The organism is Streptomyces sp. Q6 (assembly GCF_036967205.1).
GTDB classification, from domain to species: Bacteria; Actinomycetota; Actinomycetes; order Streptomycetales; family Streptomycetaceae; genus Streptomyces; species Streptomyces citrinus.
In genome coordinates this window covers 5,053,836-5,111,506 of the sequence record NZ_CP146022.1, presented here as the reverse complement: position 1 = coordinate 5,111,506, position 57,671 = coordinate 5,053,836, and the positions used below count along the sequence as shown (strand labels likewise).

The 57,671-nt window shown below is 70.3% G+C and carries 39 protein-coding genes, 3 rRNA genes and 4 pseudogenes (1 of these 46 only partly in view); 20 read left to right on the top strand and 26 right to left on the bottom strand.

Translation table 11 applies throughout. From position 1 onward, the window contains the following. Positions 1–336 precede the first annotated feature (336 nt). From V2W30_RS23945 to mtnA, 4 genes and pseudogenes are all read right to left on the bottom strand, one after another. Positions 337–2,097, bottom strand: a complete 1,761-nt coding sequence (locus V2W30_RS23945; protein ID WP_425244695.1) for an LpqB family beta-propeller domain-containing protein — start codon at positions 2,095–2,097, stop codon at positions 337–339. Positions 2,098–2,182: 85 nt separating this feature from the next. Beyond that, positions 2,183–4,218 (bottom strand): annotated as a pseudogene (mtrB, locus tag V2W30_RS23940) (MtrAB system histidine kinase MtrB). 1 nt (position 4,219) lies between these two features. Beyond that, a complete protein-coding gene (gene mtrA, locus V2W30_RS23935) occupies positions 4,220–4,909 on the bottom strand; it encodes a two-component system response regulator MtrA (RefSeq protein ID WP_199836122.1) in 690 nt (229 codons plus the stop codon). Between the two features lie 4 nt (positions 4,910–4,913). Continuing rightward, on the bottom strand, positions 4,914–6,101 hold the full coding sequence (gene mtnA / locus V2W30_RS23930; RefSeq protein ID WP_338699598.1) for an S-methyl-5-thioribose-1-phosphate isomerase: 1,188 nt from the start codon (positions 6,099–6,101) through the stop codon (positions 4,914–4,916). A 140-nt stretch (positions 6,102–6,241) separates the two neighbouring features. Between mtnA and V2W30_RS23925 the strand changes: the two are divergent. From V2W30_RS23925 to V2W30_RS23905, 5 genes and pseudogenes are all read left to right on the top strand, one after another. Further along, positions 6,242–7,554 (top strand): annotated as a pseudogene (locus tag V2W30_RS23925) (DUF7544 domain-containing protein). 4 nt (positions 7,555–7,558) lie between these two features. After that, complete coding sequence (locus V2W30_RS23920; protein ID WP_338699597.1) at positions 7,559–8,251, top strand: DUF4129 domain-containing protein; 693 nt, start codon at positions 7,559–7,561, stop codon at positions 8,249–8,251. After that, positions 8,248–9,549 (top strand): DUF4350 domain-containing protein, encoded by a 1,302-nt coding sequence (locus V2W30_RS23915; protein WP_338699596.1) that lies wholly within the window; start codon positions 8,248–8,250, stop codon positions 9,547–9,549. The genes V2W30_RS23920 and V2W30_RS23915 overlap by 4 nt, the downstream gene beginning before the upstream one ends. After that, entirely contained in the window at positions 9,549–10,538 is a 990-nt protein-coding gene (locus V2W30_RS23910) for an AAA family ATPase (RefSeq protein WP_425244694.1), read from the top strand. The genes V2W30_RS23915 and V2W30_RS23910 overlap by 1 nt, the downstream gene beginning before the upstream one ends. A gap of 25 nt (positions 10,539–10,563) precedes the next feature. Next, on the top strand, positions 10,564–11,874 hold the full coding sequence (locus V2W30_RS23905) for a DUF58 domain-containing protein (protein WP_338699592.1): 1,311 nt from the start codon (positions 10,564–10,566) through the stop codon (positions 11,872–11,874). A gap of 111 nt (positions 11,875–11,985) precedes the next feature. On the opposite strand, the gene rrf is transcribed toward V2W30_RS23905, so the two are convergent. The 4 genes from rrf to V2W30_RS23885 all read right to left on the bottom strand — a co-directional run bounded on the left by rrf (position 11,986) and on the right by V2W30_RS23885 (position 18,737). Continuing rightward, a 5S ribosomal RNA gene (rrf, locus tag V2W30_RS23900) occupies positions 11,986–12,102 on the bottom strand. Between the two features lie 88 nt (positions 12,103–12,190). Beyond that, positions 12,191–15,312 (bottom strand): 23S ribosomal RNA (locus V2W30_RS23895). 304 nt (positions 15,313–15,616) lie between these two features. Further along, a 16S ribosomal RNA gene (locus V2W30_RS23890) occupies positions 15,617–17,142 on the bottom strand. The 16S, 23S and 5S rRNA genes sit together here, the layout of an rRNA operon. Positions 17,143–17,729: 587 nt before the next feature. Next, the gene (locus V2W30_RS23885) at positions 17,730–18,737 is read right to left on the bottom strand and encodes a stage II sporulation protein M (protein WP_338699591.1); all 1,008 of its coding nucleotides are present in this window, start codon (positions 18,735–18,737) and stop codon (positions 17,730–17,732) included. 105 nt (positions 18,738–18,842) lie between these two features. Between V2W30_RS23885 and V2W30_RS23880 the strand changes: the two genes are divergently transcribed. Then, positions 18,843–19,799 carry an RDD family protein gene (locus V2W30_RS23880; RefSeq protein WP_338699590.1) on the top strand — a complete coding sequence of 319 codons (957 nt, stop codon included), beginning with the start codon at positions 18,843–18,845 and terminating at the stop codon, positions 19,797–19,799. A gap of 25 nt (positions 19,800–19,824) precedes the next feature. Here the strand turns inward: V2W30_RS23880 and V2W30_RS23875 are convergent, their stop codons facing one another. Then, the gene (locus V2W30_RS23875; protein ID WP_338699589.1) at positions 19,825–20,439 is read right to left on the bottom strand and encodes a hypothetical protein; all 615 of its coding nucleotides are present in this window, start codon (positions 20,437–20,439) and stop codon (positions 19,825–19,827) included. A gap of 220 nt (positions 20,440–20,659) precedes the next feature. Beyond that, entirely contained in the window at positions 20,660–22,123 is a 1,464-nt protein-coding gene (ahcY, locus tag V2W30_RS23870; RefSeq protein WP_338699588.1) for an adenosylhomocysteinase, read from the bottom strand. Positions 22,124–22,473: 350 nt separating this feature from the next. Here ahcY and lepB point away from each other — a divergent pair, with 350 nt between their 5' ends. Then, a complete protein-coding gene (lepB, locus tag V2W30_RS23865; protein ID WP_338699586.1) occupies positions 22,474–23,136 on the top strand; it encodes a signal peptidase I in 663 nt (220 codons plus the stop codon). Between the two features lie 86 nt (positions 23,137–23,222). Here lepB and V2W30_RS23860 read toward each other — a convergent pair whose 3' ends face one another. The 7 genes from V2W30_RS23860 to V2W30_RS23830 all read right to left on the bottom strand — a co-directional run bounded on the left by V2W30_RS23860 (position 23,223) and on the right by V2W30_RS23830 (position 30,521). Beyond that, positions 23,223–24,200, bottom strand: coding sequence for a cation diffusion facilitator family transporter (locus V2W30_RS23860; RefSeq protein ID WP_338699585.1), 978 nt, complete (start codon positions 24,198–24,200; stop codon positions 23,223–23,225). A gap of 83 nt (positions 24,201–24,283) precedes the next feature. Further along, positions 24,284–25,435 carry a mannose-6-phosphate isomerase, class I gene (gene manA / locus V2W30_RS23855; protein WP_338699584.1) on the bottom strand — a complete coding sequence of 384 codons (1,152 nt, stop codon included), beginning with the start codon at positions 25,433–25,435 and terminating at the stop codon, positions 24,284–24,286. Between the two features lie 43 nt (positions 25,436–25,478). Continuing rightward, positions 25,479–26,606, bottom strand: a complete 1,128-nt coding sequence (locus V2W30_RS23850) for an SIS domain-containing protein (RefSeq protein WP_338699583.1) — start codon at positions 26,604–26,606, stop codon at positions 25,479–25,481. 33 nt (positions 26,607–26,639) lie between these two features. Next, on the bottom strand, positions 26,640–26,810 hold the full coding sequence (locus V2W30_RS23845; RefSeq protein ID WP_018533654.1) for a Trm112 family protein: 171 nt from the start codon (positions 26,808–26,810) through the stop codon (positions 26,640–26,642). 98 nt (positions 26,811–26,908) lie between these two features. Then, entirely contained in the window at positions 26,909–28,273 is a 1,365-nt protein-coding gene (locus V2W30_RS23840; RefSeq protein WP_338699580.1) for a phosphomannomutase/phosphoglucomutase, read from the bottom strand. A gap of 118 nt (positions 28,274–28,391) precedes the next feature. Next, positions 28,392–30,008, bottom strand: a complete 1,617-nt coding sequence (locus tag V2W30_RS23835; RefSeq protein WP_338699578.1) for an L-lactate permease — start codon at positions 30,006–30,008, stop codon at positions 28,392–28,394. A 135-nt stretch (positions 30,009–30,143) separates the two neighbouring features. Beyond that, the gene (locus V2W30_RS23830) at positions 30,144–30,521 is read right to left on the bottom strand and encodes a DUF3499 domain-containing protein (RefSeq protein WP_338699576.1); all 378 of its coding nucleotides are present in this window, start codon (positions 30,519–30,521) and stop codon (positions 30,144–30,146) included. Positions 30,522–30,842: 321 nt separating this feature from the next. Between V2W30_RS23830 and V2W30_RS23825 the strand changes: the two genes are divergently transcribed. Continuing rightward, positions 30,843–31,340 carry a metallopeptidase family protein gene (locus V2W30_RS23825; protein ID WP_338699573.1) on the top strand — a complete coding sequence of 166 codons (498 nt, stop codon included), beginning with the start codon at positions 30,843–30,845 and terminating at the stop codon, positions 31,338–31,340. Between the two features lie 24 nt (positions 31,341–31,364). Here V2W30_RS23825 and V2W30_RS23820 read toward each other — a convergent pair whose 3' ends face one another. From V2W30_RS23820 to V2W30_RS23810, 3 genes and pseudogenes are all read right to left on the bottom strand, one after another. Next, positions 31,365–32,855 (bottom strand): DUF5719 family protein, encoded by a 1,491-nt coding sequence (locus tag V2W30_RS23820; protein ID WP_338699571.1) that lies wholly within the window; start codon positions 32,853–32,855, stop codon positions 31,365–31,367. Continuing rightward, positions 32,852–36,540: pseudogene (locus V2W30_RS23815) on the bottom strand (glycosyltransferase). Before V2W30_RS23815 ends, V2W30_RS23820 begins: the two are co-directional and overlap by 4 nt. Positions 36,541–36,835: 295 nt before the next feature. Beyond that, entirely contained in the window at positions 36,836–37,099 is a 264-nt protein-coding gene (locus tag V2W30_RS23810; protein ID WP_127831770.1) for a WhiB family transcriptional regulator, read from the bottom strand. 694 nt (positions 37,100–37,793) lie between these two features. Here V2W30_RS23810 and V2W30_RS23805 point away from each other — a divergent pair. The 3 genes from V2W30_RS23805 to V2W30_RS23795 are packed head-to-tail and all read left to right on the top strand — an operon-like array spanning position 37,794 to position 40,622. After that, positions 37,794–38,306, top strand: a complete 513-nt coding sequence (locus V2W30_RS23805) for a cysteine dioxygenase family protein (protein WP_338699566.1) — start codon at positions 37,794–37,796, stop codon at positions 38,304–38,306. Positions 38,307–38,349: 43 nt separating this feature from the next. Continuing rightward, on the top strand, positions 38,350–39,318 hold the full coding sequence (cofD, locus tag V2W30_RS23800; RefSeq protein WP_338699564.1) for a 2-phospho-L-lactate transferase: 969 nt from the start codon (positions 38,350–38,352) through the stop codon (positions 39,316–39,318). Beyond that, entirely contained in the window at positions 39,315–40,622 is a 1,308-nt protein-coding gene (locus V2W30_RS23795) for a coenzyme F420-0:L-glutamate ligase (RefSeq protein ID WP_338699563.1), read from the top strand. The genes cofD and V2W30_RS23795 overlap by 4 nt, the downstream gene beginning before the upstream one ends. 71 nt (positions 40,623–40,693) lie before the next feature. On the opposite strand, the gene V2W30_RS23790 is transcribed toward V2W30_RS23795, so the two are convergent. The 3 genes from V2W30_RS23790 to V2W30_RS23780 form a co-directional block, all read right to left on the bottom strand. Beyond that, a complete protein-coding gene (locus tag V2W30_RS23790; protein WP_338699562.1) occupies positions 40,694–41,740 on the bottom strand; it encodes a DNA-3-methyladenine glycosylase 2 family protein in 1,047 nt (348 codons plus the stop codon). 127 nt (positions 41,741–41,867) lie between these two features. Beyond that, complete coding sequence (locus tag V2W30_RS23785; protein ID WP_338699560.1) at positions 41,868–42,950, bottom strand: NDP-sugar synthase; 1,083 nt, start codon at positions 42,948–42,950, stop codon at positions 41,868–41,870. Positions 42,951–43,041: 91 nt separating this feature from the next. Continuing rightward, the gene (locus V2W30_RS23780; RefSeq protein ID WP_338699559.1) at positions 43,042–44,394 is read right to left on the bottom strand and encodes a peptidoglycan recognition protein family protein; all 1,353 of its coding nucleotides are present in this window, start codon (positions 44,392–44,394) and stop codon (positions 43,042–43,044) included. A 274-nt stretch (positions 44,395–44,668) separates the two neighbouring features. On the opposite strand from V2W30_RS23780, the gene V2W30_RS23775 reads away from it, so the two are divergent. From V2W30_RS23775 to V2W30_RS23760, 4 genes are all read left to right on the top strand, one after another. Further along, positions 44,669–45,424 carry a TIGR03089 family protein gene (locus tag V2W30_RS23775; RefSeq protein WP_338699557.1) on the top strand — a complete coding sequence of 252 codons (756 nt, stop codon included), beginning with the start codon at positions 44,669–44,671 and terminating at the stop codon, positions 45,422–45,424. Between the two features lie 138 nt (positions 45,425–45,562). Continuing rightward, positions 45,563–46,783, top strand: coding sequence for an LCP family protein (locus V2W30_RS23770; RefSeq protein WP_338703736.1), 1,221 nt, complete (start codon positions 45,563–45,565; stop codon positions 46,781–46,783). A 246-nt stretch (positions 46,784–47,029) separates the two neighbouring features. Next, positions 47,030–48,694, top strand: coding sequence for an LCP family protein (locus tag V2W30_RS23765; protein WP_338699556.1), 1,665 nt, complete (start codon positions 47,030–47,032; stop codon positions 48,692–48,694). Between the two features lie 87 nt (positions 48,695–48,781). Beyond that, positions 48,782–50,452 (top strand): LCP family protein, encoded by a 1,671-nt coding sequence (locus V2W30_RS23760; RefSeq protein ID WP_338699554.1) that lies wholly within the window; start codon positions 48,782–48,784, stop codon positions 50,450–50,452. Positions 50,453–50,498: 46 nt separating this feature from the next. On the opposite strand, the gene V2W30_RS23755 is transcribed toward V2W30_RS23760, so the two are convergent. Then, positions 50,499–51,533, bottom strand: coding sequence for a glycosyltransferase family 2 protein (locus tag V2W30_RS23755; protein ID WP_338699552.1), 1,035 nt, complete (start codon positions 51,531–51,533; stop codon positions 50,499–50,501). A 243-nt stretch (positions 51,534–51,776) separates the two neighbouring features. Between V2W30_RS23755 and V2W30_RS23750 the strand changes: the two genes are divergently transcribed. Next, entirely contained in the window at positions 51,777–53,138 is a 1,362-nt protein-coding gene (locus V2W30_RS23750; RefSeq protein WP_338699551.1) for an LCP family protein, read from the top strand. Positions 53,139–53,227: 89 nt separating this feature from the next. Here the strand turns inward: V2W30_RS23750 and V2W30_RS23745 are convergent, their stop codons facing one another. After that, positions 53,228–53,776 carry an acyl-CoA thioesterase gene (locus V2W30_RS23745; protein WP_338699550.1) on the bottom strand — a complete coding sequence of 183 codons (549 nt, stop codon included), beginning with the start codon at positions 53,774–53,776 and terminating at the stop codon, positions 53,228–53,230. Positions 53,777–53,883: 107 nt separating this feature from the next. Here V2W30_RS23745 and V2W30_RS23740 point away from each other — a divergent pair, with 107 nt between their 5' ends. The 4 genes and pseudogenes from V2W30_RS23740 to V2W30_RS23725 all read left to right on the top strand — a co-directional run bounded on the left by V2W30_RS23740 (position 53,884) and on the right by V2W30_RS23725 (position 57,430). Beyond that, positions 53,884–55,167 carry an LCP family protein gene (locus tag V2W30_RS23740; protein ID WP_338699549.1) on the top strand — a complete coding sequence of 428 codons (1,284 nt, stop codon included), beginning with the start codon at positions 53,884–53,886 and terminating at the stop codon, positions 55,165–55,167. Positions 55,168–55,181: 14 nt separating this feature from the next. Then, a pseudogene (locus tag V2W30_RS23735) lies at positions 55,182–55,939 on the top strand (SDR family NAD(P)-dependent oxidoreductase). A gap of 12 nt (positions 55,940–55,951) precedes the next feature. Next, entirely contained in the window at positions 55,952–56,695 is a 744-nt protein-coding gene (locus tag V2W30_RS23730; RefSeq protein ID WP_338699547.1) for a class I SAM-dependent methyltransferase, read from the top strand. A 99-nt stretch (positions 56,696–56,794) separates the two neighbouring features. After that, on the top strand, positions 56,795–57,430 hold the full coding sequence (locus tag V2W30_RS23725; protein ID WP_338699546.1) for an HAD-IA family hydrolase: 636 nt from the start codon (positions 56,795–56,797) through the stop codon (positions 57,428–57,430). Positions 57,431–57,489: 59 nt separating this feature from the next. On the opposite strand, the gene V2W30_RS23720 is transcribed toward V2W30_RS23725, so the two are convergent. Then, a protein-coding gene (locus V2W30_RS23720; protein ID WP_338699544.1) for an acyl-CoA dehydrogenase family protein crosses the window boundary here: on the bottom strand, positions 57,490–57,671 show its final stretch. The gene runs 985 nt beyond the window's last position; only the last 182 of its 1,167 coding nucleotides appear in the window; its start codon lies beyond the right edge, outside the window — the gene reads right to left on this strand; it ends in the stop codon at positions 57,490–57,492.

The window sequence follows — 57,671 nt, the reverse complement described above, 5'->3', positions numbered from 1 at the left end:
GCCAACACGCGCGCCGCGAGACCACCCCTGTGGACAACGCCCTGTGGACAACACGGCTTCAGCGGGGACGGGTTGCACTCGTGTGAGTGACGGGACGACCGTCGAAGCTGAATTCCTGGCGGGGCGTCACCCCGAACGAAGCGGGGCGCCATCGCAAGCAGAAGGGGCGCCACCCGAGACGGAGCGGGGCGCTCCCCAGAACGAAACGGGACGCCACCCCGGACAGAACACGGCGCCACCCCGAACACCCCGCAGCACCCCAGGCAGACCGGGCAGACCGGGCAAGGGCGTCCCCCCGGGACCGACCGGACGACACCCCCGTCCGACCGGACGTCGTCACCCCGGATAGATCGGCGCCGTCCCGTCCTTCACCACCGGCTGCCACGCCGTCCCCGACGGCAGCCGCACGACACCGTCGTCGGAGTGCGCGAGCAGCGGCAGTCCGTCGTCCGCGGACGCGGCGATCTCGCTGACCCGCGTCAGCCCCGGCAGCGCCTGTCCCGTGGCCGCCGAGCCGTCGCACGGCACGTACTGGATCTGCTGGAGCCCGCCGGCCGCCCGGCCGACCACCACGAGCCGGCTGCCGCCCGCCCACGACACGGCCGTGACCTCGTCCATCTCCGGTGCCGCGGGCCGCAGTTCGTGCACCGAGACCTCGGTCCCGCCGCTCGCGTCGCGCTCCCGCTCCACCCGGCCGATACGCAGCTTGGTCTTGCCCTTCTCCGTCACGAGCAGGGCGACGCGCGCCCCGTCGGCGGACATCTTCACCGACTCGATGCGCGAGGTGCCGTCGAGCCCGTCGACCCGGACCTCCTGCATCTGGTCGGCACGGCCCTCGCCGAACATCAGCAGCCGCGGATTCTTCTTGTCGCGGTCGGCCACCCACAGATCGCCGCGCCCGTCCCAACTGGGCGTCGTCAGGCCGTCCGCCTCCGACCTGGAGTGGCTGCGCACGAGCGCGTCGCCCAGCGAGGCGCCGTTGACCATCGACGCCACGTACAGCGAGCGCCCGTCGTTCGACACACCCGCCGCGCGCTCCTGATCGCGCGAGACGGCCGCGGAACGCAGCCGCTGCTCACCCTCGCCCAGCGGCCCGAGGACCTGCTCGGGGCTCCGGTCGGACGTGCTGTGCCCGGCCATCCGCACGAGCCTGCCCTTGGCGTCCAGGAGGTACTGGTCGTCGAGACGGCCCGAGGCCCGCAACGGCACGAACGCCTCCGCGTCGTCCTCGGTCAGCGCGCACATCAGCCGGCCGTCGGAACGCTTCAGCTCGATCCCGCTCACGCTCGACGACGACAAGTCGTGCAACGAGAACAGCAGCTGAGCCGCCATCTCCTTGCACTTGCTCGCCCCGGCCCTGCTGCCCGCCTCGTTCAGCGGCACCGTCAGCTTGTTCGCGTCGTCCGGGGTGAGCGAGCCGACGCCCTTCTTCAGACCCGCGTCCGAGGGGAACGCCGTCCGCACCACGGGGTTCAGCCAGTTCGTCGGCCCGGCGAGCACCTGCTTGACGGTCTCCGTCAGGGGGTCGGTCCACTGCCGTACGAACACGGGGTCGGCGACCAGGCGCTTCTCGGACCCCGCCTCGCCGGAACCCGAATCCACCGCGTAGTAGTACTTGTTGACGGACTGGTAGATCCGCTGGAAGTCGGACTGACCGAGGATCACCCCCTTCGGCAGGGAGTCGATCCGCCACTGCTTGCCCTTGGAGGTCTCCACCCGACTCAGGTGCAGATTCCCCTCGTACGGCCGGCTCTCCGGCATGTACGCCTGCTTCGTGTCGACCGTGGCGATCTGGCGGCCCGTCAGCTGGTAGAGGCGCCCCTCGTCCCCGGTGCCGGCCCGGCCGATCGGACGCCTGCTGGGGCCGTCGTCGAGCACGGTGGTCCGCTGCATCGGGTCCCAGCTCTTCGCCGCCTTCGGCGTCAGATACTTACGAGCCATCGCATACGAAGGGTCGTCGCTGGTCAGCGCCTCGATGAAGCCGTCCACGATGGCCTCGGGCCCCGCGTCGTCCTGAGGTGGCAGGGCGAAGACGCGGACCTGCGAGTCCGGGCGCTGCGACGCCTCGACCGACTCCAGTCCGCCGCCGTCCGGCATCGACGCACACCCGGCGAGAACGATCACCCCGCACCCGGCCAGCGCGCCGCCCCGTATCCCGCGCCGCCGCCGCGGCACCCGCTGCTCACCCACGCCCGTCACGCTCCCTGTCCTCGTCGCCGCGCTCCTGCGGCTCGGCCGGTTGCCGGGGCACACCGGTCGCGCCACCGCGGGACACCACGCGCGCGCCGCTGCCCGGCAGCGCCGTGGGATCCGCGGGCACCGACGACTGCGCGAACCGCGACGCCATGGGGGCCTTCGCGGACACCGGCGGCGCCTGCGAGGGCACCGTCGCGAGCTTCGAACCGTCCGCGCCGGGCAGCCCCGCGTCACCGAGCCCGCGGTTGCGCCGCGAATCCTCCGGCTCCAGCGGTATGGGCGAGCCGCGCAGCGGCTCGTCCGCCGTCCTCGGCAAGGTCAGCCGGAACTGCGAACCGCCGCCCGGCTCCCCCACGCCTGCAACCAGCCGCCGTGCAGCCGCGCGTCCTCCAGGGCGATGGACAGCCCCAGGCCGGTGCCGCCCGTCGTCCGCGCGCGGGCCGGGTCGGCCCGCCAGAAGCGGCTGAACACACGGGTCGCCTCGCCGGGCTTGAGCCCGACTCCGTAGTCGCGCACCGCGACGGCGACCGCGCCACCGGCGGCGGCGAGCCGCACCACGACGTCCCTGCCCTCACCGTGCTCCACGGCGTTCACGACCAGGTTGCGCAGGACGCGCTCCACGCGCCGCGCGTCCGCCTCGGCGACCACCGGCTGCTCGTCGCCGACGATCCGGACGTGCGTCTGCTTGCGCTCGGCGAGCGGCGCCGCGCCACCGACGACCCGCCGCACGACCTCCCGCAGATCTATCGGCTCGGCCTCCAGAGCCGCCGCACCGGCGTCGAACCGGCTGATCTCCAGCAGGTCGGCGAGCAGCGACTCGAACCGGTCCAGCTGATCGGCGAGCAGCTCGGCCGACCGCGCGGTCACCGGATCGAAGTCGCCCCGCGCCTCATGGATGACATCGGCGGCCATCCGTACGGTCGTCAGCGGCGTCCGCAGCTCATGGCTCACGTCGGAGACGAAGCGCCGCTGCATCCGCGACAGATCCTCCAACTGCTGGATCTTCAGATGCAGGTTCTGCGCCATCTTGTTGAAGGCCTCACCGAGCCGGGCGATGTCGTCCTCGCCGGTGACCTTCATACGTTCCTGGAGACGGCCCGCGGAGAGCCGCTCGGCCACCCCGGCCGCCATCCGCACCGGCGTCACCACCTGCCGTACGACGAGCCAGGCGATGGCACCGAGCAGCACGACCACGAACAGGCCGGCCGTCGCGAGGGTCCCCTTGACCAGCCCCAGCGACTTCTCCTCCTGCGTGAGCGGGAAGAGGTAGTAGAGCTGGTAGGGCTGACCCTGCGGGTCGTTCAGCCGCTTGCCGATGGCCAGGCCCGGCTGCGACTCCCTGCCGCCGTCGTAGATGATCCGCGTGTACTCCTGGGACGCGCCCGTGCGCTCGTCGACCCGCTCACGCAGCTCGTCGGGCACGCTCCGGTCCGGCTCCACGTACCCCGAACCGCGCAGCGCCCGCCCGTTCCCGCTGTCCGGGTCGCTGGAGCTGAGGGTGACGACGGCGAACGCGCCGTTGCCACCGCTGGACAGCTGCGTGACCAGGTCGCTCATCCAGGTGTTCGAGTTCTGAGTGATGCGGCTGTCACGGGCCGCGCCGGACCGCATCTCGGCGGCCTGCGCGTCCGCCTTGTCCTTGGCCGCGCGGAATCCGCCCTCGGCCTGGCTCTGCGACGCCCTGGCCTTCGCGTCCAGCAGCCCGTTCCGTACCGAGCCGATGACGACGATGCCGAGCAGCAGCACGACCCCGAGCGACATCAGCAGCGTCGTGACGACCACCTTCAACTGGATGTTGCGCCGCCACAGCCGCATCGCCGGCAGCAGCGGACGCCGCACCCAACGGGTGAACAGACGCAGCACCGGGCTGCCGTTCATCCCGCCCTTGAGCAGCAGACCTCCGTCCACGGCCCGACGCAGCCAGGAGCTGCGACCGGCCGTGGGAGCGGCCGCCGGTCCCACAGGCCGCTCCGTGCGGGACCCCGGCTTCCCGGGCGCCGAAGCGGCACTGTCACGGGACACGTCAGCTCGGTCCTGCCTTGTAACCGACTCCACGGACGGTCACCACGATCTCCGGCCGCTCGGGATCCTTCTCGACCTTCGAACGCAGCCGCTGCACATGCACGTTGACGAGACGGGTGTCCGCCGCGTGCCGGTAGCCCCAGACCTGCTCCAGGAGCACCTCACGCGTGAACACCTGCCACGGCTTGCGCGCGAGCGCGACCAGCAGGTCGAACTCCAACGGCGTCAGCGCGATCGACTGCCCGTCCCGCTTCACCGAGTGCCCGGCCACATCGATGACCAGATCGCCGATGGCGAGCTGCTCCGGCGCGGGCTCCTCGGACCTCCGGAGCCGCGCCCGGATCCGGGCCACCAGCTCCTTCGGCTTGAACGGCTTGACGATGTAGTCGTCCGCGCCCGATTCCAGGCCGACGACGACATCGACGGTGTCGCTCTTGGCCGTGAGCATCACGATCGGGACCCCGGACTCCGCCCTGATCAGGCGGCACACCTCAATACCGTCCCTACCGGGAAGCATCAGGTCCAGGAGCACCAGATCGGGCTTGGTCTCACGGAAAGCGGCCAGCGCCTTGTCGCCGTCAGCTACGAACGACGGCTCAAAACCTTCACCACGCAGCACAATGCCGAGCATCTCGGCCAGTGCGGTGTCGTCGTCGACGACAAGGACTCGTCCCTTCATGGACCACATCATCCCATTAGCTCATCGTTGTCTGGCGTGACCTGTCACACAGCTCACTCAGGGCCTCAGCTGTCACAGGCGCCACTACGCCCCACTCTGTGACGATTGCCGTCACCAACTCCGGCGGCGTCACGTCGAACGCAGGGTTGTACGCCTGCGTCCCCAGCGGTGCCACCGGGATCCCGCCTCCCGCCTCCACTCCGGCCAGCGGCGCCTGCGGCGCCGTGACCTCCGTCACTTCATGTCCTGGCCGCTGCTCCACCTCGATGGACCCACCGTCGGGAGTCTCCAGGTCCACCGTCGTCAGCGGCGCCACCACGATGAACGGCACATGGTGATATCGCGCCAGAACCGCGAGCGGATAGCTCCCCACCTTGTTCGCGACCGAACCGTCGGCGGCGATCCGGTCCGCCCCGATGAGCACAGCATCCACCTCACCGGCCGCGAACAGCGAACCGGCGGCGCTGTCCGTGAGCAGTGTGTACGACATCCCGTGCCGCGCGGCCTCGTACGCGGTCAGCCGAGCACCCTGCAACAGCGGACGGGTCTCGTCCACCCACAGCCGGTTCAACCGCCCGACCCGGTGCGCGGCGAGCGCCACCGCGAACGCCGTGCCCTCACCCCCGGAGACCAGCGCCCCCGTGTTGCAGTGCGTCAGGATGCGGTGCGTCCCCCCGGTCAGCAGCTCGTCGAGCAGTTGGAGCCCGTGTGCCGCCATCCGGGAGCTGCCCTCGGCATCCTCCTGGTGCAGCGCCCGCGCGGCGGCCAGCGCGGCCGCCGCGGCCCGCTCCTGGCCCGACTGCGCCCCGCCCGCCCCGTTCCCGAACGCGGACCGGTACGCCTGCTGCGCCCGGCGCACCCCGTACGCCAGATTGACCGCGGTGGGCCGCGCGTCCGCCAACGCGTCCGCCGCTTCCTCCACGTCGAAGCCGCGGGCGGCCGCCAGCGCCACCCCGTACGCCCCGGCGATGCCGAGCAGCGGAGCTCCGCGCACGGCCAGGGAACGGATCGCCTGCACCAGGGCCTGCGGATCGGTGCAGACCAGCTCGACCTCCTCGGCCGGCAGCCGCGTCTGGTCGAGCAACACCAGAACGGGACCTTCCGCCGGTTCCTCCCAGCGGAGCGCCGGTATGTCGTGGGCCGTGGCCTGTATGTCCTCGCTGAGCCGAATGTCCTCGCCGGATTGCGCGTACTGATCAGCCATCCGTCCAGTCTGCCCCGTAGGAGGCCGACAATTGAAGGTGTCCAGCCACTACCGGGCCAGGTCACCCCGCGCCCACCCCATGGCACGATGGCAGCCAACCGGCCGCCGCGACCGCGGGCGGGCACCTTGAAGGAGCGACGATGAACGACACTCCGGGCTGGGCATCGCCCGGATCTGCCCCCTCCGACGGCCCCGGCGACAAGCGCCCGGACGGCCAGAGCCCGAGCGGCGACGCTCAGGGCAGCGGCCCGCAGGACGCCGCAGGCCAGGGACCCCAGTGGTCCAAGGAGCAGCCGCCGCCCGCCCAGTGGTCCGCCCCTCCGGCCCGCCGCCCGGCTCCGGCCAGGCCCCGCCGCCGCCCCCACCGCCCGGCCCGGGCTGGGGCGCGGGCCCCGGCGGCTACGGGAACGGCCCCGGCGCCCCCGGCGGCTACCCCGGCTGGGGTGGCTGGCAGGGCAGGCCCCTGGCCGCCAAACCCGGCGTCATCCCGCTGCGCCCCCTCGGCGTCGGCGAGATCCTCGACGGCGCGGTGTCGACCATGCGCACCTACTGGCGCACCGTTCTCGGCATCTCGCTCACCGTCGCCGTGGTCACCCAGCTCCTGACGGTTCTCCTCCAGGGCTTCCTCTTCAACGACTCCGCGACCACCGACGCGCTCGACAACCCCGACGCCACCACCAGCGAGATCTTCCGCGCCATGGGCGAGATCCTCGTCGGCACCGGCGTCGTCCTGGTGGTCACGCTGCTCGGCACCATCGTCGCCACGGCCCTGCTCACGACGGTCACCAGCCGCGCCGTGCTCGGCAAGGACGTCACGATCGGCGAAGCCTGGCGCGACGCCCGCCCGCAGCTCCTCAAACTGCTCGGCCTGACCCTGCTGCTGCCGCTGATCGCCGCCCTCATCGTCCTCGTGGGCACCGCCCCCGGCATCATCGTCGCCCTTCTCGGCTCCTCCGAAGCGGGCGTCGCGCTCGCGGTCATCGGCGGCATCGCCGGCTTCCTCGTCGCGGTCTGGATGATCATCCGCCTCTCGCTGGCCTCGCCCGCGCTGATGCTGGAGAAGCAGACCGTCCGTAAGGCGATGGGCCGCTCCATGAAGCTCGTACGCGGCTCCTGGTGGCGGGTCTTCGGCATCCAGATCCTGGCGTCCCTCATCGCCGGCATCGTCTCGGAGATCATCCTCATACCGTTCACCGCCATCGCCGGCGTGGTCAGCGGCGACGGCATCGGCAGCCTCCTCGACACCAACGGCACCGTCGGCTGGACCTTCCTGATCATCACCGGCATCGGCGCCGTGATCGGCTCGACCCTCACCTTCCCGATCACCGCGGGCGTCACCGTGCTGCTCTACATCGACCAGCGCATCCGCCGCGAAGCCCTCGACCTCGAACTCGCCCGCGCCGCGGGCCTGCCGGGCTACGACGGCACCCCCGGCGCCACCCCGGGGAGCTGATGCGGTGAGCACGCCAGGGGGAGTGCTCAGGGCGGGATCCTGGCTGACGCGGGCCGGCGGCGACGAGCCACCGGTGACGCTTCCGCGCGATCCCGCCCGCGAGGCGGCCGAACACGAACTGTCCAAGCCCGCGTACCACGAGAACGACCCGAGCTGGTTCATGCGCGCCCTGAACAAGTTCTGGGAGTGGATCGACCGCCTGTTCTCCGCCGCGTCCGGTGCCGCCCCGGGCGGCACCGTCGGCCTGATCGTCATCGTGCTGGCCGTCATCGCCGTGGGTGCCGCCTTCTGGTGGCGCCTGGGCACCCCCCGCCGCTCCCCCACCTCCACCGCGCCACTCTTCGACGACCGCCCGCGCAGCGCCGCCGAACATCGCGCGGCCGCCGAGTCCCACGCCGCCCAGGGCCACTGGAACCAGGCCGTCCAGGAACGGATGCGCGCCCTGGTCCGCTCCCTGGAGGAACGCGCCCTCCTCGACCCGCGCCCCGGCCGCACCGCCCACGAGGCGGCCGCCGAAGCCGCCCGCCCCCTCCCCGGCCACGCGGACCGACTGCGCACCGCCGCCCACGACTTCGACGACGTCACATACGGCGGCCGCACCGCGACCCCGGAGACGTACCAGCGCCTGACCGCCCTGGACACCGAGGTGGAGCGCACCTCCCCGTCCCTCGCAGCCGCCCCGGGAGCGCCCCGGTGACCGAGCCCCGCACCCCGCACCCCGCGCACCACCCGGACCACGAGCCGGACCGAAGCGGCCCACCAGCCGCCGCGACCACGCTCACCGCACCCCCACCGCCACCGGCCCCCGCGCCGGACGGCACCTCCACCACCCCCACGGTCCGCCAGGTCTGGACCCGCACCCGGGGCATCGCCCTCGCCCTGACGGTCCTTGTGATCGCCGCCGTCGCCATCGCGGCCGTGCGCTCCGGCGAGAAGCACGGCACCCTCGACCCGCGCTCCGCCGACCAGTACGGCAGCCGCGCCGTCGCCGAACTCCTCGCCGACCGAGGGGTGTCCACGCGCGTGGTCACCACCACGGCCGAAGCCCGCGCCGCGACCGGCCCCGACACCACCCTCCTGGTCGCCGCCCCGGGCCTGCTCACACCCCACCAGCAGGACCAGATCCAGGCCGCCACCACCGACTCCCACGGCCGCACGATCCTCGTCGCCCCCGGCGCGGCCACCGTCGAACGACTGGCCCCCGGGGTCACCACGGACGCCGCCCCCAGCGCGGGCACCACCCTCGCCCCCGACTGCGCCCTGCCCGCGGCCCGCCGCGCCGGCCCGGCCGAAACCGGCGGCGGCCACCGCTACGACACGACACTCTCCGACGCCGACTCCTGCTACCCGAGCGACGGCGCCGCCACCCTTCTGCGCCTGCCCGCCACGACCGGCCACGGCGACACCGTGATCATCGGCTCCCCCGACATCCTTCTCAACGACCGCCTCGACAAGCAGGGCAACGCCTCGCTCGCCCTTCAACTCCTCGGTACCCGCCCCCATCTGGTCTGGTACCTCCCCTCTCTCTCCGACGATGCCGCCGCCACCGACGCGGAGAACGACCGCAGCTTCGTCGACCTGATCCCCGAGGGCTGGCTCTGGGGCACGCTGCAACTCTTCATCGCCGCAGCCCTCGCCGCCCTGTGGCGCGCACGCCGCCTCGGCCCCCTGGTCCCCGAGCGCCTCCCCGTCGCGATCCGCGCCTCCGAAACCGTCGAAGGCCGCGCCCGCCTCTACCGCAAGGCGAACGCCCGCGACCGAGCGGCCACCGCCCTGCGTACCGCCACCCGCACGCGCCTCGCCCCCCTCCTCGGCGTCCCCGTCTCCCAGGCGCACTCGCCCGAGATCTTCCTCCCGGCCCTGACCCGCCGGCTCACCTCGCCCGGCCAGGACCCGCACACCCTCCTCTTCGGCCCGCCGCCGACCACCGACGCAGCGCTCATCGCACTCGCCGACCACCTCGACGCCCTCGAAAGAGAGGTACGGAATTCATGATGGACCCGACCACTGACAACGCCGGGCCCACGACGGATCCCCGCAGCTCACGGGCGTCTCTGGAGGCCCTGCGCACGGAGATCGCCAAGGCCGTGGTCGGCCAGGACTCCACCGTCACGGGCCTCGTCGTGGCCCTCCTCTGCCGCGGCCACGTCCTCCTCGAAGGCGTCCCCGGCGTAGCGAAGACCCTCCTAGTACGAGCCCTGGCCGCATCCCTCGAACTCGACACGAAGCGCGTCCAGTTCACCCCCGACCTCATGCCGAGCGACGTCACGGGCTCCCTGGTCTACGACACCCACACCTCCCGCTTCTCCTTCCAGCCGGGCCCGGCCTTCACGAACCTCCTCCTCGCGGACGAGATCAACCGCACCCCGCCCAAGACCCAGTCGTCCCTCCTCGAAGCGATGGAGGAACGCCAGATCACGGTCGACGGCACCGCGCGCCGGCTCCCGGACCCGTTCATGGTCGTCGCGACCCAGAACCCGGTCGAGTACGAGGGCACGTACCCCCTCCCCGAGGCCCAACTGGACCGCTTCCTCCTCAAGTTGAACGTCCCCCTCCCCACCCGCCAGGACGAGATCGACGTCCTGACCCGCCACGCCTCGGGCTTCAACCCCCGTGACCTCGCCGCGGCGGGCCTCCGTCCGGTGGCCACGGCGGCAGACCTCGAAGCAGCCCGCGCGGCGGTCGCGAAGACGACGCTCTCTCCCGAGATCACCGCCTACGTCGTCGACATCTGCCGCGCGACCCGCGAATCACCGTCCCTCACCCTCGGCGTCTCCCCGCGAGGCGCCACGGCTCTCCTGGCCACGGCCCGCGCCTGGGCCTGGCTGACCGGCCGCGACTACGTGACCCCGGACGACGTGAAGGCCCTGGCCCTGCCCACCCTTCGCCACCGCATCCAACTGCGCCCGGAGGCCGAGATGGAGGGGGTAACCCCCGACTCGGTCATCAACGCGATCCTCACCCACGTCCCCGTCCCCCGCTGACGAGGCCGGAGACGAGAGACCCGACATGGCCCTCACCGGACGTACGGCCCTGCTCGCCGCCCTGGGCTCCCTCCCCATCGGCATCTGGGAGCCCAGCTGGACAGGCATCCTGGCCGTCAACACCCCGCTGGCCCTGGCCTGCGCCTGCGACTTCGCCCTGGCCGCCCCCGTACGCCGGCTGGGCCTGACCCGCTCCGGCGACACCTCGGTGCGCCTCGGCGACCCGGCCGACGTCACCCTCACGATCACCAACCCGTCGCGCCGCCCCCTGCGCGCCCAGCTCCGCGACGCCTGGCCCCCCAGCACGTGGCGCCCGGGCACGGAGTACGCGTCGTCACGCCACCAGGTGACGATCCCAGCGGGTGAACGCCGCCGTGTCACGACCCGCCTCCTGCCCACCCGCAGAGGCGACCGCACGGCGGACCGCGTCACGATCCGCTCCTTCGGCCCCCTGGGCCTGTTCACCCGCCAGGGCACGCACAACGTCCCGTGGACGGTCCGCGTCCTGCCGCCCTTCCACAGCCGCAAACACCTCCCGTCCAAACTGGCCCGCCTACGTGAACTCGACGGCCGCACCAGTCTGTTGACGCGTGGCGAAGGCACGGAGTTCGACAGCCTCCGCGAGTACGTTCCCGGGGACGACACCCGCTCCATCGACTGGCGCGCGACAGCCCGCCAGTCCGCGGTGGCCGTCCGCACCTGGCGTCCGGAACGCGACCGCCACATCCTCCTGGTCCTGGACACCGGCCGCACGTCCGCAGGCCGTGTCGGCGACGCCCCGCGCCTCGACGCCTCGATGGACGCCGCCCTCCTCCTGGGCGCCCTGGCCTCCCGCGCCGGCGACCGAGTGGACCTCCTGGCCTACGACCGCCGCATCCGCGCCCTCGTCCAGGGCCGAGCAGCCGGCGAAGTCCTCCCCGCACTGGTCAACGCGATGGCCCCCCTGGAACCCGAACTCATCGAGACGGACGCCCGAGGCCTCACCACCACAGCCCTGCACACGGCCCCCCGCCGCTCCCTCATCGTCCTTCTTACGTCGCTGGACGCGGCCCCCGTCGAGGAGGGTCTGCTCCCGGTCCTCCCCCGCCTCACCAAACGCCACACAGTCATCGTGGCCTCGGTGGCGGACCCGGCGATCGAGACGATGGCGGCAGCGAGGGGCACCACAGAGGTGCTCTACAGCGCGGCGTCAGCGGCCCAGGCGAAGGCAGAACGCCTCCGCACCGCGGAACAGCTCACGCGCCACGGAGTAACGGTGGTGGACGCCACCCCCTCCAACCTCGCGCCCGCCCTCGCGGACGCCTACCTGGCACTCAAGGCTGCGGGCCGCCTATAGCCAAGGCCAGAAGGCAAAAAGGCTTTCATAAAGCCACTGCTTGCCTCCCTCTCTTGCCCCGGAACGCAGAAAAGCCCCGTGCCAGAGGCACGGGGCTTTTCCCTAAAACTTGTTCGGCGGCGTCCTACTCTCCCACAGGGTCCCCCCTGCAGTACCATCGGCGCTGTGAGGCTTAGCTTCCGGGTTCGGAATGTAACCGGGCGTTTCCCTCACGCTATGGCCACCGAAACACTATGAAACTGTCAACCGGAGTCGTGGCCTATGACTACGACGGTTGTTCATGGTTTCAGAACCAACACAGTGGACGCGAGCAACTGAGGACAAGCCCTCGGCCTATTAGTACCAGTCACCTCCACCCGTTACCGGGCTTCCAGATCTGGCCTATCAACCCAGTCGTCTACTGGGAGCCTTAACCCCTCAAAGGGGGTGGGAGTCCTCATCTTGAAGCAGGCTTCCCGCTTAGATGCTTTCAGCGGTTATCCTTTCCGAACGTAGCCAACCAGCCATGCCCTTGGCAGGACAACTGGCACACCAGAGGTTCGTCCGTCCCGGTCCTCTCGTACTAGGGACAGCCCTTCTCAAGACTCCTGCGCGCGCAGCGGATAGGGACCGAACTGTCTCACGACGTTCTAAACCCAGCTCGCGTACCGCTTTAATGGGCGAACAGCCCAACCCTTGGGACCGACTCCAGCCCCAGGATGCGACGAGCCGACATCGAGGTGCCAAACCATCCCGTCGATATGGACTCTTGGGGAAGATCAGCCTGTTATCCCCGGGGTACCTTTTATCCGTTGAGCGACGGCGCTTCCACAAGCCACCGCCGGATCACTAGTCCCGACTTTCGTCCCTGCTCGACCCGTCGGTCTCACAGTCAAGCTCCCTTGTGCACTTACACTCAACACCTGATTACCAACCAGGCTGAGGGAACCTTTGGGCGCCTCCGTTACTCTTTGGGAGGCAACCGCCCCAGTTAAACTACCCATCAGACACTGTCCCTGATCCGGATCACGGACCCAGGTTAGACATCCAGCACGACCAGAGTGGTATTTCAACGACGACTCCCCAACCACTGGCGTGGCTGGTTCAAAGTCTCCCACCTATCCTACACAAGCCGAACCGAACACCAATATCAAACTGTAGTAAAGGTCCCGGGGTCTTTCCGTCCTGCTGCGCGAAACGAGCATCTTTACTCGTAGTGCAATTTCACCGGGCCTATGGTTGAGACAGTCGAGAAGTCGTTACGCCATTCGTGCAGGTCGGAACTTACCCGACAAGGAATTTCGCTACCTTAGGATGGTTATAGTTACCACCGCCGTTTACTGGCGCTTAAGTTCTCAGCTTCGCACACCCGAAAGTGCACTAACCGGTCCCCTTAACGTTCCAGCACCGGGCAGGCGTCAGTCCGTATACATCGCCTTACGGCTTCGCACGGACCTGTGTTTTTAGTAAACAGTCGCTTCTCGCTGGTCTCTGCGGCCACCCCCAGCTCATGGAGTAAATCCAATCACCAGTGATGGCCCCCCTTCTCCCGAAGTTACGGGGGCATTTTGCCGAGTTCCTTAACCATAGTTCACCCGAACGCCTCGGTATTCTCTACCTGACCACCTGAGTCGGTTTAGGGTACGGGCCGCCATGAAACTCGCTAGAGGCTTTTCTCGACAGCATAGGATCATCCACTTCACCACAATCGGCTCGGCATCAGGTCTCACCCTCATGTGCGACGGATTTACCTATCACACGGGCTACACCCTTACCCCGGGACAACCACCGCCCGGGCTGGACTACCTTCCTGCGTCACCCCATCACTCACCTACTACCAACTTGGGCCGGCGGCTCCACCACTTTCCATTCCCCGAAGGGTCCGGAACGGCTTCACGGCCTTAGCATCACTGGATTCGATGTTTGACGCTTCACAGCGGGTACCGGAATATCAACCGGTTATCCATCGACTACGCCTGTCGGCCTCGCCTTAGGTCCCGACTTACCCTGGGCAGATCAGCTTGACCCAGGAACCCTTAGTCAATCGGCGCACACGTTTCTCACGTGTGTATCGCTACTCATGCCTGCATTCTCACTCGTGAACCGTCCACAACTCGCTTCCGCGGCTGCTTCACCCGGCACACGACGCTCCCCTACCCATCCCAGCAGGCGTTGGCCCTATATGCTGGAATGACACGACTTCGGCGGTACGCTTGAGCCCCGCTACATTGTCGGCGCGGAATCACTAGACCAGTGAGCTATTACGCACTCTTTCAAGGGTGGCTGCTTCTAAGCCAACCTCCTGGTTGTCTCTGCGACTCCACATCCTTTCCCACTTAGCGTACGCTTAGGGGCCTTAGTCGATGCTCTGGGCTGTTTCCCTCTCGACCATGGAGCTTATCCCCCACAGTCTCACTGCCGTGCTCTCACTTACCGGCATTCGGAGTTTGGCTAAGGTCAGTAACCCGGTAGGGCCCATCGCCTATCCAGTGCTCTACCTCCGGCAAGAAACACACGACGCTGCACCTAAATGCATTTCGGGGAGAACCAGCTATCACGGAGTTTGATTGGCCTTTCACCCCTAACCACAGGTCATCCCCCAGGTTTTCAACCCTGGTGGGTTCGGTCCTCCACGAAGTCTTACCTCCGCTTCAACCTGCCCATGGCTAGATCACTCCGCTTCGGGTCTTGAGCGCGCTACTGAATCGCCCTATTCGGACTCGCTTTCGCTACGGCTTCCCCACACGGGTTAACCTCGCAACACACCGCAAACTCGCAGGCTCATTCTTCAAAAGGCACGCAGTCACGACGCAAGGAACAAGTTCCTTGCGCGACGCTCCCACGGCTTGTAGGCACACGGTTTCAGGTACTATTTCACTCCGCTCCCGCGGTACTTTTCACCATTCCCTCACGGTACTATCCGCTATCGGTCACCAGGGAATATTTAGGCTTAACGGGTGGTCCCGCCAGATTCACACGGGATTTCTCGGGCCCCGTGCTACTTGGGTGTCTCTTAAACGAGCCGCTGACGTTTCGACTACGGGGTCTTACCCTCTACGCCGGACCTTTCGCATGTCCTTCGTCTACATCAACGGTTTCTGACTCGTCTCACAGCCGGCAGACTGTGACAAAGAGATCCCACAACCCCTGCATGCAACCCCTGCCGGGTCTCACACATACAAGGTTTGGCCTCATCCGGTTTCGCTCGCCACTACTCCCGGAATCACGGTTGTTTTCTCTTCCTGCGGGTACTGAGATGTTTCACTTCCCCGCGTTCCCTCCACATACCCTATGTGTTCAGGTATGGGTGACAGCCCATGACGACTGCCGGGTTTCCCCATTCGGAAACCCCCGGATCAAAGCCTGGTTGACGGCTCCCCGGGGACTATCGTGGCCTCCCACGTCCTTCATCGGTTCCTGGTGCCAAGGCATCCACCGTGCGCCCTTAAAAACTTGGCCACAGATGCTCGCGTCCACTGTGCAGTTCTCAAACAACGACCAACCACCCATCACCCCGAACCAACCGGTTCGAGTGCACTGGGGCCGGCACTGAAGGCGACCACACGGCCGTACCTTCAGACACCCAACAGCGTGCCCGACACCCTCGCCTGATCTTTTCGCTTTCCACGCCGAAGCAGTACTTACGACCAGAGCAGGTCAAGTGTGCCGAATAATCAACGTTCCACCCATGAGCAACCACCGTCGAACGTTTGCCGACGTAGTGGCCTCTGACCGAGCGAACTCGGTAAGAAGTGCTCCTTAGAAAGGAGGTGATCCAGCCGCACCTTCCGGTACGGCTACCTTGTTACGACTTCGTCCCAATCGCCAGTCCCACCTTCGACAGCTCCCTCCCACAAGGGGTTGGGCCACCGGCTTCGGGTGTTACCGACTTTCGTGACGTGACGGGCGGTGTGTACAAGGCCCGGGAACGTATTCACCGCAGCAATGCTGATCTGCGATTACTAGCAACTCCAACTTCATGGGGTCGAGTTGCAGACCCCAATCCGAACTGAGACCGACTTTTTGAGATTCGCTCCACCTTGCGGTATCGCAGCTCATTGTATCGGCCATTGTAGCACGTGTGCAGCCCAAGACATAAGGGGCATGATGACTTGACGTCGTCCCCACCTTCCTCCGAGTTGACCCCGGCGGTCTCCTGTGAGTCCCCATCACCCCGAAGGGCATGCTGGCAACACAGAACAAGGGTTGCGCTCGTTGCGGGACTTAACCCAACATCTCACGACACGAGCTGACGACAGCCATGCACCACCTGTACACCGACCACAAGGGGGGCACTATCTCTAATGCTTTCCGGTGTATGTCAAGCCTTGGTAAGGTTCTTCGCGTTGCGTCGAATTAAGCCACATGCTCCGCTGCTTGTGCGGGCCCCCGTCAATTCCTTTGAGTTTTAGCCTTGCGGCCGTACTCCCCAGGCGGGGAACTTAATGCGTTAGCTGCGGCACCGACGACGTGGAATGTCGCCAACACCTAGTTCCCACCGTTTACGGCGTGGACTACCAGGGTATCTAATCCTGTTCGCTCCCCACGCTTTCGCTCCTCAGCGTCAGTAATGGCCCAGAGATCCGCCTTCGCCACCGGTGTTCCTCCTGATATCTGCGCATTTCACCGCTACACCAGGAATTCCGATCTCCCCTACCACACTCTAGCCTGCCCGTATCGACTGCAGACCCGGGGTTAAGCCCCGGGCTTTCACAACCGACGTGACAAGCCGCCTACGAGCTCTTTACGCCCAATAATTCCGGACAACGCTTGCGCCCTACGTATTACCGCGGCTGCTGGCACGTAGTTAGCCGGCGCTTCTTCTGCAGGTACCGTCACTTTCGCTTCTTCCCTGCTGAAAGAGGTTTACAACCCGAAGGCCGTCATCCCTCACGCGGCGTCGCTGCATCAGGCTTTCGCCCATTGTGCAATATTCCCCACTGCTGCCTCCCGTAGGAGTCTGGGCCGTGTCTCAGTCCCAGTGTGGCCGGTCGCCCTCTCAGGCCGGCTACCCGTCGTCGCCTTGGTGAGCCACTACCTCACCAACAAGCTGATAGGCCGCGGGCTCATCCTTCACCGCCGGAGCTTTCAACCTCCCCCCATGCGAGGAGAGGTGGTATCCGGTATTAGACCCCGTTTCCAGGGCTTGTCCCAGAGTGAAGGGCAGATTGCCCACGTGTTACTCACCCGTTCGCCACTAATCCACCCCGAAGGGCTTCATCGTTCGACTTGCATGTGTTAAGCACGCCGCCAGCGTTCGTCCTGAGCCAGGATCAAACTCTCCGTGAATGTTTCCCCGTAATCGGGGTGACACCACGAGAGCGGAACAACCAGGAGGAATAATCCCGGTCGTTCACAGCGTCCTCGCTGTGCGCCTGCCAGCCCACTAGAGGCCGACAGGACTTTTTCAAAGGAACCTCATCTTCGACCCGAAAAGGCCGGAGACGGGGTATCAACATATCTGGCGTTGATTTTTGGCACGCTGTTGAGTTCTCAAGGAACGGACGCTTCCTTTGTACTCACCCTCTCGGGCTTTCCTCCGGGCGCTTCCCTTCTGTGTTTCCAACCTTACCAGATCCTTTTTCCGTTCCGTTTCCGGTTCGGATTTCATTTCCGGTGGCCGTTGGAGGGCCTTTGCCTTTCGGCGGTTTCGACTTTATCAGAAGTTTTGGGCCGGTCTGGCCGGCTGTCGATTCTGATTAATCGGGGGGCTTCTCGAATGAATGTTATTTCGTGAAGCGCGGTAGATACTAACCGCTGCGGCCGAGCTTGTCGAGTTCGGGGCAACTGTTCGAATCTACCTCCCCGTCCTGGCCGTGTCAACGGTCTTTCCGGGGCGAAGAGGAGACTAGCAGGTCAGGGGCCGTGGCTGCACATCAAGCCGCAGTCGGCAGAGCCGCACTGCGTTCGGCTGCTTCGACGTCGCCTGTTTCGCCTTCGCGGACCGCTCGGCCGCCCAGTACATAGACGTAGGCGAGGAAGGCGAGTTCCGCTGTGATGCCGATGCCGATGCGGGCCCAGGTGGGGAGGCCCGAGGGGGTCACGAAGCCTTCGATGGCACCGGAGATGAAGAGGACCAGGGCCAGGCCGATGGCCATGCCCAGGGCCGCGCGGCCTTCTTCGGCCAGCGCTGTCCGGCGGGTGCGCGGGCCGGGGTCGATGACGGTCCAGCCCAGGCGCAGGCCGGTTCCCGCGGCCACGAAGACGGCCGTCAGCTCCAGCAGGCCGTGCGGGAGGATCAGGCCCAGGAAGGTGTCGAGGCGGCCGGCGGAGGACATCAGGCCGATGCCCACACCTACGTTGAGCATGTTCTGGAACAGGATCCACAGGACAGGAAGCCCCAGGAAGACGCCGAGGACCAGGCACATCGCGGCGGCTTGGGCGTTGTTCGTCCAGACCTGGGCCGCGAAGGACGCCGCGGGGTGGCTCGAGTAGTACGTCTCGTACTGGCCGCCGGGGCGGGTCATCTCGCGGAGTGCCGCGGGGGCGGCTATGGAGGCCTGCACCTCTGGATGCGTACCGATCCACCAGCCGATCAGGGCGGCTATCGCCGTGGAGATGAGTGCTGTGGGGACCCACCAGTGGCGTGCCCGGTAGACCGCTGCCGGGAATCCGTGGGTGAGGAAGCGGGTGACGTCGCGCCATGAAGCACGGCGTGTGCCCGTGACCGCGCTGCGCGCGCGTGCGACGAGTTGGGTCAGGCGGCCGATCACGCGGGGGTCCGGGGCGCTCGACTGGACGAGGGAGAGATGGGTCGCGGTGCGCTGGTACAAGGCCACCAGTTCGTCCGCTTCCGCGCCGGTCAGGCGGCGACGGCGTCGCAGCAGGGTGTCCAGGCGGTCCCACTCCGCACCATGGGCGGACACGAAGACGTCGAGGTCCATCCGGTCTGCTGCTCCTCGCTTTCCGGCACCTGTGCGGCGCGATGTGCCTTCAGCTTGGCAGACTGGCGGTTCCTAGGGCAGGTCAGTGAAGGGTGGGTGGCCGGCGTGAGTGAGCTGGTGACGGGAGAGGCGGTCGCCCTCGAGTTGCGGCCGGCGAAGTTGCCGAGTCGGGCACTCGCGGTGCTGATCGACCTGGTGGTGGCGTTCGTCGTGTACATCGTCGTGACGATGGGGATCGTCGCGGCGACCTCGTCGTTGGACGACGCCGCCGCGGCCGCGCTCGCCGTGGCGACGTTCCTGCTGGTGCTCGTCGGGATCCCGATCGCCGTGGAGACGCTCAGCCATGGGCGGTCGCTGGGGAAACTCGCGTGCGGGCTGCGGGTCGTGCGGGACGACGGCGGGCCGATCCGGTTCCGGCACGCTCTCGTGCGGGGGGCCGTCGGCGTCGTGGAGATCCTGATGACGTTCGGGATCGTGGCCTGCATCGCCTCTTTGGTGTCCGCGCGGGGGCGGCGGGTCGGTGACGTGTTCGCCGGGACTCTCGTCGTGCGGGAGCGCGTGCCGACCGGGCAGACCGCGTTCGTGCCGCCTCCGCCGCCCTGGCTGGTCGGGCGGTTCGCGGAGCTGGATCTGTCCGCCGTGCCGGAAGGGCTCTGGCTCGCGGTGCGGCAGTACCTCACGCGGATGGGGCAGTTGGATCCGCAGGTGGGATGGGGGATGGCCGCCCGGCTCGCGACGGATCTCGCGGCGCACACCGGCGCCCCCGCTCCGACGGACGTGCCGCCCGCCGCCTTCCTCGCCGCCGTGATGCATGAGCGGCAGTCGCGTGAGGCGCAGCGAGCCTTCGGGGCCGGAGGTTACGGCGCCTCTGCTTCGCCGGTGCCCCCGGCGGTTGCTCCGCCTGCTCCGGGCCCTGGGGCGTACGGTCCTCCGTCGCCTGCTGCTCCGCAGCCTTTCCCCACGTACGCGCCGCCGGCGCCCGCCGCCGCGCCGCGGCCCGAGGGGCCTGAGTCGGCAGGGTCGTCCGGGGCGTCGGGCACCGGATTCGTACCGCCCGCCTGACACCGCGGCGAGGGCGGCCGGGGCGTCAGGTGAACGTCGACGGCGGGGTCTCGAGGTGCTCCAGCTCGATGCCGGGGGCCGCCAGGACCACGTCGCCGGTGATGTGGACGGTGTGCTGCTCCCCGGTGTCCAGGGCTGTGACCTGGTATTCGTCCACGGTCAGGGGTCCGTTGTCAGTGGCGTGTGCTTCGCTTTTCAGCAAGGTCCAGGACTGGTCCAGGGTGCGGGGTGCCAGGACGGGATCCGTGAGGGCGACGAGGCGGACACGGGTCGAGGGGGAAGCGGGGGTGAGGTTCAGCAGACGCGTGGTGGCGATGAGGAACGCGGGGGACGTGCCGGTGAACGCGTGCGCGGGGGCGTTTCCTTCGGTCGCGTGGGCGCCGGTGGGGTCGGTGCGCACCCACGTGACGCCGTCGAGGGCGGCGCCTCTGACCTGCCAGCTCGCGGCGTTCAGTTCGAGGCGGATGGGGCGGCCGAGTTCGTCGACAGCCAGGTCGATCGAACCGGCGTGGTCGCCTGAGGGGGTGATCCGTTGGGCTACGTAGCGCCAGCCCGAGGGGCCGGGGGCGCAGTGGAAGTGTTCTTCACCGAGGGGGGTGTGATCGTGCGGATCGTGGAGCGAATATCGGCCGCGGGGCATGGGGTTCGTGGAGTCCTCTGTCGGGCCTGATGACGGCCGCCACCGGGCGCGGGCACGTGACCGTGTGCGGGGCGGACGGGCGTCGAAGGACGTGTCCACCGTAGCCAGCGGTGCGACCCGGTACGGGACAGGCCCCCGGCACGGGGGTGCGGGGGCCTGTCCTGTCCGCCGGCGGGTGAGGCCGGCGCGAGGTGGTGCTGCGGTGCGGTGAGCGTGGTGCTCAGTAGCGGTAGTGGTCCGGCTTGTACGGGCCGTCGACCTCGACGCCGATGTACGCGGCCTGCTCGGGGCGGAGCGTCGTCAGCTTCACGCCGAGCGAGTCCAGGTGCAGGCGGGCGACCTTCTCGTCGAGGTGCTTGGGCAGCACGTAGACGTCGGTCGGGTACTCGGACTGCTTGGTGAACAGCTCGATCTGGGCCAGGGTCTGGTCCGCGAAGGAGTTGGACATCACGAAGGACGGGTGGCCCGTCGCGTTGCCCAGGTTCAGCAGGCGGCCCTCGGACAGCACGATGATGACCTTGCCGTCGGGGAACGTCCAGGTGTGGACCTGCGGCTTGACCTCGTCCTTGACGATGCCCTCGATCTTCGCCAGGCCGGCCATGTCGATCTCGTTGTCGAAGTGGCCGATGTTCCCGACGATCGCCTGGTGCTTCATCTTGGCCATGTCGCTCGCCATGATGATGTCCTTGTTGCCGGTCGTCGTGACGAAGATGTCGACCTGGTCGATGACGTCGTCGAGCGTCGCGACCTGGAAGCCGTCCATCGCCGCCTGGAGCGCGCAGATCGGGTCGATCTCCGTGATGATCACGCGGGCGCCCTGGCCGCGCAGCGACTCCGCGCAGCCCTTGCCGACGTCGCCGTAACCGCAGACGAGGGCGGTCTTGCCGCCGATGAGGACGTCCGTGGCGCGGTTGATGCCGTCGATGAGCGAGTGGCGGCAGCCGTACTTGTTGTCGAACTTCGACTTCGTCACCGCGTCGTTCACGTTGATCGCGGGGAAGAGGAGGGTGCCGTCACGCTGCATCTCGTACAGGCGGTGGACACCGGTGGTGGTCTCCTCCGTGACGCCGCGGATCTCGGAGGCGAGCTGGGTCCACTTCTGCGAACCGTTCGAGATCGTGTCGTTCAGGAGCTGAAGGATGACGCGGTGCTCGTCGGACTCGGCGGTGTCGACCGAGGGGACCTTGCCGGCCTTCTCGTACTCGACGCCCTTGTGGACGAGGAGGGTGGCGTCACCACCGTCGTCGAGGATCATGTTCGGGCCGCCGGTGGGCGAGTTCGGCCAGGTCAGGGCCTGCTCCGTGCACCACCAGTACTCCTCCAAGGTCTCGCCCTTCCAAGCGAAGACCGGGACGCCCTGGGGGTTGTCCGGCGTGCCGTTCGGGCCCACCGCGATGGCCGCGGCGGCGTGGTCCTGGGTGGAGAAGATGTTGCAGGACGCCCAGCGGACCTCGGCGCCGAGGGCGACGAGGGTCTCGATGAGGACGGCCGTCTGGACCGTCATGTGGAGGGAGCCGGTGACGCGCGCGCCGGCGAGCGGCTGCGTGGCGGCGTACTCCTTGCGGATCGACATCAGGCCGGGCATCTCGTGCTCGGCGAGGGTGATCTCCTTGCGGCCGAAGGCGGCGAGAGAGAGATCGGCGACCTTGAAGTCCTGGTCCTGTCGGTTGGCGACAGAAGTCATAAGTGAGCTGCTCCTCGGTGCAGTTGCAGTCGGTCGAGGTGGGCTGAAGAGCGCGTTCCCTGATCCGGAACGCGCATGGCTGGTCTGCGGGCGTCTTCGGACACAGGTGTCCTCCGATACTCGCAGCGCAGTCCGTCGGAGGCCCTCTCTCCCTCGGACGACCCGTCGTGCGGGCCGCCCGACCGCCATCAGCAGCGACGTCTGGCTCGTTACGAATCTACACCGATCGGCCCAGTCGGACCCACCCCGTCCGCTGCCGAGGGGCGGTCCTGGCCGAGGTGCGGTGGGGCGGGGTCGCTAGCCTCCTCTCCGCGCCGTTCCGTCCGTGAGCGGTGTGGGGAGGGGACGGCATGGGTGGCAGAGCGCGTCGGCTGGGCTGGGCGGCCTGGGTGCTGGGGCCGCTGGGTCTGGTGGGGCTGCTCGGGTCGGTGGTGTGGCTGGGGTCGACGTATCGCAGCGTCACCGTGTCGAGCTCCGGTATGACGCCCACGTACGCGATCGGCGACCGGGTGTTCATCGAGCGGGTGGACGGGGACGAGGTGCGCCGCGGTGACGTGGTGCTCTACTCGCTGCCCGGCCGGTATCGGGGGCAGCCCGTGGTGCAGCGCGTCGTCGGGCTCGGTGGGGAGCGGGTCGCGCACGAGGGCGGGGCGTCCGGGCCCACCCTCGTGAACGGGAGGGCTCTGGCGGAGCCGTACGTGAAGGACGGCGTGGCGAACGGCGGGCCCCCGTACGACGTGCGGGTTCCGCGGGGGCGGCTGTTCCTGATGGGCGACCACCGGGCGAACTCGAACGACAACCGGTACTTCGCGGACGATCACGGTGGCTCGGTGCCGTTCGATGCCGTGGACGGGCGGGTGGTGGACGGGGTCGCGCGGCCGGTGGCGGTCGCGGTCGGGGGCCTCGCCGGGCTCGGGGTGGCGCTCACCGGGCTCGGGTGCGGGATCGCGGCGGCCACGGAACGGCGGCGGGCCGCCCACCTGCGGATGGCCGGATGGGCGATCCCCCAGTGACGTGATCGCGATGCGACGCGTACGGATACGGGGAGGGGGCAGGGAGATGATCTCCCCGCCCCCTCCCCGTATCCGTACGCGCGTGCTCAGTGCTCCGCGGTCGGTGTCGGGCCGCCGGGGGTCGCCTTCGGGTCCGGGCCCTTCGCGGCCTCCGTGTCGCTGAAGATGTCCGGCTCCAGGTAGATGACGCGGGCGATCGGGACGGCGGCGCGGATGCGGGCCTCCGCCTCGTTGATGGCGCGGGCGACCTCGGCGGCGGTGTCGTCGTGCTGGACGGCGATCTTCGCGGCGACGAGGAGTTCCTCGGGGCCGAGGTGCAGCGTGCGCATGTGGATCAGGCCGGTGACGGTGTCGCCGTCGACGACCGCCTCCTCGATCTTCTTCACCTCGTCCAGGCCCGCGGCCTCGCCGAGCAGCAGGGACTTCGTCTCCAGCGCGAGGACGATCGCGATGGCGATCAGCAGGATGCCGATGCAGAGCGTGCCGATGCCGTCCCAGACCGCGTCGCCGGTGGCGAGGGTCAGGCCGACGCCGAAGAGCGCGAGGACCAGACCGATGAGTGCGCCGAAGTCCTCAAGGAGCACGACGGGCAGCTCGGGCGCCTTGGCGCGCTTGATGAACTGGCCCCAACTGAGCTTCCCGCGCAGCGCGTTCGACTCCTTTATGGCCGTACGGAAGGAGAAGCCCTCGGCGATGATCGCGAAGACGAGGACGCCGACCGGCCAGTACCAGTGCTCCAGGTCGTGCGGGTGCCTGATCTTCTCGTAGCCCTCGTAGACGGCGAACATGCCGCCGACGGAGAAGAGGACGATGGAGACGAGGAAGGCGTAGATGTAGCGCTCGCGGCCGTAGCCGAAGGGGTGTTGCGGCGTCGCCTCGCGCTGGGCCTTCTTGCCGCCGACCAGGAGGAGGAACTGGTTCCCCGAGTCGGCGAGCGAGTGGACGGCCTCGGCGAGCATCGACGAGGAGCCGCTGAAGAGGAACGCCACGAACTTCGATACCGCGATGGCGAGGTTGGCGGCGAGCGCCGCAACGATCGCCTTTGCTCCGCCTGAAGCACTCATGTTGTTCCCGGTGTCCCTTCGTACGTCGTACGTCCCGTGCAGCGGTGGGTCATTGTTGCAGCACGGGACGCCGCACCGTCCGCTCAGGCCACGACCGTCGCACGGAAAATCGTGCCGTCCCCGGACACTTCGGTCTTTTCTCCCGCCGGAACGAAGACCGACTCGCCGGGTGCGAGCGTCAGGTCGCCCGCCTGGACCGTGCCCGCCGTGCAGAGCAGGATCTGCGGGGTCGCGGCCGTCAGATCGTGGGCGGCGCCGCCCTCGGGCAGGACGAAGCGCGAGAGGCGGAACTCGTCGATGGGGGTGTCGTAGACCTCTTCGCCGTCGGGCGAGGCCTCCGGGCGGAGCACGCCGGGGTCGGTCGCCTCGAAGCGGACGACGCGCAGCAGTTCGGGGACGTCGACGTGCTTGGGGGTCAGGCCGCAGCGCAGGACGTTGTCGGAGTTGGCCATGATCTCGACGCCGAGGCCGTCCAGGTACGCGTGCGGGACACCGGCGCCGAGGAACAGGGCCTCGCCGGGCAGCAGCCGGACGTGGTTGAGGAGCATCGCCGCGATGACACCCGGGTCGCCGGGGTAGTGGTGGGCGATGCCCGCGTACGGCTCGTAGGCGCCGCCGAGGCGCTGGGCCGCGGCCGTGGCGTCGGTGACGGTCCGGGCCATCTCGTCGCGGTCGGCGCTCAGTACGGCGGTGAGGACCTCGCGCAGCGCGGCCTCCTCGGGGTGGGCGCGCAGCAGGTCCACGTACGGCTTGAGGCTGTCGACGCCGAGGCCGTCGAGGAGCTTCGCCGCGTCCTCGGGCGCGCGGAAGCCGCACAGCCCGTCGAACGGGGTGAGCGCGCAGATCAGCTCGGGCTTGTGGTTGGCGTCCTTGTAGTTGCGGTCGGACGCGGTGATCGGTACGCCCTTCGCCTCCTCGGCCGCGAAGCCCTCCTTCGCCTGCTGGAGATTCGGGTGCACCTGGAGGGAGAGGGGTGCGCCGGCGGCGAGCAGCTTGAGGAGGAAGGGCAGGCGGGGGCCGAACTTCTCCACGGCCCGGGGACCGAGCTCGGCGGCCGGGTTCGCGTCGATGACCTCGCTCAGCGGGCCGCGCGCGGTCCGTGAGGGGGCGCCGGGGTGCGCGCCCATCCACATCTCGGCCTGGGGTTCGCCGGTCGGCTCGGTGCCGAGGAGCTGCGGGATCGCGGTGGCGGAACCCCAGGCGTAGGGGCGGACGGTGTTGGTGAGGCGGTCCATGACGTCTTCTACTCCGTGCTGCGGTGGGCGGCGGGGGTCCAGATCACGCTCTGGAGGCGAGGCCCAGGTAAACGGCGGCGAAATCCGTGACGGCGATCAGCTCCGCGAGGGTCTCCAGGTCGCTGCCCTCCTCCGGCTCCAGCTCGCTGATCGCGGTGTCGTGCGAAAGGGCGAGCTCGCGGGCGGCGGGGGCGGCGGAGAGACCGCCGGTCGGCCGGTCGCGGAGCAGGACGACGCGGGCGCGCAGCGCCTGGACCTCTTCGACGCGGTCGCGGAAGAAGCTGTCGAGGTCGGCGCCCGCGGCGAGGTCGCCGACGAGGAGCGCGCCGTGGGCGGGCATCGCCTCGGGCAGGTCGGCGGCGAGCGCGGGGCGGCCGGCCAGCTCGGCGATGGCGTCGGCGAACCGGCGGCCCGCGGGGCCCGCGGCCGCGCCCTCGGTCCAGATCAGCGGGAGCGCCTCGGCGAGCTCGGAGGCGAGCGTCTTCGCCGGGTTGCTGTACGTGGCGATGGCGGGGCCGCAGCGCTCGGCGGTGCGGTCGAGGCGGTCGGCGACCTTCTCCAGGATCTCCGGCGGCGCGGACAGCAGTCCGGTGCGGTCGAGGAGCGCGAGCAGCGGGGTCAGCAGGGCCCACAGGGCGCCGGGCGCCGAGGCCGCGTCGGGTTCGTCCTGCTCGTACGGGGCCGTCGCCATCGGGACGAGGAGGCCGTGGGCGCCGGCGACGGACTCGGTCAGCGGGGCGCCGGTCGGGCACACGGCGACGACCGTGACGCTGCGCCGGTAGGCCTGCTCGACCAGGAGCGAGAGGCTCGGCTCGGAGCCGTCGGGGGTGGCGATCAGGAGCAGGTCGACCGGGCCCGCCCAGCCGGGCAGGTCCCAGCGCAGGGCGCCGGACGCGGGGGCGACACCGGTGGGGCGCAGCCGGACGACCGGGCAGGACGCCCCGGCGAGGCGGTCGATGAAGTCGGCGACGCCGACGGCCGCCATGCCGGGGCCCGCGATCATGACGGCGCGCGGGCGGCCGTCGGGCTTCAGCTCGGCGATGCCGGCCTCCGCCGCGTGCCGGGCGGCCGTGCGGACGCGGGCGCCCGCTTCGGCGGCCCCGCGCAGCAGGCCCCGACGGTCGGCTCTGGTCAGCGCCTCCGGGTCGTCCAGGAGCGATTCGTCGAACATGGCGTACGGCCTCCTGCTTGCGGGGAGCGGCGGTTACGCGGGGCGGCGGGCCTCGTCGACGAGGAGGACGGGGATGCCGTCGCGGACCGGATAGGCCAGGCCGCAGTCCTTGCCGGTGCAGATCAGCTCGGCGTCGGCCTCCTTGAGGGGGGCGTGGCAGGCCGGGCAGGCGAGGATCTCCAGGAGGCCGGCTTCGAGCGGCATGGGGGTTCCCTTCGGGGCTGTGGGTGTCTGGGGGTGACCTGGTCAGCCTACCGCCGGGGGGCCGTACGGGGCCCTGGAGGCGGCGGGCGGCACGGGCGTCAGGCTCTGATGATCGCGAGGACCTCGTCCCGCGTCTTCTGCATGGTCGCCGCGTCTCGCGCCTCGGCGTTCAGACGCAGCAGCGGCTCCGTGTTCGACGGGCGGACGTTGAACCACCAGTCGGCCGCGGTGACCGTCAGGCCGTCGAGCTCGTCCAGGGTGATGCCGTCGCGGGTGCCGTACGCGGCCTTGATCGCGGTGAGGCGGTCGGTCTGGTCGGCGACCGTGGAGTTGATCTCGCCGGAGCCCGTGTAGCGGTCGTACGAGGAGACGAGGGCGGAGAGCGGTCCGTCCTGGCCTCCCAGGGCGGCGAGGACGTGCAGCGCGGCGAGCATGCCCGTGTCCGCGTTCCAGAAGTCCTTGAAGTAGTAGTGCGCGGAGTGCTCGCCGCCGAAGATCGCGCCGGTGGTGGCCATCTCCTGCTTGATGAAGGAGTGGCCCACGCGCGTGCGCACGGGCGTGCCGCCGTTCTCCTTCACGACCTCGGGGACCGACCAGGAGGTGATCAGGTTGTGGATGATCGTGCCCTTGCCGCCGTTCTTCGCGAGTTCGCGGGAGGCGACGAGGGCGGTGACGGCGGACGGGGAGACCGGGTCGCCGTTCTCGTCGATGACGAAGCAGCGGTCCGCGTCGCCGTCGAAGGCGAGGCCGAGGTCGGCGCCCTCGGCGCGGACGCGGGCCTGGAGGTCCACCAGGTTGGCCGGGTCCAGCGGGTTCGCCTCGTGGTTCGGGAACGTGCCGTCCAGCTCGAAGTACATGGGTACGAGGTCGAGCGGCAGCCCGGCGAAGACGGTGGGGACGGTGTGCCCGCCCATGCCGTTGCCCGCGTCGACGACGACCTTCAGGGGCCGGATCGAGGTCAGGTCGACCAGGCCGCGCAGATACGCCGCGTAGTCCTCCAGCGTGTCGCGCCGGCTGATCGTGCCCGGGGTCGCGGCGGGCTCCGGGGCGCCCGACTCGCTCCACTCCTCGGCCAGGCGGCGGATCTCGGCGAGGCCAGTGTCCTGGCCGACCGGGGCGGCGCCGGCCCGGCACATCTTGATGCCGTTGTACCGCGCGGGGTTGTGCGAGGCCGTGAACATGGCGCCGGGCAGGTCGAGCGCGCCCGACGCGTAGTACAGCTGGTCGGTGGAGCACAGGCCGATCTCCGTGACGTCCGCGCCGAGGGCGGCGGCCCCGCGGGCGAAGGCGCCGGTGAGTCCGGGCGAGGAGGGGCGCATGTCGTGCCCGACGACGATCGCGTCGGCGCCGGTCACGCGGACGAACGCGGCGCCGAACAGCGCGGCGAGCTCCTCGTCCCACTGGTCCGGGACCACCCCGCGCACGTCGTACGCCTTGACGATCGTCGACAGATCAGCAGCCACGGTCGGTCCAGCCCTCCTGAAGTCCTGCACGGACCCCACAAACTACCTGGCCGCACCGACAACGAACCGTGAACCCCTCATTCCTCCCAAAGAACCCATGCCGCCGCGTCATCACTGGTCACGGCAGCATCCACGACAACACCACCGTGCTCTGGGCGTAGACGATCAGGCACATCACGAGCAGCAGTCCGAGGCTCCACGGCAGCACCTTGCGCAACAAGTCGCCCTCGCGTCCCGCGAGTCCCACCGCCGCGCAGGCGATCGTGAGGTTCTGCGGCGAGATCATCTTGCCGAGGACGCCGCCCGAACTGTTCGCGGCGGCAAGGAGTTCCGGTGACAGGCCCGACTGCTGGGCGGCGGTCACCTGGAGGGCGCCGAAGAGGGCGTTGGCGGAGGTGTCGGACCCGGAGACCGCGACGCCGAACCAGCCGAGGACGGGCGACAGAAAGGCGAGTCCCGCGCCCGCGGCGGCCACGAAGTGCCCGATGGTGGCGGCCTGCCCGGAGAGGTTCATGACGTACGCGAGGGCGAGCACGCTCGTCACGGTGAGGATCGCGAACCGCAGCTCGTGCACGGTCGCGCACCACTCGCGCACGGCCACGCGCGCGTGCACGCCGATGACCACCGCCGTGAGCACCCCCGCGAGGAGCACGAGCGTGCCTCCGGTGGAGACCAGCGGCAGCGTGAAGACGTTGCCGCCCACAGGTTCGCCGCCCGGATCGGCGACATCGAGGAACGGCCAGTCGAAGACCCGATTGGCCTTCACCAGCCAGTCCTTGACGGCGGGGATCTGCGCCACGGAGAAGATGACGACGATGAGCGCGTACGGGGCGTAGGCGCGCAGCACGTCGGAGCGCGCGTCCTCCTCGTCCAGGTCCTCGCTGCGTACGCCGGTGAGGACCGCGGCGCGTACGGGTTCGGCGGCCGGCCTGCGGGAGTGCGGGGCGGCGACGAGCGCGCCGGCGCCCACCAACGCGGCGCCGATGTCGGCGAGTTGCGCGGAGACGTAGTTGGAGGCCGCGAACTGGGCCACGGCGAAGGCGAATCCGCAGGCCACGGCGGGCACCCAGGTCTCGCGCAGGCCGCGCCGGCCGTCCACCAGACCGACGAGCACCAGCGGCACGACGAGCGCGAGCAGCGGCGTCTGACGGCCCACCACGGACGCGACGGAGTCCAGCGGGAGCCCGGTGACCTGGGCGAGCGTCACCACGGGTGTGCCCATGGCGCCGAACGCGACCGGCGCCGTATTGGCCACAAGAGCGACGACGGCGGCCTTCACGGGGTCGAAGCCGAGCGCCACGAGCATCACGGAGCAGATCGCCACCGGGGCGCCGAACCCGGCGAGGGCCTCCAGGAGCGCGCCGAAGCAGAACGCGATGACGAGCGCCTGGATGCGCGGATCGTCGGAGAGCCTCCCGAAGGAGCGGCGCAGGATGTCGAAGTGCCGGGTGCGCACGGTCATCCGGTACACCCACAGGGCGTTGACGACGATCCACATGATGGGGAAGAGGCCGAACAGGACGCCCTGTGCGGCGCTGGAGAAGGTCTGGCCGAGCGGCATGCCGTACGCGAGCCACGCGACGAGCACGGCCACGGCGAGGCCGATCAGGCCCGCGAGATGCGCCTTCATGCGGACGGCGCCCAGCAGGACGAGGACGGTGACGAGGGGCAGGGTCGCGACGAGGGCGGACAGGCCGAGCGAGCCACCTACGGGCTCCAACTGCTGGACGAACACGAGCGCCTCCCGGAATCCCGGATTCCCATACGACGGGTGGCGAAATGGTCGTGTCCTCGACAACTCACGTCAACGTACGGGACGGAGTTGGCCGCAAAGATCCGGTGAAGGCGCTTACTACGCCCCCGTACGGGGTCAGTTGTCGGGCGAGCGCAGCACTCGGAGGTGGCCGCGGCGGGCGACCTCCATCGGGTCCGCGGAGCGCGCCCCCGAGCCACCGGCTCCGGCCGCGCGCTCCTGCGGGCGGGCCGCCTCGCGCACGGCGTTGGCGAGGGCTTCGAGGTCGTCGCTGCTGTGCCGCGCGGGACCGCTGCTGTCGGCGAGCCGGACGACTTCCCAGCCACGCGGCGCGGTGAGGCGCTCGGAGTGCTCGGCGCACAGGTCGTAGCAGTGGGGTTCGGCGTAGGTGGCGAGGGGGCCGAGGACCGCGGTCGAGTCGGCGTAGACGTACGTCAGCGTCGCGACGGCGGGACGGCCGCAAGCGGTGCGCGAACAGCGACGTACAGGGCTCACGACGTTGGACGGTACCGCACTCTTGAACGGGCCGCGACGACTCTCCCTGAGGTCACCCCACCGTGTCGTGGTGTGAGACGGCGCACACCGGCCGGCGCGAGCGCCCTCGTGACCTGGGGCGACCCGGGGTCGTGCGCCCCACCGAACAGTTGAAAGCGGTCACCACTCGGGGCAAATGCCGTCAATAGTCGCGAGATCAACGGTCCGGGAGGGATGTGGAATCAGGCCCAAGAATGGCTTGATCGGTCAGGATGCGACATCCCGCGCCCGGCACCGCGCGCCACCGCCTCCCGGGCCCGGGAGGACTACGCTGCGTCGGTGATGGAAAGGCCCGCACAACCCGACAACACCGCCGCCCCGGCCCCCGCGTCCGCCCCCGGCGAGCCACGCCCGCCGCGCCGCCGCGACCGGCACGGCCGCGGCATGCGCGGGCCCGTGGCGCCGCCGCAGGTGCCGCTGGCCGCCAGCCGCGCCGAGGTCTTCGCGGACCTCGTACAGGACTCCGTGGAGCGTCTTGAGCGGCGCTGGCCGCAGCTCGCCGACATCGACTTCCTCGTCCTGGAGGTGCCGCGCCTGACGGCGGAGGACGAGGCGTGGGGCGGTGACTCGGTGCCGCTGGGCGGCACGATCGCGGCACGGGACGGGGTGCCCGCGCGCGTGGTCGTCTACCGGCGTCCCGTGGAGATCCGCACCAAGGGCCGCGACGAGCGCGCGGCACTGGTGCACGACGTGGTCGTCGAGCAGGTCGCGGAGGTCCTCGGGCTCACCCCGGAGACGGTGGATCCGCGCTACGGGGACTTCGAGGACGGCGAGGACTGACCTCGCCGCCCTTCCCGGAGCCGGTCACTTCTGAAGCACCGACAGGTCCTCGCCTGCCTGCGGCACCGACACGGTCCCCCGGTCGTCCGGCAGCGTCTGCACGGTGAACGCGGGGACGCCGTCCTGCTTCTCCTCCAGCATCCGCGAGCCGTAGACCTCGCCGCCGGACACCGGCTCCACCGTCAGCGCGTACGTGCCCTTCAGGCCGGCGGGCACGGGCGGGGTGACCGACAGGGTCGTACCGCCCTTGACCGTGTACTCCTTCGTGGTCGCGGTGCCACCCCCGGTGCCCTGCGACGCGGTCACCTTCACCTTGCCGGTGGCGCCGGGCGCGGTCAGGGCGAGCGTCGAGCCCTTCGCGCGGTTGTCGGCGACCGTGGCGCGGCCGCCGATGTCACGGGTGGCCGGGATGAACGCCGTCTCCTGATCGGCGCCCTTGCCGCGCGTGACGCGCAGCGCGGCCACGACCGGCACCGCGTCCTCGGTGGGCGTCAGGATCAGCGAACCCGCGTCGCCGCGCGTGACCTGACCGAGGTCGACCGCGGCGGTCATGCCGGACTTCACATGCAGCGAGTCGTGCCCGGCGGGCACGATCTTGCCGCTGGAGGTGGCGAGCTGGACCTTCAGGTCGGCGTCGTCCTGGCCCGGCGCGAAGACGACCAGGCGCGCGTTCGTGGCGTCCTTCGGGATGCCGGGCAGCACGAGGGAGCCCGCCGGGTCGGCGGACGCGGGCAGCCAGTCGCCGCCCAGCTTGTCGTCGGCCGCCGACACGACGGCCGCGACCCGGCCGCTGCGCGCGCTCACGTGCAGCGTCAGGTTCGTGTACGCCTTCTCGGTCAGCGTCGACAGCAGGACCGGGACGCTGGAGTGCGGGCCGATCTGGATGCCCTCGCCGACCTCTGACTTGACCGCGCCGTCCGGGCCGTACAGCTGCACGTCCACGACCGCGGCCTCGTTGTCCGGGTTCGTGAGGTGGATGTAGTCGTTGCGGTCGTCGGCGGTGCTCGCGCCGGGGAAGTAGAAGTCGGTGTCGGGCGCCGAGCAGTTCACGCCGAGCAGGCCGCGGCCGGTGCCCGCCTCCACGGTGGTGGTCTGCTGGACGGTCCAGCCGGGGGCCAGCTTGCCGTCCGCGGTGCCGACCAGCGCCGGCTCGTCGGCTCCGGAGGCCTCCCCCGCGGCGGGCTTGCCGGGCTCCTTCGGGGTGACGACCGACTTGGGCGTCTTGGCTTTCCCCTTCGCCCCGCTGTCACTCGCACCGGTCTCCGTGGGCAGCAGTTCGGCCTTGCCGGAGTCCTGCGCGTCCTTGGTGACGGGCGTGTACGACGTGTACGCGGTCTCCGCCAGGTCGGACTGGCTGGGCGTCGGGCAGAGCAGACTGGACCGCTCGACGGGCAGGTGCGCGGCGGCCTTGGCCGCCGTGTCGTCCTCGCCGCCGGGCTGGGACGCGGCGGCGAACCCGGTGACGGCGGCCAGGGCCGTCACCGCGGCGATCAGGGAGAGGGTCGTGCGGTTCACTGCTGGCTCCCGTCGGAACGCTCACTGTCGGTGCCGTGGCCTTGGCCCTGCTGCTCGTACGTCGGGTCGTACGGCGCCTGCGTCTCGTACGTGCCCCCGTAGGCGTACGGGTCGTACTGGCCGGCCTGGTAGGGGTCGGCCTGCTGGGCCTGCGGGTCGTAGCCGTACGGGGCGCCCTGGTACTGCTGCTCCCCCGCCGCGTAGGTGCCGTACTCGGCGGCCGCGTACGTCGGCTGGTCCCACTCGCCGTACGTCTCCTGCTGCGGGATCTGCACCGGCGCCTCCTCCGGAGGAGGCGGCATGCTGTCATCTCCGCCGCTGCCGCTGCCGGTGTCGACGCCGGTCGCTGCCTGCTCGGCCTCGGCCTGGGCGCGCAGTCGGCGGGCGCGACGGCCCTCGCCCGCGACGGCCTGTGCGGGCACGACCGGCTCCTCCGGCAGGTCGTCGTCGATCTCGCGACGGCGGCCCGGCAGGGCGAGCACCACGAGGACGAGGGCGAGCCCGCCCTGGATCCACAGCCATGCGGTGTGCGTGATCGGCGCGTCGTAGGTGACGTCCAGCGTGCCGCCGGACGGCGGCAGTTCGAAGCCCTGCGCCCAGCCGTCGACCGTGGTCTTCGTCAGAGGCGCGCCGTCGAGGGTGGCGGTCCAGCCCTCGGCGGCCTGGTCGGCGAGGCGCAGCACGCGGCCCTCGCCGCCCGCGGGCACCTTCGTGTGGATGTCGACGGGGCCCGCGGCGACGGCCCTGGCCTGCTCGGACGTCGAACCGGTGGCGGCGGTGGGCAGGACGACCGCCCGCGCCACCTGCCGGTCGACGCGCCACAGCGCGGTGCCGTCCTGCTGGCTCAGCCGGGTCAGGCCCGGCGTCGCGTCGAGGACGCGGCCCATCTGGCGGGGCGCGCCGTCGCGTACGAGGACGTAGCGCACGGCGAAGCCGCCGAGCTGGTCGGCCTGGTCGGCGCCGGAGCCCGCGACGAGGTTCGCGACGACCTTGTCGAGCCGGGTGTTCCGCCCCGCGGCCTCGGTCAGTTCGCTGTCGCCGAGCCGGGCGCCCGCGCCGCGGACCAGCGAGTACGCGACCTCGCCCGTGTTCCCGTCGAGGACGAGGGTGCGGGCCTGGTCGTGCGTGCCGGCCTCCTCGGCGACGAACGCGGGCACCTGGACCGGGTCACGCCGCTGCAGGGGCCGTCGGCGCCGCGGATCATCCATCCCGCGGCGAGCAGCAGCGGGCCCGCGGCGGCGGCGAAGGCGATCAGCGCGGCCACCGGCTGGCGCCAGCCGAAGCTCTGCTCGGCCACGCGCGAGCGGGCACCGTCGGCGCCGAGCGCGGCGGCGGCGAGCAGCGCAATGCCGTAGACGAGGGTGGCGGGGCCGGCCCACGTCGAGTGGTTCGACAGGACCGCGAAGACCAGCGCCACCACGGCGACGGTCCAGGCGGTGAGGACCGCGAGGCGGCGCTCCTGGCGCAGCAGCGCGGCGAGCGCGGCGAGCACGATGCCGATGAGCAGCAGACTGCCCGTCGTGCCGGAGCCGCCCGGCGAGGCGCCGAGCAGTCCGACCGCGGTCGCGGCGCCCTTCCCGTACGGCAGTCCGGCCTCCTGGAAGAAGCCGAACGGCAGCAGCGTGAGGGACCACGGCGCGAGCATCAGCAGCGGCGTGCCGAGCGCGGCCAGGAAACGCAGCCCGTAGGCGGTGATGTCGCCGCGGCGCACCACAAGGAGCGCGATGCCGAGGACGAGGGCGATCGGCCACACGAGGGGCGTGAAGGCGGTCGCGAGCGTCAGCAGGAGGGCGTACGCCCAGGTGGCGCGCCAACTGCCGCGGGCCCCCCGGTCGTTCATCAGCCCCGACGCGGACAGCCCCGCGCGCGCGATGAGCGGCAGCAGGATCGCGAGGACGGACGTGCCGACCCGACCGCCCGCGAGGGCTCCGGTGGCGGCGGGCAGGAACGCGTAGGCGACGGCGGCCCAGGCGCGCAGCAGGCGCGACTCGACGAGCGGCCTGGACGCGAAGTACGCGGCGAAGCCCGCGAGCGGCACCGAACCGACCAGCAGCACGGTGATCGCGAGGCCGGTGGAGCCGAACAGGACGGTGGAGAACGCGGCGATGAGCGCGAGGTACGGGGGCGCCGACTGCGTGCCTCCCGTACTGGTCGCGTGCCAGGCGTCCAGGTAGCGCGCCCACAGGTCGGAGGCGTCGCCGGGGGCCGGGAGCAGCGCTCCGCCGGCGAGCGCGCCGCCGCCCATCAGCGCCCGGCAGGCGATGAGGGAGACGAAGAGCAGCACCACGAAGAGCACGGGTCCGGGCTTGCGGGCGACGCGCTTGAGGCGGGCGAACCGCTCGATCTGGATGAACTCGGCGTCGTCGCCGGCCCCGGGCTCCAGACCGCCGCCGCCGTGGCGTCCGGCGGTGGAGGTCTCGGGGTCGTCGGCGCCGAAGAGGTTTCCGGCGACCTGCTCGACGGTGAGCCGCACGGTCGCGCCGGGCGGCGGGAACAGCGGTCGCAGTTCCTTGGGATCGACGCTTCCCTTGCCGCGCTGTTTGCGGGCGGCAAGGATGCGCCCCGGCCGCAGCAGCGTCGCCATCAGGCCGGCGATCTCGTCGAAGGCCTGGCCGGGCACCTTGCCGACCAGGTAGGCGATCGTGCGCAGCAGCGTGCCGAGCACGAGGCGGACGAGGACCCAGGGAAGCACCGCCGCGCGCGCGTTGACGAGCAGGGTGTAGACGGCGCCCGCCTTGTCGACCTTGTGCGGCGACGAGGCGGTGCGGCCCACGCAGTCGACGGTGCGGCGCTCGCGCGAGGAGGCCTCGGCGTGCCGCACGACGGCCTCGGGGGCGACGACGACGCGGTGCCCGGCGGCCTGGGCGCGCCAGCACAGGTCGACGTCGTCGCGCATCAGCGGCAGCCTGCGGTCGAACCCGCCGAGCTGCTCGAAGACATCACGCCGGATCAGCATGCCGGCGGTGGACACGGACAGGACGGGCCGTACGTGGTCGTGCTGGCCCTGGTCCTGCTCGCGGCGGTCGAGGCCGGTCCAGCGGCGCCCGGAGTTGGCGATGGAGACGCCGACCTCCAGGAGCTGCCTGCGGTCGTACCAGCCGCGCAGTTTGGGGCCGACGATCGCGACGTCGGCGCCGGCCTCGCGCTCCATCTCGACGACGCGCAGCATCTGGGCGAGCGCGTCGGGCTCGGGCGCGCAGTCGTCGTGCAGCAGCCACAGCCACTGCTCGGGTTCGCCGTGCGGCAGGTCGGGCAGGTCGTACGCGTCGTCGCGCCAGGAGCGGCTGACGGGGTCCCAGCCGCTCGGCCGCTTCAAGTAGGGCAGCTCTTCGGGGGTGAGCACCCCCGCGCCGCGTACGGCCTCGTCGACGGCCTGGCCGAAGCCGGTGCGGCGGGCGAGGTGCAGGACGCGCTCGTCGCCGAGCGACGCGGCGACCAGGGCCGCGGACTCGTCGGAGCTGCCGGTGTCGGCCGCCATCGCGTTCTGTACGGGGCGCTCCTGGCCGAGCAGTCCTGACAGGACGTCGGGCAGCCAGCGCGCTCCGTCGTGCGAGACGACGACGGCGGTGACGACATGCCTGGGGAACTCGGGGGCGCTGCTCGGGTCGAGCCCTGCGGCGTGCCCCGGGGTGAACGCGGCGGCGGCAGCACCGAATTGGCCTGCCGAGTGGCTGTGCACGGACATCGAGGTACGGGCCCCGGTTCGTTGGACTGCGGTGGACGCCTGTGCCCGGTGGGGGCGCGGTGGCGTCTCGGACGGGGCCCCACACTAACGGCTGCCAACAACCGCGGCCCGCCCCCTGTGGACAACCCAGGGCAGCGGGCCGTGCGTACCGCGCGGATGAGCGCGCGAATCGATGTCTCGACGGGTGTCTCGACGGATGTCCCGATCGAGGACTGGATCGATGTCCGGATCAGGGACTGATCGGCGTCCGGATCGACGCCCAGATCGATGTCCGGGTCGATGTCCGGGTCGGCGGCTAGACGGCGGCCTTCTTCAGGCGGCGGCGCTCACGCTCGGACAGGCCGCCCCAGATGCCGAAGCGCTCGTCGTTGGCCAGCGCGTACTCGAGGCACTCCGAGCGGACCTCGCACGCCAGGCAGACCTTCTTGGCCTCCCTCGTGGAGCCCCCCTTCTCGGGGAAGAACGACTCGGGGTCGGTCTGGGCGCACAGCGCGCGCTCCTGCCAGCCGAGTTCCTCTTCCGCGTCCTCGACCAGCAGATCCTGAAACGACTCGGTCATAGTGCGCCCCTCGTCTGTCCGTGCGTCCCCGTGATGTTGCCGTTACCGATTTCGGCTGAACGACACGAGTGAAATTACAAGTGTGCCGATCCGGGGCAGTCAAGCCGAGATCTGCTATTGGGCCCCTTATTCACTCTGCGGAACCAAGGCTATGCGGAAAGTGTTCAAATCGGCAAAAACCGTGACACTTGCCAGCGGCCCATCTGGAGGGCCAGCCCCCACTTCCCTCGCTGCAAACCACTACAAGGAAGGACGCCGCGGAGTTTGATCGCGTTCCTGTGCGCCTACGGAAGCGAACCGGATCACAGTCGGATCACGGGATCGCAACGGCGTTTGCGCACCGGGTCGATGCGCCACATGTCCGGCTCAGGCCCTGCACAAACCTTTCGCCTGAGAGAGATACCGGATGAGGTGAAACATATCCCACAATCCGGACAGCGAGTTGACAGCTCAGGCATGAACCGGTGTCCTGGTGGGCATGCTCGCGAACTTGGCACCGTCGACGTCCCGCACCGCCGGGTCCGTCTCCGCTGCCCGCGCGCACCACAGCTGTTGCTGTTCCGGCTGTTGAGTCGTTGAGCCTGCGGGCTCCGACCGCTTCACCGCGTTTCTCCACGCTCTCCTCTTCTGTACGGCCCTTTGCCCCTGACCAGGGCTTCCGCACCGCACTCTCCGCCGAGGAACCACACACCCGATGAACAGCGACAGCGACCTCCAGATCGCCGGCGACATCCTCGAAGTACCCCACCTGCTCCAGCCCGCCCGGGAACACCCGGAGACCGTGGCCGAGTTCGTGGGCCTGGCCCGCGCCATCGCCGCCGACCGCTCCCAGTGGGAGCACCTCGTCGAGTACGACGCCACCTCGCGCTGGTACCACCGGCTGCGCACCGGCCCCGGCTACGAGGTGTGGCTGCTGTCCTGGGTGCCCGGCCAGGGCAGCGGACCGCACGACCACGGCCGCTCCTCCGGCGTACTGACGCTCCTGGAGGGCGAACTGACGGAGCGTACGGAACGCGGCGGCCTCGCCCTCTCCCCCGGCGCGCAGCGCGTGTTCGCGCCCGGCTACGTCCACGAGGTCGTGAACGACTCCCTCGAACCGGCCGTCAGCCTCCACGTGTACTACCCCGGCCTGACCGAGATGCCGATGCACAGCGCCGTCTGCGCGGTGGCGGACGAGGTCGACGCCGTCGACGGGGTCACTGTCTGAGACCGGCCGACGCGCTGTCGGAGGTGCCTGCGATGCTGGGCGCATGCGCATTGTGGTTCTGGCAGGCGGCATCGGTGGTGCCCGGTTCCTTCGTGGTCTCAAACTGGCCGCCCCGGACGCGGACATCACGGTCATCGGCAACACCGGGGACGACATCCACCTCTTCGGTCTGAAGGTCTGTCCCGACCTCGACACGGTGATGTACACGCTGGGCGGCGGCATCAACGAGGAGCAGGGCTGGGGTCGTACGGGCGAGTCCTTCACGGTGAAGGAGGAGCTCGCGGCGTACGGCGTCGGACCCGAGTGGTTCGGGCTCGGCGACCGGGACTTCGCGACCCACATCGTCCGTACGCAGATGCTCGCGGCGGGGTTCCCGCTCAGCGCGGTGACCGAGGCGCTGTGCGAGCGCTGGAAGCCGGGCGTGCGGCTCCTCCCCATGTCGGACGACCGCGTGGAGACGCACGTCGCCGTCGACATCGACGGTGAGCGCAAGGCCGTGCACTTCCAGGAGTACTGGGTGAAGCTGCGGGCCTCCGTGGACGCACAGGCCGTGGTGCCGGTCGGCGCCGAGCAGGCCAAGCCCGCGCCCGGGGTGCTCGAAGCGATCGCCGCGGCCGACGTCATCCTCTTCCCGCCGTCGAACCCCGTGGTGAGCGTCGGCACGATCCTCTCCGTGCCCGGCATCCGGGAGGCCATCGCCGAGGCGGGCGTGCCCGTCGTCGGGCTCTCCCCCATCGTCGGCGACGCCCCCGTGCGCGGGATGGCCGACAAGGTCCTCGCGGCCGTCGGCGTCGAGTCCAGCGCCGCCGCCGTCGCCGAGCACTACGGCTCGGGCCTGCTCGACGGATGGCTCGTCGACACCGTGGACGCCGGGGTCGTGGAGCGCGTCGAGAGCGCCGGGATCCGCTGCCGGGCCGTACCGCTGATGATGACCGACCCCGAAGTGGGCACCGCCGCCGCCGACATGGCGCGCGCGGCGCTTCAGCTCGCCGAGGAGGTGCGGACCGCGTGACCTCCTCGGCCGCTCCGTCCTTTCGCGCGTGGGCCGTCCCCGGGATCCCCGAGGTGCGTGAGGGCGACGACCTCGCCAAGCTGATCGTCGCCGCCGAGCCCGGCCTCGCCGACGGGGACGTCCTCCTCGTCACCTCGAAGATCGTCAGCAAGGCCGAGGGCCGGATCGTCCGCGCGGACGACCGGGAGGCCGCGATCGACGCCGAGACCGTACGGGTCGTGGCGCGCCGCGGGACGCTGCGCATCGTCGAGAACAAGCTGGGTCTGGTCATGGCCGCGGCCGGGGTCGACGCGTCCAACACCCCCGCCGGGACCGTGCTCCTGCTGCCCGAGGACCCCGACGCCTCGGCGGCGGCGATCCGGGACGGGGTGCGGGACGCGCTGGGCGTCGAGGTCGGCGTCGTCGTCACCGACACCTTCGGCCGGCCCTGGCGCAACGGTCTGACCGACGTGGCCATCGGCGCCGCCGGAGTGCGGGTCCTCGACGACCTGCGGGGCGGCGTGGACGCGTACGGGAATCCGCTGAGCGCGACCGTCGTGGCGACCGCCGACGAACTGGCCGCCGCCGGGGACCTCGTCAAGGGCAAGGCCGGCGGGCTGCCGGTCGCCGTCGTGCGCGGGCTCGGTGACGTCGTGTCCCCGCGGGACGGTTCCGCGCGCGAGCTGGTGCGGGTGGCACGTGACGACATGTTCCGGCTCGGGACGTCGGAGGCGGTGCGGGAGGCCGTGACGCAGCGGCGCACCGTGCGGGCCTTCACCGACGAGCCGGTCGACCCGGGTGCCGTGCGGCGGGCCGTCGCGGCCGCCGTCACCGCGCCCGCGCCGCATCACACGACACCGTGGCGGTTCGTGCTGCTCGAATCCGAGGAGTCGCGCGTACGGCTGCTCGACGCGATGCGGGACGCGTGGGTCGCGGATCTGCGGCGGGACGGCAAGAGCGAGGAGTCGATCGCGAAGCGGGTGCGGCGCGGGGACGTGCTGCGCAACGCGCCGTATCTGGTGGTGCCCTGTCTCGTGATGGACGGGTCGCACACGTACGGGGACGCGCGGCGGGACGCCGCGGAGCGCGAGATGTTCGTCGTCGCCACCGGGGCCGGGGTGCAGAACTTCCTCGTCGCGCTGGCCGGGGAGCGGCTCGGCTCCGCCTGGGTGTCGTCGACCATGTTCTGCCGGGACGTCGTACGGGACGTGCTGGAGCTGCCGGAGTCGTGGGACCCGATGGGGGCCGTCGCGGTGGGGCATGCGGCGGCGGAGCCCGGGGCGCGGCCTGAGCGGGTCGTCGGGGAGTTCGTCGAGGTGCGGTGACGTCGGGCGCGTGACGTCGGGCGCGGGGGGGGGCGTGGGGCTTGGGGTGTGGGGTGTGGGGTGTGGGGTGGTTACCAGTCGGCGATGTTGACCTTGCGCATCTTCGGCTGTCTGCGGGGCGGTGAGACGCCGCTGAGCAGGATCAGGCGGGCCGCTCGGTGGCGCTGGCCCGCGTACGGGGCGAGGAGCTCCAGCATGTCGTCGTCCGTCGCGTCACGGTTGCCCGCGAGGGCGTGACCGACGATGCCCGGGAGGTGTAGGTCGCCCGTCGTCACCTCGTCGGGCGCCCCGTGCGTGCGCTGGACCGTCTCGGCCGAGGTCCAGGGGCCGATGCCCGGGACGAGTTCGAGGCGGGTGCGGGCGGCCGCCGGGTCCATGTCCGCCGCCTCCTCCAGGCGGCGGGCCACCTTGACCGCGCGCAGGATCGTGGACGCCCGCTTGTTGTCGACGCCTGCCCTGTGCCATTCCCAGGACGGGATCAGCGCCCAGGTGCGCGGGTCCGGCATGACGCGCATCCGCAGCTCCTGACCGGCCGGGCCCGGGGCCGGTTCCCCGTACGTGTGGAGGAGCAGGCGCCAGGCACGGTAAGCCTCGTCCGTCGTGATCTTCTGTTCCAGGATCGACGGAATCAGTGATTCCAGGACCAGGCCCGTGCGGGTCAGGCGCAGGCCCGGTCGGCGACGGGCCGTCTGCGCGACGAGGCGGTGGCGCGGCTCGAACGTGGCCGGGTCGTCCGTCTCGCCCAGGAGCCGCGGCAGGTGCGCCAGGAACCAGTCGGCCCCCGGGCCCCAGGCCTCGGCCCTGACCGTGTCGCCCCGGTCCGTGACGCGGAGGGTGGCCGGGCCCTCCGGGGTGCGGCTCGCCCGCCACACGGAGCCGTCGGGCGTGGTGCGGAACGTGGGGTCCGCGGGGCCTCTGCGCAGCGGGCCGAGCGTCAGGCCCAGGTGGAGGGGGGTGGCGGGGGTGTGCGTCGTGACCTTGGGGGTGAGGTCGGGGGTGGAGGCGGGGGTGGCGGTGTGCGTCTGTTGTGGGGGGACCTGGGTGCCCGCGTCGCCGCCGCGCACCGTGGTGCGGGTGCGCGGTGTCTGGGTACGCGGGACGTATCGGCGGCCTGCCACGGGGTCCTTCGGGTGGGGCGGGTGTGTGTTTCGAGGGTAGGGGGTTCCCTGGCCTGCCCGCCCCCGTTCACGGCGTGAGGACCGTCGCTCCCGGTCGCTACGGGGAGCTCCTGGGCGATCCTGATCGCTACTGGTCCGAGGAGAAGCGGACCGCGCCCGCGGGGAGCGTCGCCTCGCACCAGACCCGGACCCCCGTCTGGAGCTCGTTGTCGGCGCCGACGTGGGCTCCGTCACCGATCACCGCGCCGTTGAGGATCGTGCGGGCCCCGATGTGGGCGCCCCTGCCGATCAGCGAGTCCGTGATGACCGCACCCGGTTCGATCACGGCGCCGGACAGGATCGTGGAGCCGAAGACCCGGGCGCCCTCGCCCACGCGCGCGTTCTCGCCGACGACCGTGCCGCCGGTGAGCTTCGCGTCCGGCGCGACCGTGGCCGTCGGCAGGACCAGGCGGTCGCCGCAGCGGCCCGGCACCGCCGGGGACGGGGCGCGGCCCAGGACCAGGTCCGCCGAGCCGCGCACGAAGGCCTGCGGGGTCCCGAGGTCCAGCCAGTACGTGGAGTCGACCATGCCCTGGAGGTGGGCGCCGGAGGACAGCAGGTCCGGGAACGTCTCCCGCTCGACCGAGACCGGGCGGCCCGTCGGGATCGTGTCGATGACCGAGCGGCGGAAGACGTACGCGCCCGCGTTGATCTGGTCCGTGACGATCTCTTCCGGGGTCTGCGGCTTCTCCAGGAACGCCTGCACCCTGCCCGTCCCGTCCGTGGGGACCAGGCCGTACGCGCGCGGGTCCTCGACGCGCGACAGATGCAGGGAGACGTCCGCGCCGGTCCTCTCGTGCTCGTCGACGAGCACCCTGATGTCCAGGCCCGTCAGGATGTCGCCGTTGAAGATCAGGACCGGGTCGTCGGGGCCCGAGTGCAGGTGCGAGGCGACGTTGCGGATGGCTCCGCCGGTGCCGAGGGGTTCGGTCTCGGTGACGTACTCCAGGTGCAGGCCCAGGCGGGAGCCGTCGCCGAAGTACGGCTCGAAGACCTCGGCCAGGTAGGACGTGGCGAGGACGATGTGGTCCACGCCCGCCGCCTTCGCCCGCGCCAGTTGGTGCGTGAGGAACGGGACGCCCGCGGCCGGGATCATCGGCTTCGGCGTGTTCACCGTGAGCGGGCGCAGTCTGGTGCCCTTGCCGCCGACCAGGAGGATCGCTTCTGTCACCTGTCGTCTCTGCTTCCTGCTGGGGCCGGCCGAACTGTCTTTCGGCCGGCCAGTGTATGCAGACCGTGCGAGGTGCCCGGGCCGGCCGGTCTCAGCGGCCCTGGAGGTGGGCGGAGCTGCTACGCGTCTTGCCGAGCTTGTTGTAGAGACGGCGTCCCGGGCATTCGGTCGCGAAGCCGTCCCGGTGGCCGGAGATTACATGCAGTCGCACATTCTTTCCCTTGCGGTAAAGATTGCCACCGCCCGACTTGAGATATGTCGTCCCGCGCGGATTTGCCCCGTACAGCCCGAGCTTCCACGCGGTGAGCTTCGCGATGGCGCTCAGCGCCGCGCCGGGCGGGTTGGAGCGGCCGAACGTGCCCAGGACCGCGACGCCCATGCTGTTGGTGTTGAAGCCGAGGGTGTGCGCGCCCATGACGGGCTTGGCGATCCCGCCGGCGCGGCCTTCGTAGATGTTGCCGCACTTGTCGACGAGGAAGTTGTAGCCCATGTCTCGCCAGCCACTGCTCTTGACGTGGTAGCGGTAGATACTGCGAATGACCGAAGGCGCTTGGGAGCAGCGGTAGTTGTTGCCCGATGCGCTGTGATGGACGAACGCCGCCTTGACCGTCTTCGTGTAGACGAAGTCGCGCTCGCGGAGCTTCTCGTTCGCTCCCCATCCCTTGCGCGTGATGATGCGGGGGCGGGCTCCCACGTAGGGGCGCACCTTGGTCGTCCTCGGCTCGCCGCCTCGCGCCTCGATCAGTTCGTCCTCCGTCACCTTCTTGGTGAGCGCGGGGACGGCAGCGGCGCCCAGCGGGGCGAGTTCGGCGTTCACCGCGGAGGCCGCGGCGGACTCGGCCGTGAGGGTCGTGGCCCGGGGGGCGTCCGCGGGGGCGCCCTGGGAAGGTTCGTCTCCCGGGTCCACCAGTTCCAGGCGGAGACCCTCGGGGAGGAGGGGCTGGTCCTGCTGTGTGGCTCGGGTGGGCTGGCTTTCTTCTGCTTTGACTCGGACCTCCACTCCGTCGGAGTCGCCCACCCACAGCGGCGCCGTGGAACCGTGGATGCGGCCCGAGGTGCGCTCGGCCGTGTCCGGGTCCGGGGCGTCGTCGTTGTGGGTCTCCACGTCCTGCCAGACGGACCAGGTGGTGGTGCCCGTGGTGCGGGTGCGGACCTGTACGTGGCCGTGGAGTTCCGCGTCCGGGTCGTCCCAGACGACGCCGACCAGGGAGAACGGGCGTACGTCGCGTTGCGGCAGGCCCTGTTCCTGGGGGGTGCCGGCGGCTCGGTTGGCGGTGAGGGGGGTGAGGGGGAGCGACTGGGTGCTGCCCGGGAGCGCGTCCTGCGCCGGAGTGGGCGCGGCGTGCGACGTTGTGGGGAGGGTGAGCGGGAGGGCCAGGGCGGCCGCGCAGGTGACGCCGATCGAGGAAGCAAGGAATCCACGCATGCCCACGATCGTGGGCATATCGGTTCCTTTCCGGCCAACCGGGTGGGTCATACGGGTGCTCGGGTGACGGCTTGTGGGTGGTGTGGGGGTGTGCCGCCCGGTGGGGGTGTCGGGGACGTGTCGGGGTACCTCCTCGACCGGATGGGTCGTGTTGTTTCCGGACGACCGATGTCGGGTCCCCCGCGCTGTGTTCCTGCGGAGTCCTGCGGGGGTACCCCGACACGTCCCCTCGCGTCGTGGGCCGGCTCCCCGCCGTTCCGGCCAGGGGGCGGTGGCGGCTTACGCTGGGGGTGTGAATGCCGCTCCCCGTACTCCTGCCGCCCTGTTGAACGCCGCGCTCGTCGCCGATCCGGGGCGGCCGCTCGTCACCTTCTACGACGACTCCACCGGGGAGCGCGTGGAGTTGTCCGTGGCCACGTTCGCCAACTGGGTGGCCAAGACCGCCAATCTGCTCCAGGGCGATCTGGGCGCCGAGCCCGGCGATCGGCTCGCTCTGCTGCTGCCCGCTCACTGGCAGACCGCCGTGTGGCTGCTCGCCTGTTCGTCGGTCGGTGTCGTCGCCGATGTGGGTGGGGATCCCGCCGCTGCCGACCTCGTGGTCAGTGGGCCCGACTCGCTCGACGAGGCCCGTGCCTGCTCCGGGGAGCGTGTCGCCCTCGCGCTGCGGCCACTCGGCGGGCGGTTCCCGCAGACGCCCGAGGGGTTCGTCGACTACGCCGTGGAGGTGCCGGGGCAGGGTGACCGCTTCGCCCCGTTCTCGCCGGTCGACCCGGACGCCCTCGCGCTGGTCACCTCCGGAGCCGGACGGACCGGTGCCGAGGTCGTCGAGAAGGCGGCCGCCGACGCGGTGGAGCTCGGGCTGACCGGGCCCGGGTCGCGGCTGCTCTCCGGCCTCGGGTACGGGAGTTGGCACGGGCTGAGCGCCGGGCTCTACGCCCCGCTCGCGACCGGCGGCTCGGTCGTGCTGTGCCCTCGGCTCGACGCGCTCGACCAGGGCACGCTCGACAAGCGCATCGAGGCCGAGCGGGTCACCGCCACCGTGCACTAGCCACCCGTTCGGCCCCGTTCCCCCGGCCCCGCGGCGCCGTGGAGTCCATGGTCGTAGTGACGCCTTGTCTTCTTGGGGCCGCTACGTCGTCATGAGTACGTCCATGAGGGGGAACCGCACGTGACCGACTCCGCAGCCATGCTCGGCCCGGGCAACGGCTCCTCCCCCACCGGCGCCGGCCGCACCCGGCGCCGTAGGAGATGGCTGCGGTACACGGCGATCGGTGCGGCGTTCCTGGTGCTCGTGGTGGGTGGTGCGGGCTGGATCGCGTACGAGAAGCTCAGCGGGAACATCCGCGAGGACACCGACGCCGCCTCCGAACTCGCGCGCTACGAGAAGGAGCGGCCGACCGTCCTCGTCGACGGCGCGCAGAACCTGCTGCTCATCGGGTCCGACTCCCGCGCGGGAGAGAACGGAAAGTACGGGCGCAACGACGGCACCCAGCGCTCCGACACCACGATCCTGCTGCACGTCGCCGCCGACCGGAAGAGCGCGACCGCCGTCTCCTTCCCCCGCGACCTGATGGTGGACGTGCCCGCGTGCCGCACCTCGGACGGAACCCGCACCGAACCGATGTTCGCCATGTTCAACTACGCCTTCGAAGTGGGCGGTTCGGCCTGCACGATCCGTACCGTCGAGAAGATGACGGGCATCAGGATCGACCACCACATGGTCGTCGACTTCCAGGGGTTCAAGAACATGGTCGACGCCGTCGACGGTGTCGAGGTCTGCCTCGACAAGCCGATCGACGACCCCGACTCGCACCTGAAGCTGGCCGCCGGCCGGCATCTCCTCGACGGCGAGCAGGCCCTCGGTTACGTACGCGCCCGCAAGACCCTCGGCAACGGCAGCGACACCGACCGGATGGACCGCCAGCAGCGATTCCTCGGCGCGCTCGTCGAGAAGGTGCAGAGCAACGGCGTGCTGCTCAATCCGGCCCGGCTCTACCCCGTGCTCGACGCCGCCACGTCCTCACTGACCACCGACCCGGGGCTCGCCAGTCTGCGCGGTCTCTACGACCTGGTGCGCGGGCTGCGCGGCATCTCCACCGACCGGTTGCAGTTCCTGACCGTGCCGCGCGAGTCGTACGTCTACAACGCCAACCGCGATCAGCTCGTCGAACCCGCCGCCGAGCAGCTCTTCACGCGGCTGCGCACCGACGCGCCGCTCGTGGTCACCAAGGAGACGCCCGCCGACACACAGACAGAGAGCGACAGTTCGGGCATTTCAGAGGAAGGTGACGAATACGTGGAGAGTGGAGATTATGAGGAGGAGTGGGAGGAGGACGGGAAGGGGAGCAGCCCCTCTCCCGCGCCCACCTTCCGGGGGAACACGGCCGCCCAGGACGGCTGCGGGTAAAGACGGAGTCATCAGAAGCTGTCTGTGGGCCCAGAGCTTCAATTGAATGGTCCGGATTGCCCAGTTGTAGGGGAGTGGAATTTGTCACCGCCGTCGCTTGACGCTGAACTGGGCGGATAGTGTGAGCGATCCGGTGCACCCGGCCCTGTCGCGTTGGGACGGTCACGCACTGCACACCGACTGATCGGGCGCCCGCTTTGAGGGGGGTAGGGCGCCGCGTGGCCCCGACGGAGGACTCAAAAAACCGTGGACGCGCAAGGCCGTGGGCGGGCAGACAATGTCGATCCCGCAGACCAGTGGGTACTGAACCCGCAGACCGGTGACTACGAACTGCGACTGAGCCCTTCCTCTGGGCAGTCGGCGGTGCCGGGACCGCGTCGCTCCGCTCCGCGCGGCGGCAGGCGGGAGCAGCGTGACGTGCCCCCGCAGCGGCGTCGGCGTGAGCCCCAGGAACCGGCCTCCGGTCCCGGGCGGCGGCGCTCGAAGCCCAAGAAGAAGTCGACAGCCAAGAAGGTGCTGCTGTGGACGACCGGCGGGCTGTCCTTCGTGGTGCTGCTGACCGCCGTCGGTGGCTATCTGTACTACAACCACCTGAACGGCAACATCACCGTCACGGACACCCCCGAGGCCAAGAACAGCTTCAGCAAGGACGAAGCGTTCAACATCCTCGTCATCGGCACCGACAAGCGGACCGGTAAGGGGAACGAGGGCTACGGCGACAAGGGCAGCGTCGGCCACGCCGACACCAACATCCTGCTGCACGTCTCCAAGGACCGTACGAACGCGACCGCGTTGAGCATTCCGCGCGACCTGATCGTGGACGTTCCGGACTGCACGGTCGACGGCAAGGTCATCCCCGGCACCAGCCAGGTCCGCTTCAACACCAGCCTCGGACAGGACGGCCGCGACGCCGGCTGCACGATGAAGACGGTCAAGGCGGTCACCGGGATCACCCCCGACCACTTCATGATGGCCGACTTCAACGCGGTGAAGTCGCTGACCAGCGCGGTCGGTGGCGTCAAGGTGTGTGTCGGCAAGGACGTGGACGACCCGGACTCGCACCTCAAACTCACCAAGGGTGAGCACAACCTGGCGGGCGAGCAGGCACTCGCGTTCCTGCGCACCCGGCACAGCTTCGGCAACCAGGGCGACCTGGACCGCATCAAGGTGCAGCAGCAGTTCCTGGGGTCCCTCGCCCGCAAGATGAGTTCCAGTGACACGCTCAAGAGCCCGACCAAGCTGACGAGTCTCGCCGAGGCCGCGACCAAGGCGCTCACGGTCGACCAGGGCATAGGGAGTCTGACGAAGCTCAAGGACGTCGCCCTCGAGATCAAGAAGGTGCCGCCGAAGAACCTCTCGTTCGTCACCACGCCCGTCGTCGACAACCCGACGGAGAAGGTGCACGCCACCGTCGTCGTGAACGAGACGGCGGCGCCCGCGGTCTTCAACGCCATCAAGAACGACGTGTCGTTGACGGAGACCAAGAAGAAGAAGAAAGCCGCGCAGGCCGCGAAGCTCAAGGGCAGCAAGTCTGCCGCCTCCGCGGTGCGCGTCGACATCTACAACGGCAGTGAGCGGCCGGGCGCCGCGCAGGCGACCCTGACCTGGTTGCAGAACAGCGAGGGCGTCACGAAGTCCACCCAGCTCGGCAACAAGCCGACGCAGGCGAAGACTTCGCTGGAATACTCGCCCGACCAGGCCGACCAGGCCCGGCGACTCGCGGACATCATGGGGCTGCCCGCCTCCGCGATGAAGGAAGGCAAGAGCGAGACGAACGACCAGGGGTTGCCGGCGATCGTGCTGATCCTCGGCAAGGACTTCAAGGGTGCGGGGACACCCATCGACGGCGCGTCGGCGAAGGCGCCGGACGTCGACAAACAAACAGCGGACAAGACTGTGTGTGCCCAGTGACCAACCTCGGCCGCCCTTCGACTGTCTAACCAAGCGACAGCGGGGCGGCCGAGTCATGGCCAAGGGGCGGGGAGGGTGGGGCGGGACATGGGGCGAAGCGGTGTGCGCGGGGAGCGTTCACGGCCGGGCGGCAGCGGGGGCGGTTCGCCGGCCCGCGCCGATGATCTGGGGTGGGACGAATCCCTGTACGCGGGTGCGGCGCCCGGTGACGACACCGGGGCCGCCGACCGACCGCCTCGGGGACACCGACGCGGCGGCAGCCGGGCGAAGCGGCGCAGACACCGAATACTGGGCTGGATCGCCGGTGTCCTCGCGGTCCTCGTGCTGGGCACGGCAGGCGCGGGCTACCTCTACTACCGCCATCTGAACGGCAACATCAAGACCGACAAGCTCAACCTCGGCGAGCACAAGGCGGCGAAACCGACGCCGAACGCGGCGGGCCAGACCCCGTTGAACATCCTCCTGATCGGCTCCGACAGCCGTAACAGCAAGGAGAACCTGAAGCTCGGCGGGCACAAGGAGAGTGTCGGCGCGGCCGCGCTCGCCGACGTGCAGATGCTCCTTCACCTGTCGGCGGACCGCAGCAACATGTCGGTGGTGAGCATGCCGCGCGACACCCTCGTCAAGCTGCCCAAGTGCACCGACCCCAAGAACGGCAAGGTGTACGAGGCCACGGTCACCCGGCAGATGGTCAACTCCTCGCTGGCGCGCGGCGGTCCGGGCTGCACGGTCGCCACCTGGGAACAGATGACCGGCATCCACATCGACCACTTCATGATGGTCGACTTCTCGGGTGTGGTGTCGATGGCGGACGCGGTCGGCGGCGTGCCTGTCTGCGTCGACGCCAATCTCGACGGGCGCAATCACGCCACCGGCGAGGGCACCAACCTGAAGCTCCGCAAGGGCACGACGTACGTCAAGGGCGAGCAGGCTCTCCAGTGGCTGCGCACCCGGCACGGCTTCGAGGACGGCTCCGACATCGCGCGCGCCAAGGCGCAGCACATGTACATGAGCTCGATGGTGCGCGAACTGCGCAAGAACGCGACGATCAGCCATCCGAACAAGCTGCGCACGCTCGCCGAGAAGGCGACCGACGCGCTCCATGTCGACGACGGCCTCGACACCGTCAAGAAGCTGTACGACCTGAGCAACGAGCTGAAGAAGCCCGAGCCGGGCCGGATCACGATGACGACCATGCCGTTCGTGTACGAGGGTGCGCGCGTGGCACCGAAGGCGAACGAGGCCGACGCACTGTGGCGCCTGATCCGTGAGGACGTCTCGCTCGACGGCAAGGGCAAGAAGAAGAAGTCGGCGGACGAGACCTCGGACGATCCGGCGGCGGCCGACGACAAGATCGCGGTGCAGGTGCGCAACGGCACCCGGACGGCGACGGCCGCGGCGGTGCCCGGACGAGCGTCGGACGTGACACGCACCCTCACCGGGAAGGGCTTCGCGCTGGCGGTCGCGGACCAGGCGCAGTCCCTCGTCGCGGAGAAGACGGTGATCGACTACCCGTCCGCCGACCTGGAGGGCGACGCGCAGGCCGTCGCCAAGTCCCTCGGGATTCCGCTGAGTTCGGTCAAGAAGTCGACGGACGTGTCCGGCGTGACGCTGACCGTGGGAGCCGACTGGAGGACGGGCACCGCCTACCCGAAGGCCGACGACGAGGACGCGAGCAAGGCCCTCGACAAGGAGCAGACGCAGAACGGCGCGAACGACAAGGAGTGCATGAAGGTGGACCCGAACTACACCTGGTAGAGCGGGAGTCGCCGGGTGCGGGAGTCGGACTCCCGCACCCGGGGCGTCAGTTGGAGGCGAGGACGGCCGGGCGGCGCGACGCGATGACCTTCTTCGCGAGCGACTTCGGGCTGGTGAGGAAGCCCCAGCCCCACGTCATGTGCATCGTGGCGAGGGCGACGGGGATCTGGACGCGCGCCTTGAGCGGCAGCCCCTTGCCCGCCGGGACCGAGCCCGCGACGATCGCCGCGAGGTAGCCGCCCGGGATGACGAAGCCCCACGGGGTGAGGGCCGCGCCCACCACGAGGCCCGCGGCGATCGCGCAGACGGCGGCCGGCGGGGCGAGGTAGCGCAGGTTGATCGAGCCCGAGTGGTAGCGGGCGACGACGTGGCGCCAGCGGCCGTAGTCCTTGTACTGCTTGGCGAGCGCCTTGACGGTGGGGCGCGGCCGGTAGGAGACCTTCAGCTCGGGCGAGAACCAGATGAGGCCGCCGGCCTCACGGATCCGGAAGTTCAGCTCCCAGTCCTGGGCGCGGATGAACTCCTCGTTGTACCCGCCCTGCTGCTCCAGGGCCTCGCGGCGGAAGACACCGAGGTAGACGGTGAGGGCCGACTGCGCCTCGCCGCCGGTGTGGAAGACCGCGTTGCCGACGCCGATCTTCGACGTCATCGCGGCGGCGACGGCCTGCTCCCAGGCGTTGGTGCCCTCGGCGTGCATGATGCCGCCGACGTTCATCGCACCGGTCTCCTCCAGGAGGCGGACCGCGGTGGCGATGTACCCGGCGGAGAGCGCTGCGTGCCCGTCGACGCGGACGACGACCGGGTGGCGGGACGCCTTGATCGCCGCGTTCAGGGCGGCGGGGGTGCGACCCGTCGGGTTCGGCACGGTGTGCACGCTGGGGTGTTCCGCGACGAGCTGCGCGGCGATCTCGTCCGTACGGTCGCTGGACGGGCCGAGCGCGAGCACGACCTCCATCTCGCCGTCGTACTCCTGCGCCAGGATCGCTTCCACGGCCTCCCGCAGATGCCGCTCCTCGTTGAGGATGGGCATGATCACGGAGACGGCGGGGAGCTGCTCGGCGGTATTGGCGTTGGCGTTCATCGGGCGCCACGTTACCGCTAATGGGGGACACGGGCGCGCCCCGCCCGGGTCGCTACCGCGGGCAGGAGATCGTATCGGCCTACGGTGCCAGGGCCTGTCCCACGCCCGTCGTCGCGGAGGTGTCCCCTCGTGCCCACGCCGCCCCGCTCCCCTGCCCGTCCACCGCGTCCGCAGCGTCCCCAGGAGCCGGGACAGAGCCGCCGTCCGGCGGTCCTGCCGCGCAGGAAGAAGCCACGGTGGGCGATGCGGGTCGCGACCACGTTCTCGGTCACGGTCCTCGCCGCGGCCGGGGTCGGGCACGCGCTCGTCTCCGGGCTCGACACCGGCATCGACCGGATCGACCCCTTCAAGGACATGAAGAACCGCCCGGCGCCGGGCCACGGCATGAACGTGCTGCTCGTCGGCACCGACGGCCGCGACAAGATCTCGCCCGAGGAGAAGCAGAAGTACCGGCTGGGCGGCGCCCCCTGCCACTGCACGGACACCATCATGATCGTGCACATCTCGGACGACCATGAGCGGGCGTCCGTCGTCTCCCTCCCCCGCGACTCGTACGCGATGATGCCGCCGCACACGGACCAGAACAGCGGCGAGAAGCACCACGAGCACCCCGTGAAGATCAACGCGGCGTACGCGGAGGGCGGCCCGCAGCTGACCGTGCGGACGGTCGAGAACATGACGCACGTGAAGATCGACCACTATCTGGAGGTCGACTTCACCAGCTTCATGAAGACGGTCGACGTGCTCGGCGGCGTCGAGGTCTGCACCGCCCGCCCGCTCAAGGACCCGAACACCGGCCTCGACCTGTCCACCGGCACGCACCGGCTGGACGGCGGCGAGGCCCTCCAGTACGTACGGGCGCGGCACGTGGACGGCGCGGGCGACCTCGGCCGGATGCAGCGCCAGCAGCGGTTCATGGCGTCCCTGATCGCGGAGACGACGTCCTCGGGTGTCCTGCTGAACCCGGTCAGGTTCCGCGACGTCGCCCGTACGCTGCTCAGCTCGGTCCGTGCGGACAAGGGGTTCGGGACGGACGAGATGGTCGATCTGGCGCGCGCCATGCGCAATTTCTCGCCGTCCTCGTCGGAGTTCACGACCGTGCCGATCGGGAACATCAGCTTCCCGGTCAAGGGCATCGGCTCGACCGTGAAGTGGGACGCGAAGAAGTCCGGGAAGCTCTTCCAGGCGCTGCGCGACGACAAGCCGCTCGCGCCGCACCGCCCGCGGAAGAAGGCGACCGTCGTCGGGGTCTCGCCGCAGCAGATCCGGGTCCAGGTCGAGAACGGGACGATGACGGCGGGCCTCGGCAAGAAGGTGGACGCGGCGCTGAAGAAGACCGGGTTCCGGACGACGGGGGCGCCGGTGAACGCGGAGCGCCGGGCGGCGGCGCGGACGGTGGTTCTCTACGACCCGCGCTGGGATCGGTCGGCGAAGTCGCTGGCCACGGCGTTGCCCGGGGCGCGGATGACTGCCGTGAAGGGGCAGGGAGCTGTGCTCAAGGTCGTCGCCGGGGCGGATTATCGGGGGGTTCGGGCCGTGCGGGCCGAGGACGCGTACCAAGGGGAGTACGGGGCGGTCACCGGGGATCAGGTGGTGTGTCCCTGAGGGCTGGTCCCCGGTGGGCCTGAGCTGTGGCTGAGGTCACGGGGCTCCGCTCCTCGATCGCCGGAGGGGCTTGAACGGGGCCCGGTCCCTCAGTCCTCGGACGGGCTCTGGGCCCGGAGTTCCTTGATGGCGCGGCGGCGGGCCAGGCGGTGCTGGCGGCGGATCTGGGCCTCCTGGTAGCGGCGGCGGTCGCGGTCGGTCTCAGGGAGGACCGGGGGGACCGTGCGGGGCTTGCCGTCGGCGTCGACCGCGGCGAAGACGAGGTAGGCGGAGCCGACCTGCTGCGCGGGCGTCGACTCGTTCCAGCGCTCGGCCAGGACCCGGACGCCGACCTCCATCGAGGTCCGGCCGGTCCAGTTGACCTGGGCCTTCACATGCACGAGGTCGCCGACCCTGACCGGCTCCAGGAACGCCATCTCGTCCATGGAGGCGGTGACCGCGGGTCCGCCCGAGTGCCTGCCCGCCACGGCGCCCGCCGCGTCGTCCACCAATTTCATGATCACGCCGCCGTGCACCGTACCGAGGAGGTTGGTGTCGTTGTGCGTCATGATGTGCGACAACGTCGTGCGGGAAGCGGACGTCGGCTTGCCCGGAATATCTGAATCCGGTGATTCCGTGCCATGGGCCTGGTCTGTCATGCCACCCACCCTATGCGCGGCTCGTTTGTGTCAGCTTCGCAACAGCCCTGGCCCGATTTCCCATCCGCCCTTGTAAGGCACACAGCGGAGCACGGCACACTGGCTCAATGAGCGATTGGCCCGAGGGGCGGAGCGACAGGCAGGGCGGCGTCGGCGGCGGCTACGGCCGCGGCAGCGCGAGCGCACGCCCCGAAGGTGCCCGTGTCATGCCGCACGTGCAGCGCCCCGTCCCGCAGCAGCAGCCCTCCTACGACGACGGGTACGACGACCTGTACCGGCAGGAGCCCGCCGGGCCGGCGTACGACAGCGACTACAACACGGGCCAGGTCTACGGCCAGCCCTCCCGGGGCCAGGGCTCCGGCGGCGGCGGTGACTACGGGCCGCCCACCGGCCGCCCGGCCCGCACGCCGAACTGGCGCAAGCGCATCAAGTGGACCGCCATCACCGTGGTCTCGGTGCTCGTGGTGACCTCGATCGGCACGTACTTCTGGGCCGACTCCAAGCTCCACCGCGACGTCGACCTGTCCAAGGTCATCGACCGCCCCGAGGCGGGCGACGGCACGAACTACCTCATCGTCGGCACCGACAGCCGCGAGGGCATGTCCGACGCCCAGAAGAAGGAGCTGCACACCGGCTCCGCCAAGGGCAAGCGCACGGACACGATGATGATCCTGCACGTCGGGGACAACGGCGACACCCTCGTCTCCCTGCCGCGCGACTCGAACGTGACGATCCCCACGTACAAGGGCGCCGAGTCCGGCAAGACGTACCCCGGCACCGGCCGCCAGACGAAGCTGAACGCCGCGTACGCCGAGGACGGCCCGACGCTCCTCGTCCGCACCGTCGAGGCCAACACCGGCCTGCACATCGACCACTACGCCGAGATCGGCTTCGGCGGCTTCGCGAGCATCGTGGACGCGGTCGGCGGTGTCGAGATGAACCTGAAGGAAGGCTTCAAGGACAAGTGGTCCGGGGCCGACTTCAAGGCCGGCAAGCAGACGCTGAACGGGCAGCAGGCGCTCGCCTTCGTCCGCACCCGGCACGCGTTCAAGTCGAGCGACTTCCAGCGCACCAAGAACCAGCAGGCCTTCCTCGCCGCGCTCGCCCACAAGGTGGCGTCACCGGGCACGATCATGAACCCCTTCAAGCTCTACCCGACGCTGGGCGCGGGCCTCGACACGCTCGTCGTCGACAAGGACATGAGCCTGTGGGACCTGGGGTCGATGTTCCTGGCGATGAAGTCGGTCTCCGGCGGTGACGGGGACGGCACGTCCATGAACATGCCGACGGCCGGCTTCGTCGGCGGCAACGTCCTGTGGGACAAGACCAAGGTCAAGCAGCTCGTCGAGCAGTTCAACAACGACGAGAAGGTCACGGTCACCAGCGACTGACAGGGGCCCCGGCCATGGCCACCGCACTCGTGCTCGGCGCCGCCGGTGGCATCGGCCGGGCCGTCGTCGAGCGGCTCACCCGGGACGGCACCGATGTCGTCGCCGTGGACCTGGACCCGGCCGTGCGCCAACTCCCGGACACGGCGCACACGGTGGAGGGCGACGCCACCGATCCCGCGCTGCTCGCCCGCGCCTTCGACGCCGCGCCCGAGCCGCCGTCGGTCCTCGTCCACGCGCTGCTGTGGGAACTGCGGTCGCCGCTCGACGCGTTGACGTCACGTCAGTGGCATCGCGTTCTCGACGTGGGGCTCGTCTCCGCCTGGCAGGCCGCCGCCGAGCTCGTACGGCGCAAGGATGCGGGGCCCGCCTCGATCGTGTTCGTCGGCTCGGTGCACGCACGCGGGGCCGCCCCGGATGCGCCGCGTACGCCGTCGCGAAGGCGGGGCTCGGCGCCCTGGCACGGGCCGCGGCCGCCGAGTGGGGTCCGCTCGGGGTGCGCACGAACGTCGTGGAGCCGGGCTTCGTCGCCATCGAGCGCAACGCCCACCGCTGGCGGGACCCCGCCGAACGCGCCCGCGTCCAGGCCGCCTACCCGCTGGACCGGCTCTGCACCCCGCAGGAGATCGCCGAGGTCGTGGCGTTCCTGGCCGGGCCCTCGTCCTCGTACGTCAACGGAGTCTGCCTGCCGGTCGACGGCGGGGCGCTCGCGGTGCTGCCCGAGGTCCATGTGCCCCCGGCGGGAAATCCGGGTGCGGGGAGCGCGCCGCGCTGACACGCTGCGCCGATGCATCGCGAAGAGATCTCCCGCATCGCTCACGCCGGTCATCCGGTCAAGGCCCCGCTCGGCGACGACTCCGTACGCGACCTCCTGCGGCACGCGCTGCCGCGCGGCGACGAGCGCGTCCTCGACCTCGGGTGCGGCACCGCCGAATGGCTGCTGCGCGCCCTGGCCACGCGGCCCGGGGTGCGCGCCGAGGGCGTCGACATCTCCGCGGACGCGCTGGCGCTGGCCCGTGACGCGGCCGATGAGCGCGGACTCGGGGAGCGGCTCGGGCTGCACCACCGGCCGGCCGAGGAGTTCGCCGCGAAGGAGCCGTTCGACGTCGTCGTCAGCGTCGGCGCCGCCCACGCGTTCGGCGGCCTGCTGCCGACCCTCGCGGCGGCCCGCGCGCACCTGGCGCCCAGCGGCCGCATCCTGGTCGGCGACGGCTTCTGGGAGCGGCCGCCGTCCCCCGAGGCCGTCGACATGCTCGGCGATCTCGCACCGCTCGCCGACACCGTGGAGCGGGTCACCGCCGCCGGCTGGACCCCGGTCCACGGCCACATCAGCACCCGGCAGGAGCTGGACGCCTACGAGTGGGCCTGCTGGGGCTCCGTCGCCGCCTGGGCCCTCGACCACCCCGACCACCCGGACAGCGCCGAGGTCCTGGAGACGGCCGCCCTGCGCCGCACGGAGTGGCTGCGGTCGTACCGGGATTCGTTCGGGTTCGTCTGCCTGGTCCTGCGCCGGACGCCCGGCACCGCCTGATCCCGGCGGTCCGGCCCGGCGGTCCGGTCCCGGGCGAAGGACGCGCAGGTCAAAGAGGTACGCTCCTGGCCCGAAACGACCATGAGGTGGCTCCCCGCGATGACCGGTCCGCTCGACACGCAAGTGCCCTTCGACGCCGTCCTGTGCGACATCGACAACGTGATCCGGTTCTACGACGACTCCGGCCTGCTCGCCCTGGAGCGGGCGGCGGGGCTGGCCGAGGGCACGACGGCGAAGGTGGCGTTCGCGCCCGAGGTGGACCTGCCGCTCATGCTGGGGCGCATCACCCCGCAGGAGTGGGTGGAGTCGATCGTCACGGAACTGACCGGACTCGTGCCCGCGCGGACGGCCCGCGCACTCGCCTCGACCCTGCTGGCGCTGCCCTTCCGGGCCGACGAGGCGGTGGTGTCGCTGCTGCGGCGGGCCCGGACCCGCGTCCCCCTGGTCCTCGTCAGCAACGCGACGGTCGACCTGGAGGACGATCTCGCCCGACTCGGCCTGACCGACCTCGCGGACGACGTCGTCAGCAGTGCGCGCGTCGGTCTCGCGAAGCCCGACGCGCGGATCTACGAGCTGGCGGCCGCCAGGGCGGGCGTCCGGCCGGACCGGTGCCTGTTCGTCGACGACTCGACGGAGAACGTCGAGGCGGCCACGGCCCTCGGCATGCGCGGGGCGCACTTCCGCGAACCGGCGGACCTGGAGCGCGCGCTGGCTCCGCTGCTCGGTGGTGCGTAGAGGCGCACGACGAGGAAGGGCGCCCGTTTCGCGGGCGCCCTTCCTGGTTCGGTCGACGGTTACGGCAGGTTGCGCGCCATGACGATGCGCTGGACCTGGTTCGTGCCTTCGTAGATTTGTGTGATCTTGGCGTCGCGCATCATGCGCTCGACCGGGTAGTCACGGGTGTAGCCGTAGCCGCCGAGGAGCTGGACGGCGTCGGTCGTGACCTCCATCGCGACGTCCGAGGCGAAGCACTTGG

Coding starts and splice junctions, on each gene's coding strand:
- V2W30_RS23875 (WP_338699589.1), bottom strand. CDS start 20,439: ATGCCCCGCGGCCGATATTCGCTCCACGATCCGCACGATCACACCCCC.
- V2W30_RS23750 (WP_338699551.1), top strand. CDS start 51,777: ATGCGGGTCGCGACCACGTTCTCGGTCACGGTCCTCGCCGCGGCCGGG.
- lepB (WP_338699586.1), top strand. CDS start 22,474: ATGGGTGGCAGAGCGCGTCGGCTGGGCTGGGCGGCCTGGGTGCTGGGG.
- manA (WP_338699584.1), bottom strand. CDS start 25,435: ATGGACCGCCTCACCAACACCGTCCGCCCCTACGCCTGGGGTTCCGCC.
- V2W30_RS23805 (WP_338699566.1), top strand. CDS start 37,794: ATGAACAGCGACAGCGACCTCCAGATCGCCGGCGACATCCTCGAAGTA.
- V2W30_RS23885 (WP_338699591.1), bottom strand. CDS start 18,737: ATGGACCTCGACGTCTTCGTGTCCGCCCATGGTGCGGAGTGGGACCGC.
- V2W30_RS23945 (WP_425244695.1), bottom strand. CDS start 2,097: ATGCCGGACGGCGGCGGACTGGAGTCGGTCGAGGCGTCGCAGCGCCCG.
- V2W30_RS23905 (WP_338699592.1), top strand. CDS start 10,564: ATGGCCCTCACCGGACGTACGGCCCTGCTCGCCGCCCTGGGCTCCCTC.
- V2W30_RS23810 (WP_127831770.1), bottom strand. CDS start 37,099: ATGACCGAGTCGTTTCAGGATCTGCTGGTCGAGGACGCGGAAGAGGAA.
- V2W30_RS23845 (WP_018533654.1), bottom strand. CDS start 26,810: ATGCCGCTCGAAGCCGGCCTCCTGGAGATCCTCGCCTGCCCGGCCTGC.
- mtrA (WP_199836122.1), bottom strand. CDS start 4,909: ATGATGTGGTCCATGAAGGGACGAGTCCTTGTCGTCGACGACGACACC.
- ahcY (WP_338699588.1), bottom strand. CDS start 22,123: ATGACTTCTGTCGCCAACCGACAGGACCAGGACTTCAAGGTCGCCGAT.
- cofD (WP_338699564.1), top strand. CDS start 38,350: ATGCGCATTGTGGTTCTGGCAGGCGGCATCGGTGGTGCCCGGTTCCTT.
- V2W30_RS23740 (WP_338699549.1), top strand. CDS start 53,884: ATGAGCGATTGGCCCGAGGGGCGGAGCGACAGGCAGGGCGGCGTCGGC.
- V2W30_RS23780 (WP_338699559.1), bottom strand. CDS start 44,394: ATGCCCACGATCGTGGGCATGCGTGGATTCCTTGCTTCCTCGATCGGC.
- V2W30_RS23755 (WP_338699552.1), bottom strand. CDS start 51,533: ATGAACGCCAACGCCAATACCGCCGAGCAGCTCCCCGCCGTCTCCGTG.
- V2W30_RS23760 (WP_338699554.1), top strand. CDS start 48,782: ATGGGGCGAAGCGGTGTGCGCGGGGAGCGTTCACGGCCGGGCGGCAGC.
- V2W30_RS23825 (WP_338699573.1), top strand. CDS start 30,843: ATGGAAAGGCCCGCACAACCCGACAACACCGCCGCCCCGGCCCCCGCG.
- mtnA (WP_338699598.1), bottom strand. CDS start 6,101: ATGGCTGATCAGTACGCGCAATCCGGCGAGGACATTCGGCTCAGCGAG.
- V2W30_RS23910 (WP_425244694.1), top strand. CDS start 9,549: ATGGACCCGACCACTGACAACGCCGGGCCCACGACGGATCCCCGCAGC.
- V2W30_RS23745 (WP_338699550.1), bottom strand. CDS start 53,776: ATGACAGACCAGGCCCATGGCACGGAATCACCGGATTCAGATATTCCG.
- V2W30_RS23725 (WP_338699546.1), top strand. CDS start 56,795: ATGACCGGTCCGCTCGACACGCAAGTGCCCTTCGACGCCGTCCTGTGC.
- V2W30_RS23850 (WP_338699583.1), bottom strand. CDS start 26,606: ATGTTCGACGAATCGCTCCTGGACGACCCGGAGGCGCTGACCAGAGCC.
- V2W30_RS23770 (WP_338703736.1), top strand. CDS start 45,563: ATGCTCGGCCCGGGCAACGGCTCCTCCCCCACCGGCGCCGGCCGCACC.
- V2W30_RS23860 (WP_338699585.1), bottom strand. CDS start 24,200: ATGAGTGCTTCAGGCGGAGCAAAGGCGATCGTTGCGGCGCTCGCCGCC.
- V2W30_RS23730 (WP_338699547.1), top strand. CDS start 55,952: ATGCATCGCGAAGAGATCTCCCGCATCGCTCACGCCGGTCATCCGGTC.